Here is a 57,671-nt window from a genome sequence, read left to right as displayed (position 1 = left end):
CCGCGCAGTCCGGGAGGGGGGAGAGGTGCTGGTGTGCCTGGCCTTACCATGTGAGCCGTTCGACGCTCTGGCGCAGGTAGCTAATATAGAATCGCTGGGTTTGCCCTATGCGTTGTTTGAGTCCCGCGAGCCAGACCGCGTGCTGCTCGGTATAGGTCAAGGTCGCGAATTGCTGGACGAAGGTGCATCGTCATTGTCCGGAATATCGAGGCGCTGGCGACAATGGTTGGCTAGCGCCGTCCAAGAAGGGCCGTCAGGTCCGTTGCTGATGGGTGGCGCGCGGTTTGACAGTGGGGGAGCTCAACAGCCGCACTGGCGTGATTTTCCTGATGCCGTAATGACGTTGTATCCGCTCCAGTGGCTGCAGAACTCCGTGGGCAGTTACCTGTTGCTGCAGGCCCAGGTGCGGGCCGACAGTGATCTGCCTGCCTTACTCGATGAGCAACGCCGACTGCTCGATTTCGTGGATCAGGATGTCGACCGGAGCGAGTTCGTGATCGAGGCCATGGGTGATGACCAGTCTTCGGTATCGCGCGAGCAGTGGCAGAGTACGGTCGCTAAGGCCGTCAAGTGCATTCGCCAGGGTGAGATGCACAAAGTCGTGTTGGCCCGGCACTTGCTGCGCCAGCATGTTGCTCCGATTGGGGTGATTCCATTACTCAAACGTCTGCGCCGGCACAATCCCGGCGCGCACTTATTCGCCATTCGCCGTGGCAAGAGCTGTTTCCTCGGTGCTACCCCGGAGCGCTTGGCGCATCTGCAAAATGGTCTGGTCAGCACCCACGCCTTGGCCGGCACCGTAGCGCGAGGCGGCGATGAGGCGAATGATCACAGCCTGGGCCAAGCGCTGCTGGCATCGGTAAAGGAGCGTCAGGAGCATGACCTGGTGGTGCGCTTCATTCGACAGGGGCTCGAGCGTCTGGGTGCGACGGTGCAGGCGGCGGCGGTACCCGAGCTTCGCAGGCTGCCGACTTTGCAACATCTGTCTACTCCGATCCAGGCAAAAATCGGAGCGAAGATTGGTGTGCTGGATGTCATTGAGCAGTTGCATCCGACACCCGCCGTGGCTGGTTCATCGCTTGAGCAGGCGCTTACATTCATTCGCCGACATGAGGGCATGGATCGTGGCTGGTATGCCGGGCCGCTCGGCTGGATGAATGAGTGCGCCGAGGGTGACTTCGTCGTGGCGTTGCGCTCGATGCTGGTGCAAGGCACGCGCACCTACCTGTTCGCCGGTTGTGGCGTGGTAGCTGACTCGGTGCCAGAGCTCGAGTACCAGGAAACCTGCCTTAAGCTCTCGGGCATGTTCAATGCCTTGCGAGCCGAGTCTAAAGTGGCCACGGTCTGAACGCCGTTGCGAGCCCTGTGTTTGGAGGCCATCTTTTATGAACACAGCTAATCCAATGCTCCCTGTGGCGAGCGCCATGGTGGTGCGCCGCTATCCTTTCGATCTTCAGACGACGCTTGGCGAAGACTGGTTTGGTGGCGATCGTTTGCGCACGATCATCGCCAATGCTTTGTCGATCCCGCTGCCCAGCGGCGAGCGTATGTTCATTCGGGCACTGCGTCAGTATTTTGAGGCGATCGAAGATCCGCAACTGCGTGAGGAGGTCAAAATCTTCTTCAAGCAGGAGTCCAGCCACACTCAGGAACACGTGAAGTACAACCGCTGGGTTTGCCAGCATCGCGGCTATGACCTGGCTCAGGTGGAAGCACCCTACAAAGATCATAACGAGTACCTTTGTGATTTCGCCGAGCCGCGCCTTCTATTGGCCACTACAGTGTGCATGGAGCACCTTACGGCGATCGTCTCGCATCTGCTTATCAGTGAGCCAGGCTGGTTGTCCGAGGCAAAACCGGCGGTGCGTGATTTCTGGCTATGGCACTCGGTGGAGGAAATCGAGCACAAGGCCGTCGCCTTCGATGTATATCGCCAGCTCGTCGGCGATAAGAGCTATCTCGACGAGATCATGCGTCGCACGGTGATCCAGCTCGCGCAGAATCTTCGCTTCACGGTCTGCCAGATGTTTCTGATGGAGGGCGGGCGGCCCCGCGATGCCCGCAAGTGGCTCGACACTAGCCCGTTCCTGCAAGGGGAGTGTGGCTTATTGGCGGCGATTAACGCCCATATAGAAGACTTCTACCGTGCCGATTTCCACCCTTGGGACCACGATAACCGTCACCTGATTGACCTGGTTTCCGTTCATTTGAATCAAGCGTTCGCTTGATGCCGGAGCATACAAGGGAAGTACCCATGAGCAATGATTATGAGGCTGGTCGCGACTTGTCAGATTATCTGCGTACCCAAGCCAGGCGTACGCCGCTTGCCCTGGCGCTGGTCAGTGCGTGCTGGCGCCTTACTTACAACGACCTGGATACACGTGTGGAGCGGCTGGCGGCCGAATTGGTAGCTATCCTCGGCAGCGGCCCGCGCTGCGTTGGTGTACAGGTGAACGACCGCGGGCTGGGCGTAGTGGGCATGCTTGCCGTGCTTCGCGCCGGCATGGTCTACATCCCGCTGGATACATCGCTGCCTTGGGCCAGGCGTGCCTTTATGATCGAGGACAGCCAGATGGCCTGCGTACTGATTGACGCCGATGCCGATGCGGCCTTGCTGGCATCGGGCGTTCGGCGCTTCTGGCGCATTGACAGAACATCGACGGCGCCGTTCGACCCTTGCCCATCTCCGCACTTCGATGCTCATGCGCCAGCTTACCTTCTGTATACCTCGGGTTCGACCGGGCAGCCAAAGGGTGTGGAAATGACACGCCGAGCGCTGGTGAATTTAATCGATTACCAGCTCGAAAGCGCAGGCGCCTTCGCGCAGCCGCTGAAAACCCTGCTGTTTGCTTCGGTGGGTTTCGATGTGTCGGTTCAAGAGGTTTTGAGCGCGGTGGTGAGCGGCAGTGAGATGCACCTTGTAGATGCCGATGTGCGCCAGGATCTCTCACGGTTGTATCGGTTCCTGGGTGACAACGGTGTGCAGCGTTGTTTCCTGCCTTACTCGGTGCTGCAGACGCTTGCGATCGAACACGAGCGTCAGCGCGGTGAGACACTTTGCCTGCGCCAGGTGGTATCAGCAGGGGAGGCATTGCAACTGACGCCGCAGATCATTAGCTGGTTGCAGGCCTGTGGCTGTGTGCTGGTCAACCACTACGGCCCAACTGAAACTCATGTCGTGACCAGCTACACCAGCGAGCGTCCCCTCAGCGAATGGCCTGTGCGGGTGCCCATCGGCCTGCCGATTGCTAACGTGCGCGCGTTCATCCTCGACGAACAGCTGCGGCCAGTGGCTGACGGTGAAGAAGGGGAGTTGTGCCTTGCCGGGCCCTGTCTGGCCAACGGATATTTCCAGCGCGATGAGGAAACCGCCAAGCGTTTTCCTACATGGTGCTCGCCACAAGGCGAATCGTTGCGTCTGTATCGAACCGGGGACCGGGTAGTGCGAGGGGAGGAGGGCTTGTTGCGCTATCACGGGCGCTTAGACACCCAGGTGAAACTCAATGGACATCGTGTCGAGCTGGCCGAAATCGAAGCCTGTCTGAAAAAAGACCCGGCCGTGCGCGAAGCCATCGTGCTGGCGCACGCGCTGAGCGAGAACGTGGATGGACGCATGCTGGTGGCGTTCCTGTTGTATCAGGACTCGACAGAAGGGCAGCAGGCGGCCCTTGAGCGCCTGGCGCCTTGGGTTGAGCAGTTGCCTGCGTTCATGCGGCCGCAGCGGGCGTATGTGCTCGAACGCTTGCCATTGACTACCAATGGCAAAGTTGATCAGCGCGCGCTGGCAGCTATGGTCGAAGCGTCTGCTGGTGTGGTAGCGCAGCTGTCCGATGCTCAGGCCAGGGTCGCGGCAATTTTCTCTCGCTTGCTCAAGGTGAGCGTAACTGGGCCCCATATGAACTTTTTTGAAAGCGGCGGTAACTCGTTGCTGGCCACACGCTTCGTCCAGTTGGTCGAGCGTGAGCTGGGTGTTCAGCTGGACATGAGCGTGTTTCTACAGCAACCGACCATCGCACGGGTCGCCCACTTCCTTTGATGCCGAGGCACAGATGCAAAAGCAACATGTCGTTGTAACTGGGTTGGGCTTGAGTACGTCTCTAGGCCAGGGCGTCGAATCCAACTGGCAGGCCCTTCAAGCTGGAAGCTCCAACTTCAAAGCTTCGGCGCGGCTCGCGCCTGGCGCTATCCGCACCCGTTTCGCCGCCGTAGACGAGCGTTTTGAGTCGCAGCGTAACCCGCGTGTGGTCATTGAAACGTACCTGCGAGAAGTCATCGCCGAGGCGACTGCTGTGTGCCCGGCCGCGAGCTACGATCGCCTTTATTACAGTGTGCCCAGCGGCATGTATTACTGGTATGAACGCCTGCGAGATGCCACCCAGGTGCGCGCCGACAATGCGTTTTTCGCCTTTTCCTCGGAGGAGGCACTGGGTAGCGAGCTGGTCAGCACATACAGTCTGGGGGAATACCCCACCGTCGTAGCAACAGCCTGTGCTTCTTCGGCGTCTGCCCTACAGCTGGGCTACGAGGCGATTGCCAACGGACTGGCGGAACGTGTGATCGTGGCAGCATCGGATAGCTCCATCTATGACGAAACCGTCAGCAAGTTCAACAATCTGTCTGCCCTTTCGACTCGCAATGACTCGCCGCATACCGCCTGTCGACCTTTCAGCGCGGATCGTGACGGGTTTGTGATCGGCGAGGCTGGGGCATGCTTGGTCTTGGAAAGCGTTGCCAGTGCCAAAGCCAGGGGCGCGAGGGTGTTGGCTCGGTTCAGCGGCTGCGCGAGTACTACCGACAACTTCCACCGTACCAAGGGGGATCCCAATGGCGCTGGCATGCGTGACTGCATGCGCCTGGCGGTGGAGTCAGCACGATTGCAACCTGGCCAAGTGGACTGCGTGAATGCCCACGGCACGAGTACGCCTGAAAATGACCGGATGGAAGCACAGGTGATCGCCGAACTGTTCCCACACCAGCCGTGGGTTACCTCTGTCAAATCTATGCTGGGCCACACCGTGCACGCCGCCGGGGCGGTGGAAGCTGTGGTGTCGGTGCTCAGCTTGATGCATCAGGTGGTGACCCCGACTTTGAACTACGACGGCAGTCTGGATAACCAGAATATCCGAATTGCCTCCCAGTGCCACCAGGGAGTGGGGCTTAATCATGTGTTGTCGAACTCGTTCGGATTTGGCGGCCAGAACGTAGCGCTGGTATTTTCCGCGCCTGAGCAAGGGTGTAGCCAATGAGCCTGGAGCTGATTAATGTCCGTGGCAAGCGCTGCCTGCCCTCTTGGCCTCTGAGTGGAATCGACAAGATGGTCGAATCCTGGGCGGACTACCTGCTAGTGTATGACTACCCGCTGGATGTGCAGGCGTTTGCCACGCACTTGGCCTCAGCGCTTGATGTGAATCCGTACTTCGCCGGTCGCAAGCAAACTACGCCGCAAGGGCTGGTTGCTACCGGTGACAACCAGGGGGTGCGCCTGGAAATTAGCCGGCACACGCTGCGCCTGCCGCTAACCGTGTTGCAAGGGGATTACCGCGGGTTGGACCCCTTTTGCGACAGGACATGGCGCGAACGGCATCGCTTGTCCAGAACCAGCCTTAGTCAGCCTTTGTTGCAGATCCGCCTGAGCCTGTTCGAAGATGCCACAGTAGTAGGCTTTAGCGTCTGGCACGGATTGAGCGACGGTACAACATTCTTCGAGTTTCTGGCTTGCATAGCCCAATTTGCAACCGCTCGAAGCGAACAGATCGATGCACCGGATTTTACTCCATTGGATGCCGTAGCCGGGCCTATGCCTGGGCATGCGCTGGTGGATCGCTGGCAGCGCCCGGCGCACGAGCAGGTTCTGGCCCGCTTTGCTGAAGCGGCTTTCACCCTGACCAAAGAAAATATCGAGCGGTTGCTTGGAGGCTGTGATTACCATGGGTTCATGCGTGATGACTTGCTGATAAGTTGCATCTGGCGCCTCATCATTACCACCGACATCATGCCGGATCAGCAGGACGTAGTTCTCTATCCAGTCTATGATGCGCGCCTGTTGATGGGCGTAAGCGCGGGCAGGATGGGTAATCTGCTGTGTTACCCAACCGTTAAGGTCAGAGCTATGCTGCTGCGCGAGATGAGCTTGCCGGCAATTGCGGGGCTTGTGCGCCAAGCGGTGGGTGAGCGTGTGATGGACTGTGAAACCTTGCACGCCGAACTGCAAGCCATTTGCGCGGTGGCCGACGGCGCAGAGAAGGGTCGATATCTTCTGTCTCCCTTGTATGAAAGTTTCTTCGGCAACGGGGTCCTGTTTAACAATCTCACCGGCATGCCTTGTCAGCGTTTTGACCTCGGGGCGGGTGGGCCTGTGCATGTCGATTCTCCTCTGCATGATCCGATGCGTTTCGTGCAATTCTTTCCATGTCTCTCTGGTGCCGGGCTGATGACCGTGAAGGTCAATCTCGAGCTGGAGCATCTGCAGCGGTTTAAGGCGGCGTTTCTCAAGGAGCTTCATGTATGAAAGCGCATATCGATCCGACCTCCTTTGAGCGATACCTGGAAAGCGGCGCGCTGCAGTCGAGCACCTTGCTCGATTGCTTGGGAAAATGGGCGGTGCAGTATGGCGAGCGAACGGCGCTCCAAGACGACTGCGAGCGGTTGACCTACCGCCAGCTAGACCAGCGCTCCACGGCGCTGGCGAGCCTGCTAAAAGCTCGGGGGCTGGTCGCCGACGATAAGGTGATCCTGCAGCTGCCAAACAGCTGCGGTTTCTGCGTCGCGCTTTTTGCAGTGATGAAATTGGGAGGTGTGGCAATACTGGCGCTACCTGGGCACCGGCAGTATGAATTGCTGGGGTTACAAGAGGCTGCGCGGGCCACGATGTACATCACTTGCAGTGAGTTGGCAGGTTTTCGCTATGAGGTGCTGGCGCAGGCGCTGGTCGGACAAGGTATGGCGCCAACTGGCGTCATCTATCTGGATACGCTTGAGGAGGCGACCTGGCAAGCGCCTGTCACCTTGGCGGCGCATTCAGCTGCGCCGGACGATGTGGCTTTCCTGCTCTTATCCGGTGGCACGACCCAAGTACCCAAGCTGATTCCTCGCACCCATGCCGACTACACCTATAACGTCACCGCCATGGCTGAGGCGTGTGGCTTGAATGCGCAAACGCGCTACCTGTGCGTAGTGCCGGTTGCTCATAATTTTGCTTTGGGCTGCCCGGGCGTTCTCGGCGTGCTGTCGGTGGGAGGCTTTGTTCACATGCTGCCCCAGCCGGATATCATGCGTTTATGTGAACTGCTGATTGAGCAACGCATCACCGTCACATCGCTGGTGCCGTCGATTGCCGAGATTATGATTGAGTACCTAGAGCTCGATGACTTGTCGTTCGACGCTCTAGAGCTGGTGCAGGTGGGAGCGGCCCGTTTTTCCAAAGAGTCAGCACGACGTCTCAAGGCCTTGCTCGGTTGTGAACTTCAGCATATCTATGGCATGGCCGAAGGCTTGCTCTGCTTCAATCGTGCCGAGGACTCGGAAGATTCGAAAGTGAATACCCAGGGGCGCCCATTATCGGTGTTCGATGAAATTCGCGTCGTCGGGGAGGGCGGGCAGCAGGTTGCGCTTGGCGAAGCCGGCGAACTTCATGTGCGCGGCCCCTACACCATTCGCGGTTATCATGCGAGGCCAGAAATCAATGCGGCGGCATTCGATGACGAGGGTTTCTACCGTACTGGCGATATAGTGCGTGTCGACCAGGCTGGCAATGTCACGGTGGTTGGACGAGCCAAGGAGCAGATTAACCGGGCTGGCGAAAAGTACTCGCCGTCGGACATGGAAAAACTGATGCTCGACTGGTCACGAGTGGGTGAATGCGCAGTGGTTGGGATAGAGGATCGTACGCTGGGTGAGCGGGTGGTTTACTTCATCCGACCTATTGGCCCCGGACCATCGCGGCGCGATGTTTGCGACTATCTAAAAGGGTTGGGGCTTGCTGACTTCAAGTACCCCGATGAAGTCGTATTGATGGACCAACTGCCGCTGACCGCCGTAGGTAAGATTGATAAGAAACGTTTGTTGCTCGAATACCCCTGACAGTGAGTCGACATGAAAACAGGCTGCCGATAAGCAGCCTGTTTTTTCTGAAAGGCCGCTTTAATCGCGGTCTTTGAGATCGACGATGTCGCGTTGCAGTTCGCCGGTGTACAGCTGGCGAGGGCGGCCGATCTTGTACGGGCTGGAGAGCATTTCTTTCCAGTGCGAGATCCAGCCGACGGTGCGTGCCAGGGCGAAGATCACGGTGAACATGCTGGTTGGAATGCCGATCGCTTTGAGGATGATGCCCGAATAGAAGTCGACGTTCGGGTACAGCGAGCGCTCGATGAAGTAAGGATCGGTCAGGGCGATCTCTTCCAGGCGCATGGCCAGCTCAAGCTGCGGATCGTTCTTGATGCCCAGCTCGCCCAGCACTTCGTCGCAGGTCTGCTTCATCACGGTGGCGCGTGGGTCGCGGTTTTTGTACACGCGGTGACCGAAGCCCATGAGCTTGAACGGGTCGTTCTTGTCTTTGGCCTTGGCGATGTAGGTGTCGATGTTCGAAACATCGCCAATTTCATCGAGCATGGTCAGTACCGCTTCGTTCGCACCACCGTGGGCCGGGCCCCACAGAGCGGCGATGCCAGCGGCGATACAGGCGAACGGGTTGGCACCCGAGGAGCCAGCTAAGCGTACGGTGGAGGTGGAGGCGTTCTGCTCGTGGTCGGCATGGAGAATGAAGATGCGATCCATGGCCTTGGCCAACACTGGGCTGATCGGTTTGATCTCGCACGGGGTGTTGAACATCATGTGCAGGAAGTTTTCCGCGTACGACAGGTCGTTGCGCGGATACATCATCGGCTGGCCCATGGAGTACTTGTAAACCATCGCAGCCAGGGTCGGCATCTTGGCGACCAGGCGCACCGCAGAAATTTCGCGGTGTTGCGGATTATTGATGTCCAGGGAGTCGTGATAGAACGCCGACAGGGCGCCGACTACGCCGCACATTACCGCCATCGGGTGAGCATCGCGGCGGAAACCGTTGAAGAACGATTTCAGCTGCTCGTGAACCATGGTGTGGTTTTTTACGGTGCTGACGAACTGGGCCTTCTGCTCGGCATTCGGCAGTTCGCCGTTGAGCAGCAGGTAGCAGGTTTCCAGGTAGTCGGATTTCTCGGCGAGCTGTTCGATCGGGTAGCCGCGGTGCAGCAGCACGCCTTTGTCGCCGTCGATGTAGGTGATCTTCGACTCGCACGAGGCGGTCGCCATGAAACCTGGGTCGAAGGTGAAGTGACCAGTGGCCCCCAACCCGCGGACGTCGATTACATCAGGACCAACGGTGCCGGTTAAAATGGGCAGCTCGACGGGGGCAGCGCCCTCGATGACCAACTGCGCTTTTTTGTCAGCCATGTGGCCTCCTATTAATGCTTGAAATCATCAGACAGCCCCCCACGCAGGGCCCGCACCACTATAGAGAAGTAAATTCGAATGTCAATTTGCCTAAAGGCTGGTTGAAACGGCCCTCAACGCCTGATTTTTCAAGAATTTCTCGCCCATTTACGCCTTTTGCTCGCTAAAGGCAATCCGCTATTTGGGCTACCCCGTCACGTTGTCATAAGCAGCCTAACTGTCTATACTCGGCACCCGACTCCCTGGGCTTGCAAGCCTGAACCAGGGGGGTCGCCGTTCCCTGGGTGGTGGGTACCTGACCAGTACACTTACCAACAACCTTGCCCTGTTCGCTAGGGCTCTTCAGTGTGAAAAAAGCCGTGAAAAGCCAACGACCTGTAAACCTAGACCTAAGGACCATCAAAGTCCCTATCACCGCTGTTACGTCATTTCTTCACCGCGTCTCCGGCATTATCGTTTTCCTTGGCCTGGGCATCATGCTGTTTGCATTGAGCAAGTCGCTGGGCTCAGAGGAAGGATTTGCTGATGTGAAGGATTACCTGACCAGCCCGCTGGCCAAGTTCGTAGCATGGGGCCTCCTGTCTGCCTTGCTGTATCACATGATCGCAGGTGTACGTCACTTGATCATGGATATGGGGGTCGGTGAAACGCTCGAGGGCGGCCGACTGGGCTCGAAAATCATCGTCGCCCTGTCCCTGGTGGCTTTCGTACTGGCAGGAGTCTGGATATGGTAACTAACGTCACAAATTTTTCCCGCTCGGGTCTTTATGACTGGATGGCGCAGCGCGTATCCGCTGTAGTGCTCGCGGCTTATTTCATCTTTCTGATCGGCTACCTGGCAATGCATCCGGGCCTTGATTACGCCCAGTGGCATGCTTTGTTCTCCAATAATCTGATGCGTGTCTTCAGTCTGCTTGCCTTCGTTGCTCTGGGTGCTCACGCCTGGGTCGGCATGTGGACCGTCACCACTGACTACCTGACGCCCATGGCGATCGGCAAGTCAGCGACGGCGGTACGTTTCCTGTTCCAGGCGGTATGCGGCGTTGCGATGTTCGCTTACTTCGTCTGGGGTGTGCAGATTCTTTGGGGTATCTGATCCATGGCTAGCATTCCAACCATTTCTTTCGACGCCATCATCATCGGTGGCGGCGGTGCCGGCATGCGCGCAGCGCTGCAGCTGGCTCAGGGCGGTCACAAGACTGCCGTAGTCACCAAGGTCTTCCCGACCCGTTCGCACACTGTATCCGCCCAGGGCGGCATCACCTGCGCCATCGCCTCGGCCGACCCGAACGACGACTGGCGCTGGCACATGTACGATACCGTCAAGGGTTCCGACTACATCGGTGATCAGGACGCTATCGAATACATGTGTCAGGAAGGCCCTGCTGCGGTCTTCGAGCTGGACCACATGGGTCTGCCGTTCTCGCGTACCGAAACCGGCCGTATCTACCAGCGTCCGTTCGGTGGTCAGTCCAAGGACTTCGGTAAAGGTGGCCAGGCCGCCCGTACTTGTGCTGCGTCCGACCGTACCGGCCATGCGCTGCTGCACACCCTGTATCAAGGCAACCTGAAGGCAGGCACCACCTTCCTCAACGAGTACTACGCCGTTGATCTGGTGAAGAACAAGGAAGGCGCGTTCGTCGGTGTGATTGCGATCTGCATCGAAACCGGCGAAACCATGTACATCAAGTCCAAGGCCACCGTTCTGGCGACTGGCGGTGCCGGTCGCATCTACGCCTCCACCACCAACGCCCTGATCAACACCGGTGACGGTATCGGTATGGCCCTGCGTGCCGGTGTGCCGGTGCAGGACATCGAAATGTGGCAGTTCCACCCGACCGGCATTGCCGGCGCCGGTGTATTGGTCACCGAGGGTTGCCGCGGTGAGGGTGGTTACCTGATCAACGCCCACGGCGAGCGCTTCATGGAGCGTTACGCGCCGAACGCCAAAGACCTGGCCGGCCGCGACGTGGTCGCCCGCTCCATGGTCAAGGAAATCATCGCCGGCAACGGCGTGGGCCCGAACAAGGACCACGTACTGCTGAAGCTGGATCACCTGGGCGAAGAAGTGCTGCACAGCCGTCTGCCAGGTATCTGCGAACTGTCCAAGACCTTCGCCCACGTCGACCCTGTGGTCGCGCCGGTGCCGGTCGTTCCGACCTGCCACTACATGATGGGCGGCGTTGCCACCAACATTCATGGCCAGGCCATCACCATGGACGAAGAAGGCAAGGATCACATCATTCCTGGCCTGTTCGCCGTAGGTGAAGTTGCTTGTGTATCGGTTCACGGTGCCAACCGCCTGGGCGGCAACTCGCTGCTCGACCTGGTAGTGTTCGGCCGTGCTGCCGGCCTGCACCTGGAGAAGGCGCTGAGCGACGGTATCGAGCACCTGGACGCCAGCGACACCGACATCGATGTCGCTCTGAGTCGCCTGAACAAGCTCAACGAGCGCAACACTGGCGAAGACGTTGCCAGCCTCAAGCGCGAGCTGCAAAGCTGCATGCAGAACTACTTCGGTGTGTTCCGTACCGGCGAATACATGCTCAAGGGTATCGAGCAGTTGGCCGGCCTGCGCGAGCGCATCGCCAACGTCAAGATCAACGACAAGTCCCAGGCCTTCAACACCGCGCGTATCGAAGCGCTGGAGTTGCAGAACCTGCTGGAAGTCGCCGAAGCTACCGCCATTGCGGCCGAAGCCCGTAAAGAGTCCCGCGGCGCGCACGCCCGTGAAGACTTCGAAGACCGTGATGACGAGAACTGGCTGTGCCACACCCTCTACTACCCGGGTGAGAAGCGCGTAGCCAAGCGTGGCGTCAACTTTGCGCCGAAGACTGTTCCAGCCTTCGAACCAAAAGTCCGGACTTACTGAGGTGGCTGCTATGTTGAAAGTCGAAGTTTATCGTTACAACCCGGATACCGACTCGGCGCCCAAGATGGAGTCGTTCGACGTCGACACCGGCGGAAAGGACCTGATGGTCCTGGACGTGCTGGCGCTGATCAAGGAGAAGGACGAGGGTTTCTCGTACCGTCGCTCCTGCCGTGAGGGCGTTTGCGGTTCCGATGGCATGAACATGAACGGCAAGAACGGCCTGGCTTGCATCACGCCTCTGTCGGGTGTGGTCAAGGGCAACAAGCTGGTGCTGCGTCCGCTGCCAGGCCTGCCGGTCATTCGTGACCTGGTGGTCGACATGAGCATCTTCTACAAGCAGTACGAGAAGGTGAAACCGTTCCTGCAAAACGACACTCCAGCCCCGGCTATCGAGCGTCTGCAGTCGCCGGAAGATCGCGAAAAACTGGACGGTCTGTACGAGTGCATTCTGTGCGCTTGCTGCTCGACCTCCTGCCCGTCGTTCTGGTGGAACCCGGACAAGTTCCTGGGCCCGGCCGCGCTGCTGCAGGCTTATCGCTTCCTGGCCGACAGCCGTGATACCAAGACTCAGGAGCGCCTGGCGTCCCTGGATGACCCGTTCAGCGTATTCCGCTGCCGCGGGATCATGAACTGCGTCAACGTTTGCCCGAAGGGTCTGAACCCAACCAAGGCAATCGGCCACGTACGTAACATGCTGCTGCAAAGCGGCACCTGATTCAAAGCGTTGTAACTGCAGTATGCCGAGGTGCGGGTGGTGAGCCCGCACTGAGGTAAAACCTGAGCAAGGGCTCACGAAGCTCGCGCTCGATACCTATGAAGATATGAGACCAGCAGGGGCTTTCCGGGCTGGTACCCGGAAAATCAGCAGGATCCAAGTGGCGTGGTTCAGTCGCTTCTTTCGGACTTTTCCAGGTTTGCTGTGGTTTTTTGCCGATCAGTCCCCTAACCGAGGGTGACCAAGCATGCAAGAAAGCGTGATGCAGCGCATGTGGGAAAGCGCCCACCTTTCAGGTGGTAACGCTGCATATGTGGAAGAGCTCTACGAACTCTACCTGCACGACCCTAACGCTGTGCCAGAAGAGTGGCGCACTTACTTCCAGAAGTTGCCCGCCGACGGCAGCACCGCTACCGATGTATCGCACTCGACGATCCGCGACCATTTCGTACTGCTGGCAAAGAACCAGCGCCGCGCTCAGCCGGTTTCTGCCGGGAGCGTGAGCACAGAACACGAGAAGAAGCAGGTTGAAGTTCTGCGACTGATCCAGGCCTATCGTATGCGCGGCCATCAGGCTGCCAAGCTCGACCCGTTGGGCTTGTGGCAGCGACCTGCGCCAGTAGACCTGTCGATCAATCATTACGGCTTGACCAATGCCGATCTTGATACGACCTTCCGTGCCGGCGACCTGTTCATCGGCAAAGAGGAGGCGAGCCTACGCGAGATCTTCGAGGCCCTCCAGAAGACATATTGTCGCACCATTGGCGCCGAGTTCACCCACATTGTCGATTCTGAGCAGCGCAGCTGGTTCCAGCAGCGCCTGGAAAGCGTGCGCGGTCGTCCGGAGTTTTCCGCCGACGTGCAGGCCCACCTGCTCGAGCGCGTGACTGCCGGTGAGGGCCTGGAGAAGTACCTGGGCACCAAGTACCCTGGTACCAAGCGCTTCGGCCTCGAGGGCGGCGAAAGCCTGATCCCGATGCTGGACGAAATGATCCAGCGCTCCGGCTCCTACGGCACCAAGGAAGTGGTGATCGGCATGGCCCACCGCGGCCGTCTGAACGTGCTGGTCAACACCTTCGGCAAGAACCCGCGCGAGCTGTTCGACGAGTTCGAAGGCAAGAAGATGAACGAGCTGGGCTCCGGTGACGTGAAGTATCACCAGGGCTTCTCCTCCAACGTGATGACGCCGGGCGGCGAAGTCCACCTGGCCATGGCGTTCAACCCGTCCCACCTGGAAATCGTCTCGCCAGTGGTGGAAGGGTCGGTGCGTGCCCGTCAGGACCGCCGCAACGATACCCTGGGTGACAAGGTACTGCCGATCTCGATCCACGGCGATGCGGCATTCGCCGGCCAGGGCGTGGTCATGGAAACCTTCCAGATGTCGCAGACCCGCGGTTTCAAGACCGGCGGCACCGTGCACATCGTGATCAACAACCAGGTTGGTTTCACCATCAGCAATCCGCTGGACGCGCGCTCCACCGAGTACGCCACCGACGTTGCCAAGATGATTCAGGCGCCGATCCTGCACGTCAACGGCGACGACCCGGAAGCCGTATTGTTCGTGACTCAGCTGGCCGTCGACTACCGCATGCAGTTCAAGCGTGACGTAGTCATCGACCTGGTCTGCTACCGTCGCCGTGGCCACAACGAGGCAGACGAGCCGAACGGTACTCAGCCGCTGATGTACCAGCAGATCAGCAAGCAGCGCACCACGCGCGAGCTGTATGCCGAGTCGCTGATCCAGGCCGGTCGCATCGATGCCGAGCGCGCCCAGGCCAAGATCGACGAATACCGCAACGCCCTGGACAACGGGCTGCACGTGGTCAAGAGCCTGGTCAAAGAACCGAACCGTGAGCTGTTCGTCGATTGGCGCCCTTACCTGGGCCATGCCTGGACTGCACGCCACGACACCCGCTTCGACCTCAAGACCCTGCAGGACCTGTCGGCCAAGCTGCTGGAACTGCCTGAAGGCTTCGTCGTCCAGCGTCAGGTTGCCAAGATCTACGAAGACCGCCAGAAGATGCAGGCCGGTGGCTTGCCGATCAACTGGGGTTACGCGGAGACCATGGCCTACGCCACCCTGCAGTTCGAAGGTCACCCGATCCGCATGACCGGCCAGGACATCGGCCGTGGCACCTTCTCGCACCGTCACGCGGTGCTGCACAACCAGAAGGACGCCAGCACTTACGTTCCGCTGAAAAACCTGTTCCCAGGCCAGCCGCGGTTCGAACTGTACGACTCCTTCCTGTCGGAAGAGGCGGTACTGGCCTTCGAATACGGCTATTCCACCACCACGCCGAACGCGCTGGTGATCTGGGAAGCCCAGTTCGGCGACTTCGCCAACGGTGCGCAAGTGGTGATCGACCAGTTCATCACCAGCGGTGAGCACAAATGGGGCCGCCTGTGCGGTCTGACCATGCTGCTGCCACACGGCTATGAAGGGCAGGGGCCTGAGCACTCCTCCGCGCGCCTGGAGCGCTACCTGCAACTGTGCGCCGAGCACAACATCCAGGTTTGCGTGCCCACCACGCCTGCACAGATCTACCACCTGCTGCGTCGTCAGGTCATCCGTCCGCTGCGTAAGCCGCTGATCGTACTGACGCCGAAGTCGCTGCTGCGCCACAAGCTGGCCATTTCGACCTTGGAAGACCTGGCCGAAGGCTCGTTCCAGACCGTGATCCCGGAAATCGACACCCTCGATCCGGCCAAGGTCGAGCGCCTGGTGCTGTGCGGCGGCAAGGTTTACTACGACCTGCTGGAAAAACGCCGTGCCGAAGGCCGTGAAGACATCGCCATCGTGCGTATCGAGCAGCTGTATCCGTTCCCAGAGGACGACCTGGTCGAGATCCTCTCGCCTTACACCAACCTCAAGCATGCGGTTTGGTGTCAGGAAGAACCGATGAACCAGGGTGCCTGGTACAGCAGTCAGCACCACATGCGCCGTATCCTGGGCCGTCACAACAAGGCTCTGGTCCTGGAATACGCCGGTCGCGACGCTTCCGCCGCGCCTGCCTGTGGTTACGCATCGAAGCACGCCGAGCAGCAAGAGAAACTGCTGCAAGACGCCTTCACTGTTTAATGCCTTCGCGCACCTGAAACCGAATTTAAGGAAACACAGATAATGGCTATCGAGATCAAAGCCCCAACCTTCCCGGAATCGGTTGCCGATGGCACCGTTGCCACTTGGCACAAACAGCCTGGCGATGCCGTCAAGCGTGACGAACTGATCGTCGACATCGAAACCGACAAAGTCGTCCTGGAAGTACTGGCCACCGCCGACGGTGTGCTGGGCGCCATCGTCAAAGGCGAGGGCGACACCGTCCTGTCCGATGAAGTGCTGGGCTCGATCGTTGAAGGCGGTGCCGCCGCCGCCGCCGCCGCCCCTGCTGCTGCCCCTGCTGCCGCTGCTCCGGCCGCCGCCGCCGCCGATGCTGGCGAAGACGACCCGATCGCAGCACCTGCCGCCCGCAAGCTGGCCGAAGAGAACGGTATCGACCTGGCTGCCGTTGCCGGCACGGGTAAAGGTGGCCGCATCACCAAGGAAGACGTCGTCGCTGCCGTGGCCAACAAGAAATCGGCGCCTGCTCCGGCTGCCAAGCCTGCTGCAGCGGCCGCTGCCCCGGTGGTGGTTGCCGCTGGCGATCGCACCGAGAAGCGCGTGCCGATGACCCGCCTGCGCGCCAAGATCGCCGAACGCCTGGTCGAAGCCCAGTCGAGCATGGCGATGCTGACCACTTTCAACGAAGTCGACATGACCGAAGTCATGGCGCTGCGTTCGAAGTACAAGGATCTGTTCGAGAAGACCCACAACGGCGTGCGCCTGGGCTTCATGTCGTTCTTCGTCAAGGCTGCTACCGAAGCGCTCAAGCGCTTCCCGGCTGTCAACGCCTCGATCGACGGCAACGACATCGTCTACCACGGTTATGCCGATGTCGGCGTTGCCGTATCCAGCGACCGCGGCCTGGTGGTGCCGGTACTGCGCAACGCCGAGTCGATGAGCCTGGCTGAAATCGAGAACGGTATCGCCACCTTCGGCAAGAAGGCCCGTGACGGCAAGCTGGCAATCGAGGAAATGACCGGCGGCACCTTCACCATCACCAACGGTGGTACCTTCGGTTCGATGATGTCGACCCCGATCGTCAACCCGCCACAAGCTGCCATCTTGGGCATGCACAACATCATCCAGCGTCCGATGGCCATCAACGGCCAGGTGGTCATCCGCCCGATGATGTACCTGGCGCTGTCCTACGATCACCGTCTGATCGACGGCAAGGAAGCGGTAACCTTCCTGGTCACCATCAAGAACCTGCTGGAAGATCCGTCTCGCCTGCTGCTGGACATCTAATCGAACAGCCAAAAGTTGCAAGCTGCAAGCTTCGAGCAGAAGCGTGTAGGCTTGCAGCTTTTGGCTTGTAGCTAGTTGCTGATAAGGAATCTTTTATGACCCAGAAATTTGACGTAGTGGTAATCGGTGCAGGTCCTGGCGGCTATGTGGCTGCCATCAAGGCCGCACAACTTGGTCTGAAGACTGCCTGTATCGAGAAGTACACCGACGCCGAGGGTAAGCTGGCCCTGGGTGGCACCTGCTTGAACGTAGGTTGCATTCCATCCAAGGCGCTGCTGGACAGCTCCTGGAAGTACAAGGAAGCCAAGGAGAGCTTCAACGTCCACGGTATTTCCACCGGTGACGTGCAGATGGATGTTGGCACCATGGTTGGCCGCAAGGCTGGCATCGTCAAGAACCTGACCAGCGGTGTTGCAACGCTGTTCAAGGCCAACGGCGTGACTTCGATCCAGGGCCACGGCAAGCTGCTGGCTGGCAAGAAAGTCGAAGTGACCAAAGCTGACGGCACTACCGAAGTCATCGAAGCCGAAAACGTGATCCTCGCTTCGGGTTCCCGCCCGATCGACATCCCACCAGCGCCTGTCGACCAGAACGTCATCGTCGACTCCACCGGCGCACTGGAATTCCAATCGGTACCAAAGCGCCTGGGCGTGATCGGTGCTGGCGTGATCGGCCTGGAACTGGGCTCTGTGTGGGCTCGCCTGGGTGCTGAAGTCACTGTCCTGGAGGCTCTGGATACCTTCCTGATGGCTGCCGACACCGCCGTGTCCAAAGAAGCCCAGAAGACCCTGACCAAGCAAGGCCTGGACATCAAACTGGGTGCTCGCGTCACCGGTTCGAAAGTCAACGGCAACGAAGTCGAAGTCACCTACACCAACGCCGAAGGCGAGCAGAAGATTACCTTCGACAAGCTGATCGTCGCGGTCGGCCGCCGTCCGGTAACTACCGATCTGCTGGCTGCTGACAGCGGTGTGAACATCGACGAGCGCGGCTATATCTACGTCGATGACTACTGCGCCACCAGCGTGCCGGGCGTCTACGCCATCGGCGACGTGGTGCGTGGCCTGATGCTGGCGCACAAGGCCTCGGAAGAGGGCATCATGGTGGTCGAGCGCATCAAGGGCCACAAGGCTCAGATGAACTACGACCTGATCCCATCGGTGATCTACACCCACCCGGAAATCGCTTGGGTCGGCAAGACCGAACAAGCCTTGAAGGCCGAGGGTGTTGAGGTTAACGTAGGCACCTTCCCGTTCGCGGCCAGTGGCCGTGCCATGGCAGCCAACGACACGGGTGGTTTCGTCAAGGTCATCGCCGACGCCAAGACCGACCGCGTTCTGGGCGTTCACGTGATCGGCCCATCGGCTGCCGAACTGGTACAGCAGGGCGCAATCGCAATGGAATTCGGCACCAGTGCCGAGGATCTGGGCATGATGGTCTTCAGCCATCCAACCCTGTCCGAAGCGCTGCATGAAGCAGCGCTGGCAGTGAATGGCGGCGCCATTCACGTAGCCAACCGTAAGAAGCGTTAATCATAAGAAACCACGGCGGTCTGCCCGTCGTGAGTCTTGCGTGCATGACTCACCGCGGAATGTCCGCCGGACCAGGCTACACGGGAAAACCCGGGGTCAATGGTCACAGGTGGTGCGGCGCCAGTGATGGCGCAGCGCCGAAGCGCAGTACCTAACGAAGACGGTAAAAAGCATGAATCTTCACGAGTATCAGGGTAAGCAGCTGTTCGCTGAGTACGGCCTGCCAGTTTCCAAGGGTTTCGCGGTCGACACCCCTGAAGAAGCAGCAGAAGCCTGCGACAAGATCGGTGGTTCGGAGTGGGTCGTCAAAGCCCAGGTCCACGCCGGTGGTCGCGGTAAAGCGGGCGGCGTAAAGCTGGTTCGCAGCAAGGAAGACGCCAAGGCGTTCGCTGCACAGTGGTTGGGCAAGAATCTGGTTACTTACCAGACCGATGCCAACGGTCAACCCGTCTCCAAGATTCTGGTCGAATCCTGCACCGACATCGCCAAAGAGCTGTACCTGGGCGCTGTAGTGGACCGTTCGAGCCGCCGTATCGTGTTCATGGCCTCCACCGAAGGTGGCGTGGACATCGAGAAAGTCGCGCACGAAACGCCTGAGAAGATCCTCAAGGCCACCATCGACCCACTGGTTGGCGCTCAGCCGTTCCAGGGTCGTGAGCTGGCATTCCAGCTGGGTCTGGAAGGCAAGCAAGTACAACAGTTCGCCAAGATCTTCGTAGGCCTGGCCAAGCTGTTCAAGGATCACGATCTGGCCCTGCTGGAAGTGAACCCGCTGGTGATCAAGGCCGATGGCGATCTGCACTGCCTCGATGCCAAGATCAACATCGACGCCAACGCCATGTACCGTCAGCCTAAGCTGAAAACTTTCCACGACCCGTCTCAGGACGACGCCCGTGAAGCTCACGCTGCCAAGTTCGAACTGAACTACGTTGCCCTTGAAGGTAACATCGGCTGCATGGTCAACGGTGCCGGCCTGGCCATGGGTACCATGGATATCGTCAACCTGCACGGCGGCAAGCCAGCCAACTTCCTCGACGTGGGCGGTGGTGCTACCAAAGAGCGCGTTACCGAAGCGTTCAAGATCATTCTGTCCGACAGCAATGTCGCGGCCGTTCTGGTCAACATCTTCGGCGGCATCGTTCGTTGCGACATGATTGCCGAAGGCATCATCGGTGCAGTGAAAGAAGTTGGCGTCAAGGTTCCGGTTGTGGTTCGCCTCGAAGGCAACAACGCCGAACTGGGCGCTAAAGTACTGGCAGAAAGCGGTTTGAACATCATTGCGGCAACCAGCCTGACCGACGCTGCTCAACAAGTTGTCAAAGCTGCGGAGGGCAAGTAATGAGCGTCCTGATCAATAAAGACACCAAAGTCATCTGCCAGGGCTTCACCGGCTCGCAGGGTACTTTCCACTCCGAACAAGCCATTGCCTACGGCACCAAGATGGTCGGCGGCGTTACCCCAGGCAAGGGTGGTACCACCCACCTGGGCCTGCCGGTGTTCAACACCGTCAAGGAAGCCGTGGAAGCCACCGGCGCTGACGCTTCGGTCATCTACGTTCCAGCTCCGTTCTGCAAGGACTCGATCCTGGAAGCTGCATTCGGCGGCATCAAGCTGATCGTCTGCATCACCGAAGGTATCCCGACCCTGGACATGCTCGATGCCAAGGTCAAGTGCGATGAACTGGGCGTGACCCTGATCGGCCCTAACTGCCCAGGCGTGATCACGCCAGGCGAGTGCAAGATCGGCATCATGCCAGGCCACATCCACTTGCCAGGCAAGGTCGGTATCGTTTCGCGTTCCGGCACCCTGACCTATGAAGCGGTCAAGCAGACCACCGACGCCGGCTTCGGCCAGTCGACCTGCGTAGGTATCGGCGGTGACCCGATCCCAGGCTCGAACTTCATCGATATCCTCAAGCTGTTCCAGGAAGATCCGAAGACCGAAGCGATCGTCATGATCGGTGAGATCGGCGGCTCGGCTGAAGAAGAAGCGGCGGCCTACATCAAGGCCAATGTCACCAAACCAGTCGTTTCCTACATCGCCGGTGTAACTGCACCTGCGGGCAAGCGCATGGGCCACGCTGGCGCCATCATCTCCGGCGGCAAGGGCACTGCGGACGAGAAGTTCGCCGCGCTGCAGGACGCTGGTGTGAAGACCGTGCGTTCCCTGGCTGACATCGGCAAGGCACTGGCCGAGCTGACCGGCTGGGAAGCCAAGAAGTAATACCTGCTACACCCCCCACGCGCACAAAGGCCACCTTCGGGTGGCCTTTGTCGTTGCTGGCAGGCGCATTTCAGCTTGTGGAAAATTCGATAGGTGCTGTCAGGTTTTTCCACCAGACATTTGCTCGAATCGGCAATAAATTATCGCCGCAGTCAGATAACCAGACGACAAACACTTACGCACATCGGACAAGCAGCACTGGATCAGTGCGTTTGTTGGGTAAAACGGTTAATCTACGCGCTCACTCTGTGCCCGTACCCCAAAAGGGAACGACACGCTAAACGGGTCTGGCTCATCAAGCCGGGCAGCATTTCCCCGCATCCAAATGGGAAATCCCCTCTCGAATCCCGATTTCAGCAGTGTGGTACTACCTTAAATGAAAGTTCTCAAAGGCCAGGATATCCTGGCGCTTGGCTTTATGACGTTCGCGCTTTTCGTAGGCGCTGGCAACATCATTTTTCCGCCTATCGTAGGCCTGCAGTCCGGCCCACACGTATGGATGGCGGCTCTGGGCTTTTTGGTCACTGCTGTGGGCTTACCGGTCATCACCGTAGTCGCCCTGGCCAAAGTCGGTGGCGGCATGGACGCCCTGAGCAGCCCGATCGGCAAGTTCTTCGGTGGCCTGCTAGCGGCCGTTTGCTACCTGTCGGTCGGTCCACTGTTCGCCACGCCGCGTACGGCAACGGTGTCGTTCGAAGTTGGCGTGGCGCCGTTGACGGGTGAAAGCCCAACTGCGCTGTTCATCTACAGCCTGGTTTATTTCGCCGTGGTCTTGGCGGTGTCGATGTATCCAGGCAAGTTGCTGGACACGGTCGGCCGCTTTCTCGCGCCACTTAAGATCATCGCCTTGGCGGTGCTGGGTATTGCAGCCTTCGCCCTGCCGGCCGGGACCATCGGTGAGGCGCAGCCGGCCTACGCCGCCTCGGCATTCTCCAAGGGCTTCTCCGATGGCTACCTGACCATGGACACACTCGGTGCGCTGGTGTTCGGTATCGTCATCGTCAACGCCATTCGTTCGCGTGGTGTCGAATCGCCCAAGCTGATCACCCGCTACGCCATTATCGCCGGCCTGATCGCCGGTGTCGGCTTGGCATTGGTATACATCAGCCTGTTCCGCCTGGGTGCCGGTAGTCACGATATCGCCGCCGGAGCCACTAACGGTGCCGCTGTCCTGCATGCCTACGTGCAGCATACCTTCGGCTCCCTGGGCAGCGGCTTCCTTGCGGTGCTGATTGCCTTGGCGTGCCTGGTGACCGCAGTGGGCCTGACCTGTGCCTGTGCGGAGTACTTCAGCCAGATGCTGCCGTTGTCGTACCGTGCGTTGGTGGTTATCCTGGCTGGCTTCTCGCTGTTGATCTCCAACCTGGGCCTGACCAAGCTGATCATGTTCTCGATCCCGGTCCTCACCGCCATCTATCCGCCATGCATCGTAGTGGTGGGGCTGAGCTTCGTGAAAGAGCTGTGGAATTCGCCTACGCGCATCCTGGCACCGGTAATGCTGGTATCGCTGGTCTTTGGGATCGTCGATGCGATCAAGGGCAGCGACATTGCCCACGTGCTGCCTGATGCCCTGGCACACTTGCCGCTGAGCGATCAAGGCCTGGCTTGGCTGGTGCCGTCGGTGTTGACTCTGATTGGCGCAGTGGTGTGCGACCGTATGCTGGGCAAGCCCCGCGAAGCCTTGGCATGAGCCGTTGATGCCTGAGCGCGGCGCCGGCCAAAAGCCATAGGCTGTCTGCCAAGGGTCAAGACGAAGAAAGCCCCGTACCTCTAATGGTGCGGGGCTTTTTCGTTTCAGGTGTGCCTTTTGCCGCTGTTGGACGTCGAAACCCGGATACTTGTATTTGTGCTGCCCCTCGGGAAATCTGCATGAACTTCATCCAAAGCAACCTTCACAACCTACTGGCTGTCTGCTGGTTCGTAGTCTGCTGGGGTGGTTACACCCGCTATGCCATCTGGAAGGGGCGCGATACTGCCTGCCTGGCCAGTGTGCTGCATTTGTACCGGGAAGACTGGATGCGCCGCATGCTGCTGCGCGACAACCGTATTGCAGATGCCAGCGTTATCGGCAACCTGGAGCGCAACGCCTCATTCTTTGCCTCCAGCACGCTGATTATCCTGGCAGGGATTCTGACCGTGTTGGGGGCGTCGGATCGCGCGCTGTCGTTGCTTGCAGACCTACCCCTGGTGCAGCAGACCTCGCAAGGAATGTCCGAGATCAAGCTGCTGTGCCTGGCCTTGGTCTTCGTCTACGCCTTTTTCACGTTCAGTTGGTGCATGCGTCAATACAACTTTGCCGCCGTGCTGGTGGGGTCTGCACCGATGATCGGTGAGCGTCAGGTCAATGAGCTGGAGCGTAAGGCTTTTGCTTCTCGAGCAGCGCGCGTGCTGTCGCTGGCGGCCAACCAGTTCAACTTGGGCCTGCGCTCTTATTACTTTGGGATGGCCATGCTGACCTGGTTCATCAGCCCATGGCTATTCATGGTCATGAGTGTGGGGGTGGTTCTGATTTTGTATCGCCGCGAGTTTCACTCCGATGTACTGGACGTTATGGTCTTCACACCCACTGAAAGTCCAGCGACCGACACGCCAAGAGAAAGTTCCGGCATAACTAACTGAATCGATTAATCGCTAAATCTCAGGCACAAAAAAACCCGACAATGTCGGGTTTTTTTGTTTGGACCCAATTACTGCTTGGCAGGTTCGGTCGGAGCTGGAGTCGCAGGGGCAGCCTCTTGGGCAGCCTTTTGCTCGGCTTCAGCCTGATCTTTGGCGGCTTCGGCATTTTCCTTGGCAGCGTCGTTCATCTTATCCTGAGCATCGCTCATCTTTTCCTGAGCTTGTTCACGGTGTTCTTGTGCGTCCTGGGCTTTGTCTTCACTCGCTTTATCGCAAGCAGCCAGGCCCATGGCAGCAGCCAGCATCAGAGCAAAAGCAAAAGGTTTACGCATGGGGTTGTTTCCTCTTAGTGATAAGTGAGTTGTTTCTTCGAGTTCAGCCCTGCCGAAGAAGTTCCGCATTCGTTCAAGATATATAACGCACCGTTCTACATGGACTTTTTACTGGTTTTATGCCGTCAAGGCAGTGATCACGGAAACAGCGTATGAACGATTCAAGCTTGCCGGCCATGGCCGAACGTTTTCTTTCAGCATTAAGTCACTGTCGGTTGTTGGACATGCGCGTGGCCCATGCCGACAGTGAGGGGATGACGCTGGTCATGCCCTGGTCCCCGGCAATCGTCGGCAACCCGCAGACGGGCGCGGTACACGGCGGGGCATTGACCACCCTGATGGATACAACCTGTGGGATGGCCACGTTGTGCGTACTGCCACGTTTCGAGGTATGCCCGACACTGGACCTGCGTATCGACTACATGCATGGCGCGTTACCCGGCAAGCCAATCTACGGGCATGCTCAATGTTATAGAGTGACACGCGACGTGATCTTCACCCGTGGCACCGCCTATCAGGACGACCCTGGCCAGCCAATCTGCCATGTTGTGGGCACCTTCATGCGCCTGGGTCAGGAGATCAAAGGGGGCATCCGCTTCGGTAACAGTCTCAAGGAGGGTGGCGCATGATCCCTGAAGACGTCCGGTTGCAACTGAACGCTGCCCATGCACGTGGTGAGTACGAGCCGTTGCTAGGCTTGATCCCCTATGCCGGCCTTATCGGTATTCAGTGCCAGCGTGAGGGCGACGACCTGCTGTTTTGCCTACCAGCCAGTCAGCGCAACATTGGCAACCCCTTGCTGCCGGCCATTCATGGTGGTGTCATCGCGGGTTTCATGGAGCTTGCTGCGGCGCTTTACCTGCTTGTCTACAGCGAAAGCGCGAGCATTCCGAAAATCATCGATTTTTCCATCGACTACCTGCGTGCCGGGCATTTTCGCGACACCTACGCCCAATGCCAGTTGTTCCGTCAGGGGCGGCGGGTAACCAACGTGGCCATCACCGCCTGGCAGGCTGACCGACATTCGCCGATCGCCACCGCGCGTGCACATTTCAAGATCGAACCGCAAAAGCCCTTGAAATCGTCCGGGCAGCCCCCATCTGCATGACATCCGCCGTTAAAGCAGGCCATACCGGCCGCCAGGCGCCATTGCCATCAGATCGGAGTTTTGAAGACCATGAGTGTGGAGACTCAAAAAGAAACGCTGGGCTTCCAGACCGAGGTGAAGCAACTGCTGCACCTCATGATCCATTCGCTGTACTCGAACAAAGAGATCTTTCTGCGTGAGCTGATCTCCAACGCCTCCGACGCTGCCGACAAACTGCGCTTCGAAGCCCTGGCCAAGCCAGAGCTGCTCGAGGGCGATGCCGACCTGAAGATCCGTCTGAGCTTCGACAAGCAGGCCGGCACTGTGACCCTCGAAGACAACGGCATCGGCATGAGCCGTGAAGATGTGATTGCTCACCTGGGCACCATCGCCAAGTCGGGCACCGCTGACTTCATGAAGAACCTCACCGGCGATCAGAAGAAGGATTCGCACCTGATCGGTCAGTTCGGCGTTGGCTTCTACTCGGCGTTCATCGTCGCCGACAAGGTCGATGTCTACAGCCGCCGTGCCGGTTTGCCTGCCGCTGAAGGTGTGCACTGGTCTTCCAAAGGTGAAGGCGAGTTCGAAGTTGCAACCATCGACAAGCCCCAGCGCGGCACCCGTATCGTTCTGCACCTGAAAAAAGACGAGCAGGAATTCGCCGATGGTTGGCGCCTGCGTAATGTGGTCAAGAAGTACTCCGACCACATCGCCTTGCCGATCGAATTGCCCAAGGAGCAGCCTGAAGCTGCCGAGGGTGAAGAGCAGCCTGCCCAGGAATGGGAAACCGTCAACCGCGCCAGCGCTTTGTGGACCCGCTCCCGCTCTGAGGTCAAGGACGAGGAATACCAGGAGTTCTACAAGCACATCGGTCATGATTTCGAGAACCCGCTGACCTGGAGCCACAACAAGGTCGAAGGCAAGCTCGAATACAACTCGCTGCTGTACGTGCCTGCTCGCGCCCCGTTCGACCTGTATCAGCGCGAAGCACCTCGCGGCCTGAAGCTGTATGTGCAGCGCGTGTTCATCATGGACCAGGCCGAGTCGTTCCTGCCGTTGTACCTGCGCTTTATCAAGGGTGTGGTCGATTCCAACGACCTGTCGCTGAACGTGTCTCGCGAAATTCTGCAGAAAGACCCGATCATCGACTCGATGAAGACTGCGCTGACCAAGCGCGTATTGGACATGCTCGAGAAGCTGGCCAAGAACGAGCCTGAGCAGTACAAGGGCTTCTGGAAGAACTTTGGCCAAGTGCTCAAAGAAGGCCCTGCAGAAGACTTCGCCAACAAAGAAAAGATTGCCGGCCTGCTGCGCTTTGCGTCCACTCAGGACGACAGCGGCGAGCAGAGCGTGTCGCTGGCTGACTACCTGGCTCGTGCCAAGGAAGGTCAGGACAAGATCTACTACCTCACCGGCGAGTCCTACGCGCAGGTCAAGAACAGCCCGCACTTGGAAGTCTTCCGCAAAAAGGGCATCGAGGTACTGCTGCTGACCGACCGCATCGACGAGTGGCTGATGAGCTACCTGAACGAGTTCGACGGCAAGGCGTTCGTTGACGTTGCACGCGGCGACCTGGACCTGGGCAAGCTGGACTCGGAAGAGGACAAGAAAGCACAGGAAGAAGTGGCCAAGGACAAAGAGGGCCTGGTCGAGCGCCTCAAAGGTGCACTGGGTGACAGCGTGGCAGAGGTGCGTGTTTCCCACCGCCTGACTGACTCGCCTGCGATCCTGGCCATCGGCGAGCAGGACCTGGGCCTGCAGATGCGCCAGATCCTGGAAGCCAGCGGCCAGAAGGTGCCTGAGTCCAAGCCGATCTTCGAGTTCAACCCAACTCACCCGTTGATCGAGAAGCTCGACCACGAGCAGAGTGAAGACCGGTTCGCTGAGCTGTCGCACATTCTCTTCGATCAAGCCGCCCTGGCGGCCGGTGACAGCTTGAAGGACCCGGCGGCTTACGTTCGTCGCCTGAACAAGCTACTGGTCGAGCTATCTGCTTGAGTTGATGCATCACAAAGCCCGCTTCGGCGGGCTTTTTTCATGGCGGGATGTCGTTGCCCCAAAATGCCTAAGGAGTGCTTGATGAGCAAGGTAATCGTCGAATCACTGGTGTATCACCTGTCTGGCAGGACCTATGAAAGCCGCTTGGTCTACGAGCCAGGGGCCCTGGGCCGTCCGGGCTTGGTGATGGCGCCAAACTGGATGGGGATCGCCGAAGGTGCCGAGCGTATCGCCAAGGAAGTGGCCGAGAAAGGCTACGTGGTGCTGATCGCCGACCTGTATGGGCAGTCGGTTCGCCCGTCGAACGCCGAGGAGGCAGGGGCGGCAATGATGCCCTTGAAGAATGACCGTGGTGAACTGCGCAAGCGCATGAAAGAGGCACTGGACCAGTTGCTGGGCCAGTCCAAAGCGCTGCTTGAGCCGGGTAAAGTGGCAGCCTTCGGTTTCTGCTTCGGAGGTTGCTGTGCCCTCGAGTTGGCCCGCAGCGGTGCCGACCTGAAAGCGGCGGTGTCGTTCCACGGCACTCTGGATACCCCCAACCCTGAAGACGCCAAGCGTATCAACGGTTCCGTGCTCGTATTGCATGGGGCTGCCGACCCGTTGGTGCCGAAGGAGCAACTGCCAGCATTCGAAGAGGAAATGACCGCGGCCAAGGTCGATTGGCAACTGTTGAGCTATGGTGGCGCGGTGCATTCGTTCACCGACCCGAATGCCAATGTGCCTGGCAAGATGCAGTACGATCGCCGCACTTCGGAGCGGGCGTTCCGCTCGATGCACAACCTGCTCAGCGAAGTATTCCAGCGCTGATACCGCATGGGGCTGCCTTGCAGCCCATTCACGGGTTAGACCGCGAATGGGCTATGAAGCGGCCCTGGTTCCATGCGGTAGCTCAATCCTCGATGTTTCGCCCGGCACCACCGGCCAATCGCCGGCAGCCCACCTGACCCGAGCTTGCTCGATCAGTTCTGGGTCACTGGCCACAAAATTCCAGTTCATCCGCCGCGGGCCGTCCAATGGCGCGCCACCAATCAGCACCAGCTGGCATGTTTGCTCGGCATAGAGTGTGACCTCCTGCCCTTGTGGTAACAGAATCAGGCTGCAAGCCTCTATCCGATCGCTGTCCATCCACAGCTCGCCGTCGAGCAGATACAGCGCCCGCTGGGCATGTTCGTCAGGCACGACCAAGGTAGCGGCAGGCTGCATGAGCACGTGCGCATAAAGGGTAGGGGAGAGCACCTGCACCGGCGATTCTAGGCAAAAGCCGTTACCAGCAATCATGCAGATACGTACGCCTAGGTTGTCACTGACCGGGAGGGTTGCCGCTGGGTGGTGGTGGTAACTCGGCTCGCCCTGCTCGAGTGCTTTTGGTGAGGCCAGCCATACCTGCAGCCCATGCAAGCGCGAGCCCTGGGCCAGGGCGTCTGCTGGTGTGCGTTCGACATGCGCTACACCTTTGCCGGCAGTCATCCAGCTCACATCACCTGGCAGTACGCGTTGTTCCGAGCCTAGGCTGTCCTTGTGCACAAGCGCGCCTTCGAACAGGAAGGTGAGGGTCGACAGGCCGATATGCGGGTGTTGGCGAATGTCCATGCCCTGGCCCGGCGCATAGTCGGTCTTGAGCATGTGGTCGAAGAACACGAACGGCCCGACGCTGCGGCACTGTGCTGAAGGCAGCGGGCGCAGAATCGGCTGGCCTTCCACCGATTCGGCGCGTGGGCGGATGATCAGTGGACTACTCATGCTCGGCTCCAGAAAGTGGCATACGCCCAGCATAGCGGTTTCCTGGGCGCTGCTGAACCGATGCGCGGCCTGTTCGGTCTACCCTTTTCAAAACTGAGGAGGAGGGCGCCCATGATTGCAAGAACGCTGGCCTGCATGCTGTTGTCTGGCTGGCTAAGCCAGGCGGCCCAGGCTCGTGACTACCAGTACAGTGATGCGCACCTGCATTACGTAGACTTCTTTCAGGAAACCGAAGGCATGGCAGCGCTCATCAAGGCCATGGACCAGGCGGGCGTTGAGCATGCGATGATTTCGGGAATCCCAGTGGCCAAGAAATGGCATGAAGACGAACCCAAGCGCCCGCGCTATTACGCCGGTGATGACGCCGACGCCTATTGGTACAGTGCCACCGATACCTACGTAGCGGCTGCGCTGAACAGGCTTGCGCCCGAACAGAGAAAGCGCTTCCATCCGTTTCTAAGCGGTTTCAACCCGGTGGACAAGAATGCCGTGAGCCATATCGAGCGTATGCTCGACCTCGATCCTGAGCTGTGGCAGGGCATTGGCGAAGTATTCACACGTCATGACGACCTGACTGCGTTGACCAGCGGCGAAACGCCCAGGGCCAACAACGAGGCCATGGCGCGTATCTATCACCTGGCCGCGGAGCGGGACATGCCGGTGTTGCTGCACTCGAACATCACTTCAAAGCGTGAACGTAACCCGCTGTACCTGGCTGAGCTGGAAGAGCCATTGCGCAATCATCCGCATACCCGCTTCATCTGGGCCCATGCGGGCAGTAGCGCAGAGATCCATCGGCATCAGACTCGGATGGACTTTCTCCTGCCAGTACTGACGCGACTGCTGGCTGACTATCCCAACCTCTACGTGGATTTATCGTGGAGCGTGTTACAGCCGTACCTACTGGATGAACACGGTGTGCCGAGCCCGGACTGGGTCGCGCTGGTCGAGCGTCATCCGGATCGATTCATGCTGGGGTCGGATGTGGTGGGGCGGTTCGGTAGTCTTGGCGAGCAGATGCAGGGTTTCAAACCGTTTCTGGATGCATTGCCGGAGGAGGTGGCGAACAAAGTGGCAAGGGACAATTTTCTGGCCGTATTGCCCAAGCACCGCAAATGAAAACGCCCCGAACCAGTCGGGGCGCTCAGTACAGCTAACTGCTGCGGGCTGTTACTTGCCGGTCCAGCGCTTGAGCACCAGGGTGGCGTTGGTGCCGCCGAAGCCGAAGCTGTTGCTCATGACCGTATCGATCTTGGCGTTTTCTTCGGTTTTGCGCAGCACTGGCAGGTCGGCGACCTCAGGGTCCAGCTCGTCGATGTTGGCGGAGCCGGCGATGAAGTTGTTTTCCATCATCAGCAGGCAATAGATCGCCTCGTGCACGCCGGCAGCGCCCAGGGAGTGGCCCGACAAGCTCTTGGTCGAGCTGATCTTCGGTGCCTTGTCGCCGAATACTTCACGCACGCCTTTCATTTCCGCAACGTCACCGACCGGGGTCGAAGTGCCGTGGGTATTGAGGTAGTCGATAGGGGTGTCGACGGTGGACAGCGCCTGCTGCATGCAACGAATAGCACCTTCGCCGCTTGGCGCGACCATGTCGTAGCCATCGGAAGTGGCGCCATAACCGACGATTTCGGCGTAGATCTTCGCGCCGCGGGCCAGGGCATGTTCCAGCTCCTCGACCACTACCATGCCACCACCGCCTGCGATGACGAAGCCATCACGATCGGCGTCGTAGGCACGCGAGGCCTGTTCGGGGGTATCATTGCGCTTGGTCGACAGGGCGCCCATGGCGTCGAACAGGAACGACTGGCTCCAGTGCTCTTCTTCACCGCCACCGGCGAAGACGATGTCCTGTTTGCCCCACTGGATTTGCTCCAGGGCGGTGCCGATGCAGTGAGCCGATGTGGCGCAGGCCGACGAGATCGAGTAGTTGATGCCCTTGATCTTGAACGGAGTGGCCAGGCATGCCGACACGGTGCTGCCCATGGTGCGCGTTACGCGATACGGGCCAACACGCTTGACGCCTTTTTCACGCAGGGTGTCCAGCGCTTCCATCTGGTTCAGGGTCGAAGCGCCGCCAGAACCGGCCACCAGGCCAGTGCGTGGGTTGGATACCTGCTCTTCAGTCAGGCCGGCGTCCTTGATCGCGTCCTGCATCGCCAGGTAGGCGTAGGCAGCGGCGTGGCCAACGAAGCGGTAGACCTTACGGTCGATCAGTTCTTCGAGGTTCAGGTCGATGGAGCCGGAAACCTGGCTACGCAGCCCCTGTTCCTTGTATTCCGGGTTGTAACGGATACCCGGACGGCTGTTGCGCAGGTTTTCGGTGACGGTAGCTTTGTCATTGCCCAGGCACGATACGATGCCCAGACCAGTGATAACGACGCGGCGCATGCGAATAACCCTTAGAAATTGTCAGTGGAGGTGAACACGCCGACCCGCAGGCCTTCGGCGGTGTAGATCTCGCGGCCATCGACGCTGACCGAGCCATCGGCGATGGCCATGTTCAGCTTGCCCTTGAGGACGCGCTTGATGTGAATGTTGTAAGTGACTTTCTTGGCGGTAGGCAGTACCTGGCCGAAGAACTTCACTTCACCCGAACCCAGTGCGCGGCCACGGCCCGGCAGGCCTTGCCAGCCGAGGAAGAAACCGACCAACTGCCACATCGCGTCAAGGCCCAGGCAGCCTGGCATGACCGGGTCGCCTTCGAAGTGGCAGGCGAAGAACCACAGGTCCGGGGTGATATCCAGCTCGGCGACCAATTCACCTTTGCCGTACTTGCCGCCTTCTTCGCTGATATGGGTGATGCGATCGACCATCAGCATGTTCGGCGCGGGCAGTTGCGCATTACCTGGGCCGAACAGCTCACCGCGACTGCAGCGCAGCAGCTCTTCCCGAGTAAAGGCTTGTTGTTTGGTCATGCGAGCTCCTCAATAACCCCCTGTGGCAGGGGATGAATCTTCCCGGCCGCTCCTTCTAGCATCTGGAGCGGCAGCCTACAGGTAGACTATTGCGTTGTGGTGAAAGTCACAGTGCACCCGGCGAAAGAAGTACAGGTGTGCACTGAAACGTCTATTTTCAGGTCCGAATAAGGTCCTGTCCAGTCTTTAAGACTGCCAAGACTGCCGCAATTTAGCATTAATCGCCAGTCGCCGCTGACCGTGGGGGTAACCAGCGTTGCAATATGCGTTGCAAATCAGTCCGACGGAACGGTTTGCTTAGGTAATCATTCATGCCTGCAGCCAGGCAGCGCTCACGGTCACCCTGCAATGCATTGGCGGTCAAGGCGATGATCGGCAGCTGCCCACCGCCGGGCAACAGCCGGATACGCCGGGTGGCTTCATAGCCATCGACTTGCGGCAAGCGACAGTCCATCAGCACCGCTGCAAACGGCTGCTGGCTGACATATTCAACCGCCTGCAAACCGTCCTGAGCCACGCTGACCTCCATGCCCAAGCTACGCAACATGGCTTCGATCACGCTCTGATTGACTGGATTGTCCTCCACCAGCAGGATGCGATTGCCCACCGGTAGGGGAGCACCCTCCGCTGCGCTACCCAGCGCTGCTGCCGGTACACTGCTGGCCAAGGGCAGCGGTACTTCCAGGGTGAACGTCGAGCCAAGCCCTGCGCGGCTTTGAGCGCGCAACTTGCCGCCCATGCGCTCAGCCAGGGTGCGAGCTATCGACAGGCCCAGGCCTGTACCGCCGTAGCGGCGAGAAATCGAGCTGTCGGCTTGCTGGAAGGCGACGAACATCATTTCCAGGCGATCGCTGTCGATGCCGATGCCGGTGTCGCGCACGCTGCAGGTGAACCTCAGCGATTGCCGGTCGAGCATTTGCCAGCTCGCCTGGACCTGGATCTCGCCGCGCTCGGTGAACTTCAGCGCATTGCCGATCAAATTGAGCAGAATTTGACGAATGCGGGTTGGGTCGCCAACCACGATTGGCTTTGCATCTTCGGCCGGTAACTTAAGGTGCAGGTCCAGGTTACGCTGCTGCGCACTGTGCTGGAACGACTGCACGCTGCTGGCGATCAGCTCGGCGAGGTTGAACTCGATGCGCTCGAGCTCCAGCGCAGTACGTTCGATCCGCGAGAAGTCGAGGATGTCGTTGATAACCTTAAGCAGGTGGCCGGTAGACTCGCTGGCCACTGCCGTGTATTCGGCCTGTTCGCTGGTCAGTTGGGTAGTTTCCAGCAGTTGCAGCATGCCCAGCACACCATTCATGGGCGTGCGCAGTTCATGGCTCATCATCGCCAGGAATTCCGACTTGGCGCCGTTGGCCTGCTCGGCCTCCTCGCGAGCCTGGATCAACTGGGCGATGGCCTGCTTTTGCTCGGCACTGGCCTGGTCCAGCGCATTGGCCAGGTTGTTGATATGGCGCGCCAGGTGGCCGAGTTCACTGTCGTCTACCACTGGCAGCGGGGCATTGAATTCTCCCTGCTGAATGGCCTTGACTGCGTGCCCCATGGCGCTGATCGGTCTGGCCAGGCTCATGGCCAGCCGACGGGCCAGCAAAAAGGTGAACACTAGAGCGAACAGGGCGAGGATGGCGGCCTTGATGACGATTTCCTGCTGCCGCTGGCTGAACGCATCGTCGGACATGCCGACGATCACCCGGCCCAGGTAGTCATCGCCGATGCCGGCCGTGGGTGCCTTGCCTTGTTGCAGAAAGTCGCTGTCCAGGCGGATTTGCTGCAGCCGGATCGGTGCCTGGAATACCTCTACCTGTTGTGCCCGATTGCCGCTCTCGTCGCGCTGCTCGACGTACACCAGGATGTGGTTGCGGCTGTCCTGTACCTCCAAGAAACGTACATGGGGAATGCTCAGCGTTGCGCGCATCAACCCTTCCAGCACTTCATTGTTTCCAGATATCACGCCGTATTCGGATGCAGGCGCCAGTTGGTTGGCAATCAACTGCCCGGTGTGGTTCAGCTCCTGGCGTAAGTCCTGAATTCGGACGAAGGTGAAGAAGCTGATCAACAGCAACGTCAGCAACAATGCAGGACCAAGGCTGATGATCTGAGTGCGGGTATGGATGTCCCAGCTCAGGCGTTTGCTCATGGCTTGGGTTCTCCTTCGGCCAGGGCTTTGGCGGTGGCGTTCGGATCAATGGGTTCAAGCCCCAGAGCGCGTGCCACTTGCTGGTTACCGCTGACGCCAAAGCGTGCCGGATACAAACTGCGGGGCCAGCGCGCCGGCGGTTGGTCGAGCAACTGATCGAGCACGCTCAGCCAGTCTTCCTGATCGCTGTAGGTACTGGCCAAGGCGCCGGCGCGCACGAACCCTACGTTCGGGCCTATCAGCGCCATTTGCCGGCTGTAGCTGCTGAGCAGCAAATTCTTTGCCGTTTTGGAGTTGTACAGCTGTGGGTCGTCCAGCCCCAGCAGCACGTCGCTGGTGCCCAGCAGGTGCTGCAATGGGCGGCTGTCGCGCGGGTCTGGCCAGTCCTCTGCGACGATTTCCAGCCCCAATGGACGCGCGGCCTGGCGCAGTTCATCGAGCAGAAAGCGGCTGTGTTCACCGTACAACACGCCAATGCGCTGGGCCTGCGGCAGCAAGTAGCGGGCCAGGCGCAGTTGCCGGGCCATCGGCGGGTCGCTCCACAGCAGCGTCAGGTACCCAGGGCGCGACTTTCCCAGGCGCTGCTCAGCCTGCACCCGGCTGATACGCATGGCCAGGGCGGGTGGGCCGTTATGCTGGCCAAGGCGCCAGTCGAGCGCGACAGTGTCGAGCAGCACCAAGCGCACGTCAGCCTTGAGCTGGTCGGGGCGGGAGAGTTCGGCGACGCTTTGGAAACGTACTTGGTCATGGCTGCGCCGCTCTTGCAGCGCTTGCGCGAAGTTGCGTACGCCTGGCTGATCTTCGCCGACCAGCAGGATTTCGCTGGCAGACAGCGAGCCCAATGGCCAAAGACACAGCAGCAGGCGTAGCAGCAGGGCCATCAGAATTCCAGCTCCGCACTGACGCTCAGGCGATGGCGGCTGTCGTAGCGGTTCTGTTCCACGGTGGTGGGTTGGTCGTCCAGGCGTTGCTGCCACAATGCCGCCAACTCAAGGGTGCTGCCCTGTATGTGAAAACGCTTGGCCACGCGCAGGTCGAGGCGTTCGTAGCGGTACTGGTTGAGGGCGTCGTCACCGTAGTAGAACAATCCACTCGACCAGCCTTTCCCCCATTCGCGCATCCATCCCGCTGAGCCACTGTTGCGTGCGCTGAGGCGGCGGTCTGCGGTGTTGCTGGCCCAGGCGTCGACGTAGGCATAGGTCAGGCGCAGGCGATCGCGCGCAGCCACGCGCCAGTCCAACTGTGCCTCGCTACCGGTGAACCTGGCCTTGTTGGCGTTGCTGGCAATGAACTGGTTGTTCTTCAGCGGCTCGCTGATCATGCCGGTGATTTCGTCGTAGAACAGCTTCACATCCACGTTCAAGTCGATGTCGCTGAAATAACCGTTGTAGCCCAGTTCCCTAGAGCGCATACGCTCTTGTTCCAGATCCCCAGGGCCGCGGGTCTTGACGAAGTACTCGGCATTGCGCTGGCCGAACGCTGCGGGGCTTAGATTCTTGACCGTGTAGCTCCAGTTGACGTTGTTCTCGAACATGTCGGGTGAGCGCACGGCCTCCGAATAGACTGCACGCAAGCCATGGCGCGGTGTGATGAGGTAGTTGACCGCCATGCGTGGGGTCAGGGAGCTACCGGACAGGCGCGAATTCTCCAGCATTGCGCCGCCCTGAACGATCCAGTGCTCGTCAGCGCGCCATTCCAGCTGGCCGAACAGGCGCCAGGTCTGATCGTCAACGCTGCCATTGAAGTAGGTCTGCGAATCGGCGCGATCATAACGGTAATTCATGCCGCTGAGCAGGCGCAGGCTGTCGGTCAGGCTGAGGGTGTCCTGGATTTCCAGGTCATAGCGGGTTTCTCGCGTGCTCTGGTCGACATCGCCGCACACCACGTTCCTGCCGCCCTGGTTGTTCCATTGGTCCTTGATGGCGTCGACCAGCGCCTGTTCTTCAGGGTTGCTGCTGCTTGGCGGGTTGTTGGCTCCGCGGGCGACCTTTTCGGCAAAGTCAGGGTTCATCTGCCATAGGCGCGTCAGCTCCGGGCTGAACGACAGGGCCGCATCGCACGCGCGCCACACCTGCTGGCGATCGAAATGCTGGGCCGAACCCTGTACGTACAGGCTGTGCTCGGGGTTGAAATCGATGTTCCAGCGCACCGAGCCTGCGTAATCCTTGGCGTCGACGTCAGCGTTGTTGCCAGTCTGAGTGACATAGGGGAAAACCGGCTGGTAAGTATAGGGCCGCTGGTTGCTGCCTTCTTTCGCTGCCAGCTGCCACTCAAGGGTCTGATCGGGGGCCAGGACGTGGCTCACGCTCAGGTTGAAGCGGTTCAGGCGACGACTGTCGCGGTAGTTCTGGCCGAACTGATTTTCGTCGAAACCATCGTCCTGCTGGCCGGACACCGACAGACGCAGGTCGCCACCCTCCCAGCCCAGGCCGTGGCTCAGGTAGTAGTCATTGATGCCGTCCTGGCCGCGCGTCAGCTTCATCCGTGTACCGTGACTGTCTGCCGGGTTGCGGGTCAGGATGTTGACCACCGCCATCAATGCGTTGGCGCCATAGCTGACAGTGTTCGGGCCGCGGAACACCTCGATGCGCTCGATGTCTTCGATGGCTACCGGAATGTCGCTCCAGTCCACGGTGGCCAGCCCTGCGCGGTACACCGAGCGGCCGTCGATCAGCACTTGCATGCGTCGAGCATCGTTGACGTTGCTGCCGTGATAGTTGACGGTCGGCTGGTTACCGGCGCCGTAGCCAATCATCATCCCCGGGACCAGGCGCAGCAGCTCGGGGATATCACGGGCGCCGCTGGCGCGAATCAACTCGTTGTCGAGTACGGTCATGCTGCCCGGCACTGCCGCCGGGGACTGTTTAAGGCGAGTTGCGGTCAGAACCTGCGGCAGGTCGCTGTTGTCGATGAACAAGTCATCGGCCAAGGCTGGGCCGCCGAGCAGGGCCGTCAGCAGCAGCACGCGAGGGTAAGGGGGCAGGCCAAGGAACACAGGACAGCCTTGTCTGAGAGTTTAAACAGGCATGTTAACTGACCAGCAGGGTTTTGCCAGTGCGTCATTGGCGTTGCCAGCCTTGGCGCTTGGCAGTGGAGCCGTATAATGAACGGGTCGCCAATTAACCTAATGGCTTTAACGGATTGAATATGACTGAACAGCAACCTGTTGCAGTTCTGGGCGGTGGCAGCTTCGGCACCGCCGTGGCGAACCTGCTGGCTGAAAACGGTGTGCCGGTGCGCCAGTGGATGCGCGATCCCGAGCAGGCCGAGGCAATGCGGGTCAACCGTGAGAACCCCCGGTACCTCAAGGGTATCCGCCTGCAGGAGGGCGTCGAGCCGGTCAATGACCTGCTGAGCAGCTTGCAAGGCAGCGACCTTATTTTCGTCGCGCTGCCGTCCAGTGCTTTGCGCAGCGTACTGGCGCCCCATGCCCAGCTGCTGCGCGGCAAGTATCTGGTCAGCCTGACCAAGGGCATCGAGGCGCAGAGCTTCAAGCTCATGAGTCAGATACTCGAGGAAATTGCCCCTGAGGCTCGCATCGGCGTACTGTCCGGCCCCAACCTTGCCCGCGAGATCGCCGAGCATGCATTGACCGCCACAGTGGTTGCCAGCGAAGACGAACAACTGTGCCAGCGGGTGCAGGCCGTCCTGCACGGGCGCACGTTCCGGGTCTATGCCAGCAGTGACCGCTTCGGTGTCGAGTTGGGAGGGGCGCTGAAAAATGTCTATGCCATTATCGCCGGCATGGCCGTAGCCCTTGGCATGGGCGAAAACACCAAAAGCATGCTCATCACTCGGGCCCTGGCCGAGATGACCCGCTTTGCCGTCAGCCAAGGGGCCAACCCCATGACCTTCCTGGGCCTGGCCGGCGTTGGAGATCTGATCGTCACCTGCTCCTCGCCCAAGAGCCGCAATTACCAAGTGGGCCATGCACTGGGCCAGGGCCTGAGCCTGGAACAGGCTGTCACTCGCCTGGGAGAAGTGGCAGAAGGCGTCAACACGCTCAAGGTGCTCAAGGCCAAGGCCCAGGAAGTACAGGTCTACATGCCGCTGGTGGCAGGCCTGCACGCGATTCTGTTCGAAGGCCGCACGCTGAATCAGGTGATCGAGCACCTGATGCGTGCCGAGCCCAAAACAGACGTCGACTTCATTTCCATCAGCGGTTTCAACTGAACATAGGAGCAGTACATGAACGATACCCCCGAGCGAGCCCAGCGCGAGTCGATCATCCTGCGGGTGCTGTGGATGCTGGTGTTCCTGGTGGTCTGGCAGCTGGCCGAGCTGCTGCTCGGTGGCCTGGTGCTGGTGCAGCTGATCTATCGGTTGGTCTATGGCGCGCCGAGCGCCAGCATGATGAACTTCGGCGATAGTCTCAGCCAGTACCTGGCGCAGATCGGCCGGTTCGGTACTTTCCACACCGATCAAAAGCCTTGGCCGTTTGCCGACTGGCCGGCAGCGCGCGCACCAGAAGGTGAGGCACCCCACGCCGTGGCCCCGGCAGCACACCCGGTACGCGATGAAGAGCCTAAGTTATGAAGCTGTGGGTGCTACGCCATGGCGAGGCCGAGCAACGCGCCAATACCGACCCCCAGCGGCGGCTAACAGACCACGGCCGCGAGCAGGTGCTGCGCAGTGCGGCGCGGCTGCTGGGGCAGCCATTGCAGGCGATCATTGCCAGCCCGTACGTACGTGCACAACAAACCGCTGCCCTGGTGCATGACACGCTGGGCTTCGCGCAACCGGTGATCACTGTCCCTTGGCTGACCCCCGAGAGCGATGTGCGGCAGGTGATCAGTGAGCTTGAGCGGCTGGGCCTGGAACATGTGTTGCTGGTCAGCCACCAGCCTCTGGTGGGTGCCTTGGTCGGCATGCTGGAGCACGGTCATCTGCAGCAGCCGGTACCCATGACCACCGCCAGTCTGGCAGCGCTGGAAGGTGAGTGGCCGCTGGCCGGTCTGATGACGATGCGTGCGCTGACCAGGCCTGATTGACATTGAACAACTAGCATTTCTGCCAGTTGTCAGGCACTTGCAGGGCACGCAAGCTTGCGGTCACGGAAGACCAGCGCAATCACAGCCAGGGAGTAATGAATGAGCCAAATGATGCAAGAACTTTTGCGCTCCCTGGACCTGCAGCCCACCTTGGAAAGCGTGCAACGCAACAACCGCCTGGATTTTGCCCAATATGCCTTGCTGCGCGAGGCTGCCGACGCCAAGTTCTATCACCTGATGGGCCGCGTGCGCAGCAAGGCCGAGCAGCAACCTTTGGACAACTTGCAACTCGAGCAGGACCTGCAGGAACTTCAGCGATCGTGCATGCGCATGTCGCAACTACTGCAGACCAGCTGCCTGGCTCTGCGTCGCTTGCAGCTGGACCTCGAGGACCAGAGCTTGGCCCGCGAAGCACTGGAAAGCCAGATTGCGTACATGCAGGCCTGCCTTCGCCGCTCGCTGGCCAGTTTCGATCAGTCGGCATGACCTGATCGCCCTCGCTGATGACCTTTACGGGCGTTGCCGTTTACCCGCCGGGTGCAGACAATGGGCCATCACTCACATGCGGACCCGGCGCCATGTCGCAGCAGATCTTCTTCGCCCATGCCAACGGTTTTCCTTCGGCCACTTACGGCAAACTGTTCAGTGCCCTGGCGCCGGATTATCAGGTCAGTCACCTGGCCCAGCATGCCCACGACCCGCGTTTTCCGGTGAACGACAATTGGCAGAATCTGGTCGACGAACTGCTGCACCATCTGGAGCAGCAGGCGGCGCCGGTCTGGGGTGTTGGCCATTCGCTGGGTGGCGTGCTGCACCTGCATGCCGCCCTGCGCCGACCGGAGCTGTACCGCGGCGTGGTGATGCTCGATTCCCCCGTGCTGACCCGCGCTGACCAGTGGCTGCTGCGCACGGCCAAGCGCTTTGGCTTCATCGATCGCATCACCCCGGCCGCTCGTACCCTCGGGCGGCGTGAAACGTTTGCCGACCGAGATAGCGCCCGCGACTATTTCGCCAGCAAGTCGTTGTTTCGCCACTTCGACACCGACTGCCTGGAAGCCTACCTTGACCATGGCCTGCAGCAAGTCGAGCACGGGCTGCGTCTGCGTTTCGACCCGGCGACCGAAATCAGCATCTACCGCAGTATTCCACACATCAGCCCAGCGCCTGCACGCCAGTTGCAGGTGCCCCTGGCCATGGTGCGTGGCGAGCGCAGTTCGGTGATCCGCCGCCACCATGCACTGGCGGTGCGCAGCATGCCCCGCGGCGAATACCACAGCGTGCCGGGTGGGCATATGTTTCCACTGGAGCGGCCGACCGATACCGCCAGCCTGATCAAGGGCCTGTTCGACCGCTGGAGCCAGGCATGAGCGCCCAGGTCGAGGAGGTTCGCCTGAACCTGGGCCATATCGAGCTGGCGGCGCACTTGTTCGGCCCCGCCGATGGCCTGCCAGTGATTGCCCTGCATGGCTGGCTGGACAATGCCAACAGCTTCGCGCGCCTGGCTCCCTTGCTCAAAGGGTTGCGCATCGTCGCCCTTGATCTTGCCGGTCACGGTTATTCCGAACATCGGCCGCCGGGTGGGAGTTATGCACTGACCGACTATGCCCATGATGTGCTGCGGGTCGCCGAACAGTTAGGTTGGCACCGTTTTGCGCTGCTGGGGCATTCCTTGGGGGCGATCATCTCGGTGCAATTGGCAGGCGCCTTGCCTGAACGGGTCAGCCACCTCGCGTTGATCGACGGCGTCATTCCCCCCACCGGTGCCGAGCAGGACGCTGGCGAGCGCCTAGGCATGGCCTTGCAGGCCCAGCTACGCCTGGACGGCAAGCGCAAATCGGTTTACACCAGCCTGGAGCAGGGCGTGCAAGCGCGCATGAAAGGTATGGTTGCGGTCAGCCGTGAGGCCGCTGAGTTATTGGCCCAGCGTGGCCTGATGCCGGTGCCCGGTGGCTACAGCTGGCGCAGCGATAGCCGCCTGACGCTGCCTTCGCCGACGCGCTTGAGCCAGGCACAGGCGATGGCCTTCGTGCAAAGGGTCAACTGCCCGGTCAGCCTAGTGGTGGCTGCCCAGGGCATGCTGGCGCGCCATAGCGATTTGCTGGATCAGCTACCCTTCGAGCAGACGCTGCTGCAAGGGGGCCATCATCTGCACTTGAACGATGAACAGGGTGCGATCCTTGTCGCAGACTGTTTCAATCGCTTCTTTGGCTTTGCTTGACTTGCATCTGACAAGTGCCGAGGCTTGGCGGGTTGAACAGGGAGACAACCATGCAAATGCCAGACAACCTGGAGCTTCAACCCGGCGCGCTGCGCCGCATGGGCTGCCGATGAGCATGCCCGTATCCATCCATACTGCCGCCGCCGCTTGCTTGGCGTTGGCCAGCCCCCTGCTGTGGGCCGGCAGCCTGCCTGTGCCCGCGGACGCCAAGGTAGTGGACCTGCGACCGGCCGTGGAGCAGGAACGTGTCTATCCTATGGGCCCAGTGCGCAAGATCAGCGGCCGCCTGCGTGTCGATGACAAGATTGAAAGCCGTGGCCAGGTCAGCTCGGTCACCTACGAGCTGCCGGTCGAGCGTAGTGCTCGCGAAGCCTTCACTAGCGCCCGCGAGGCGCTACAGAACGAGGGCGGCTACCCGCTGTTCTGGTGCCAGGGCCGCGATTGCGGTGAAGGCAGCCTGTGGGCCAACGATGTGTTCGCCAACGCTCGGTTGAACGGCGGTGACGAGCAACAGGCGTTCATCCTGCTGCGCCGCTCGGCCGAGGAGGCCGACACCCTGGTCGCACTGTACAGCGTCACCCGGGGCAACCGCCGCGCCTACCTGCACGTGGAAGAGTTCGTCGCCGCCAGCCCGCTGGGCGAGATACTTCCCACAGCCGCCACGGTGCTGCGCGAACTGCGCGATACGGGCAAACTCGACTACCCGGATTTGGCTGCACCTCAGGAGAGTTGGGTCACTCTGCTGGCCCGCAGCCTGAACCTCGACAGTACTTTGCGCGTGAGCCTAAGTGGCGCCCAGGCCGGGGCCTGGCGCGAATTGCTGGGCAAGGCGGGCGTGCGCCTCAGCCGGCTTGAAGTCGGCGATGCGCCTACCGACGGCCTGCACCTGGAACTGATTCGTTGAGTGAGCATCGCCATGGGCATCAATGACCGCCTGTTGGTCCAGATTCTGCTGCTGGCATTGTTCGGCGCCACGCTGTGGGTGATGGCACCGTTCATGTCCGCGCTGTTATGGGGGGCCATCCTCGCTTTCGCCAGCTGGCCACTGATGCGTCTGCTGACGCGTGTGCTGGGAGGGCGCGAAACCTTGGCTGCCAGTGTGCTGACCGTGGCCTGGATTCTCATCGTCGCCTTGCCGCTGGTATGGCTGGGCTTCAACTTGGCCGATCACATACGCGACACCGTCGTCTTCGTACGTGACGTACAGGTCGATGGCCTGCCCGACGCACCGGACTGGCTTGGCGGCATCCCCTTCGTAGGTGAGCGCCTGGTCAGCGGGTGGCAGTCGCTGGACCAGCAAGGCGCGGCCCTGCTGGCATCGGTAAAACCCTACCTGGGGCAAGTGGGCAACTGGTTATTGGCACGCAGTGCGCAGATTGGCAGTGGCGTGCTGGAGCTGACCCTGAGCCTGATATTCGTGTTTTTCTTCTACCGGGACGGGCCACGGTTGTCGGCGTTCGTGCTGCGGCTGCTGAACCGGCTGGTGGGCGAACGCGCCGATTACTATCTGGAGCTGGTGGCAGGGACCGTGCAGCGGGTCGTCAATGGCGTGATCGGCACCGCAGCAGCTCAAGGCCTTCTGGCGCTGATAGGCTTTCTGATCGCAGGCGTGCCTGGGGCGATCGTTCTGGGGCTGGTGACCTTCATGCTCAGCCTGATCCCCATGGGGCCGCCGCTGGCGTGGATTCCGGCCACCGGCTGGCTGGTGTGGAAGGGCGAGTATGGCATGGCGGTGTTTCTCGGCATTTGGGGCACCTTCGTCATCAGCGGCGTGGACAACGTGCTCAAACCCTACCTGATCAGCCGAGGCGGCAACCTGCCGCTGGTGATCGTGCTGCTCGGCGTGTTCGGGGGGTTGATCGCCTTTGGCTTCATCGGTCTGTTCATCGGCCCGACTTTACTGGCGGTTGGTTACAGCCTGCTGCTGGAATGGAGCCGTAACGCGGCGCAGCCACAGCAGTAAACCGAAACTGGCCTGTTCGCAGGGTTACCCGCGAGCAGGCCGGCGCAGGCATTCGAGATTCCTCGTCTTTACGCATTCTTTATTCCCACCCCCACCCCCTGATCTCGCCTCTTTACGCCCATCACTCGGACAATTTCCCCGAAGCGGCCAATGCCGCAAAAAGGGGAGTTGCACTGATGTACATGCTCGACGGTCTGTCACTGCTGCTGGCAGTGGCTTTGGCAATTTACCTGCTGGTGGCGTTGCTGCACGCCGATCGCAGCTAGGGAGCAGCCATGCACAGTTACGATTACACGCTGCTGATCGTGTTTTTTGCTCTCGTGCTGTTGCCAGCACCTTGGCTCGGGCGTTTTTACTACAACGTCATGGAGGGACAACGTACGTGGTTGACGCCTGTGATGGGGCCGCTGGAGAAGGGCTGTTATCGCCTGGCAGGGGTCAAGGCCGAACAGGCGCAGAACTGGAAGCAATACACCCTGGCCTTGCTGGCTTTCAACTTGGCGGGCTTCGTGCTGCTGTTCAGCGTGCTCATGCTGCAGGGCTCTTTGCCACTGAACCCGCAGCATTTGCCTGGCCTTGAGTGGTCTTTGGCGTTCAACACAGCGGTCAGCTTCGTCACCAACACCAACTGGCAGGCATACAGCGGCGAGGCTTCGGTCAGCTACCTGAGCCAGATGATGGGGCTTGCGGTGCAGAACTTCGTCAGCGCCGCCACCGGCCTTGCCGTGCTGGTCGCGCTGTGCCGCGGTATCGCTCGTCGCTGCACCAGCGATCTGGGCAACTTCTGGGTCGACATGACCCGGGCAACGCTCTATGGCCTGTTACCGCTGAGCCTGCTGTTGGCGCTGCTGCTGGTCTGGCAACGCGTACCACAGACGTTTGCCGACTATGCCCACGCGCTGACGCTGCAGGGTACGGACCAGACCATCCCGCTCGGTCCAGCTGCTAGCCAGATCGCCATCAAGCAGTTGGGTACCAACGGTGGTGGCTTCTTCGGTGTCAACTCGGCGCACCCGTTCGAAAACCCCACGGCATTGAGCAACCTGTTCGAGGTGGTCTCGATCATCCTGATCCCAGTGGCTTTGGTATTTACCTTCGGGCATTACGTCAAAGACCTGCGCCAGAGCCGTGCAATCATTGGCTGCATGCTCGCCCTGTTTCTGATCGGGGGGGCCACGGCGCTGTGGTCGGAGTATCAGCCCAATCCGGCACTGGAAAGTGCCCAGGTGCAGCAGAGCGCGCCAATGGAAGGCAAGGAAAGCCGTTTCGGCACCACTGGTTCGGTGCTGTGGAGCGTGACTACCACGGCGGCCTCCAATGGCTCGGTCAATGCGATGCACGATAGCCTGAACCCGCTGACCGGCATGGTGGCCATGGTCAATATGATGGTTGGGGAAGTGATATTCGGCGGTGTCGGTGCCGGGCTCTACGGCATGTTGCTGTTCGTGCTGATCGCCGTGTTCCTGGCAGGGCTGATGATCGGCCGTACGCCGGAGTACCTTGGCAAGAAGCTGCAGGCCCGTGAAGTGCAACTGCTCGTGGCAACCCTGCTGGTGATGCCGGTTGGCGTTCTGGTGCTGGGGGCCCTTGCCGCCAGCTTGCCAGGCCCAGCTAGTGCCGTGAGCAACCCGGGCGCCCATGGGTTCAGCCAGTTGCTGTATGCCTACACCTCAGGGGCCGCCAACAATGGTTCGGCGTTCGCAGGCTTTGGCGCCAATACGGTGTACCACAACCTGATGATCGGCTTTGCCATGCTCATTGGCCGCTTCGGCTACATCCTGCCGATCCTGGCCTTGGCCGGCAGCCTCGCAGCCAAACAGCGGGCGCCGCAGGGGAGCAACAGTTTCCCCACCCACGGCCCGCTATTCGCCGGCCTGCTGCTGGTGACCATCTTGTTGGTGGGTGGGCTGACCTTCTTGCCGGCCCTGGCCCTGGGGCCGATCGCTGAACAACTGAGCCTGGGTTTCTGAGGAACTATTCATGAACATGCCCATTCCTGAAATGAAAGCCTCACGCGGCACCAATGATCAGACGCGTATCGCGGCCCTGTGGCGGCCAGCCTTGCTCCAGGCCTTCGTCAAGCTGGACCCGCGCCAGCTCAAACGTTCGCCGGTGATGCTGGTGGTTGCTCTGACGGCTTTGCTCACAACTGCACTGTGCTTTGCGCCCGGCAGTGGCGTCAGCACCGGTGTGGCTGCCCAGATCGCGCTATGGTTATGGTTCACCGTGCTGTTCGCCAACTTCGCCGAGGCCCTCGCCGAAGGGCGTGGCAAAGCCCGCGCCGATAGCCTCAAAGCCGGTAGCCAGGGGTTGACGGCGCAGCGGCGCAAACGCGATGGCAGTTTCGAGCCTGTGGCGGCCACGGCGCTGCGCAAGGATGATGTGGTACGCGTGGTGGCAGGCGAGATGATTCCGGGTGACGGCGAGGTGCTCGAGGGCATCGCTGCGGTCAATGAAGCTGCCATCACGGGTGAGTCCGCGCCGGTTATCCGCGAGTCTGGTGGCGACCGTTCGGCTGTCACCGGCAATACTCGGCTGGTCTCGGACTGGCTGCTGATCCGCATCACCAGCAATCCCGGCGAATCGACCCTGGACCGCATGATCGCGTTGGTCGAAGGTGCCAAGCGGCAGAAGACCCCCAATGAGATTGCTCTGGACATTCTGCTGATAGGCCTGACCCTGATCTTCCTGATTGTCGTCGTAACCCTGCAGCCCTTCGCCCATTTTGCCGGCGGCAGCCTACCGCTGATCTTTCTTGCCGCATTGCTGGTGACGCTGATACCCACCACCATCGGCGGCCTGCTCTCGGCCATTGGCATTGCCGGCATGGACCGTCTAGTGCGCCTTAACGTGATTGCCCGCTCTGGCCGTGCGGTGGAGGCGGCCGGCGATGTGCATACCTTGATGCTCGACAAGACCGGCACCATCACGTTTGGCAACCGCCGCTGCAGTGCGCTGTATGCTGCCCCCGGTGTGACCGCCAAGGAACTGGGGGAGGGTGCGATGTTCGCATCGCTTGCCGATGACACTGCCGAGGGCAAGTCGATCGTCGAGTACCTGCGTCAGTTGCACGATTTCATCGAACCCTCGCCAGGTCAGTACCAGGCGATTGCCTTCAGTGCCGAGACGCGCCTGTCGGGCATCGACTTTCAACAGCGCTGCTACCGCAAGGGTGCCGTCGATGCGGTGCTGGCCTTCGTCGGTATGCAGCGCCTGGAGATGCCAGTTGCCCTGGCCCGCGAGGTGGAACGCATCGCCCAGAGTGGTGGTACGCCGCTGTTGGTGTGTCTGGACAAGCGTCTGCTTGGCGTGATCCACCTCAAGGATGTGGTCAAGCCGGGCATCCGTGAACGCTTCGCCGAGCTGCGCAAGCTGGGTATTCGTACGGTGATGGTGACCGGTGACAACCCGCTGACCGCTGCTGCGATCGCTGCCGAAGCTGGGGTGGACGATGTATTGGCCGAGGCCACACCCGAGAAGAAATTGGCGCGCATCCGTCAGGAGCAGAACGACGGCCGCTTGGTGGCGATGTGCGGCGATGGCGCCAACGACGCCCCGGCGCTGGCCCAGGCGGATGTCGGCATGGCCATGAACGACGGCACCCAGGCCGCCCGTGAGGCCGCCAACATGGTTGACCTGGACAGCGACCCGACCAAGCTGCTGGACGTGGTGCAGGTAGGCAAGGAGCTGCTGGTCACTCGTGGGGCGCTGACGACGTTTTCCATCGCCAACGATGTGGCCAAGTACTTCGCCATCCTGCCGGCGCTGTTCGCCGCTATCTACCCGCAACTGGGCGTGCTCAACCTGATGCAGCTGGTCAGCCCGCAGAGCGCGATCCTCTCGGCGATTGTCTTCAACGCACTGATCATCATCGTATTGATCCCCCTGGCGCTGCGCGGTGTGCGCGTGCAGGCGGCAAGTGCAGCGCACCTGTTGCGACGCAATCTGCTGATCTATGGCGTGGGGGGCATCATCGTACCCTTTGCCGGGATCAAGCTGATCGACATCGTGCTCAACGCCCTGCACCTGGTCTGAGGAGGCCACCATGAAGCATTACCTACGCCCGGCCTTGAGCCTGATCCTGTTGATGGCCGTCATCACTGGGGGGCTTTACCCGCTGGTGGTGACCGGGGTGGCCCAAGTGGCGTTCCCGGAGCAAGCCAACGGAAGCCTCGTGCGCGATGATCAAGGGCGAGTGCGCGGTTCGGCGCTGATCGCCCAGGATTTCCAAGGCGATAGCTGGTTCCATTCGCGGCCTTCGGCGGGCGCATTCGCCACGGTAGCCAGCGCTGCGAGCAATTTGGCGCCGAGCAACCCAGCCCTGGCCGAACGGATCACGACGGATGCCGCTGCCCTCTACCAGGCTCAGTTGGGGCCGGTGCCGCAAGCGCTGCTGACTACCTCTGCCAGCGGCCTGGACCCACACCTGCCGCCAGCAGCGGTCGCTTACCAGATCCCTCGGGTGGCGGCGGCGCGGCAGTTGCCTGTGGCGCGCTTGCAAGGCTTGGTGGAAGAGGCCACCCTCCACCCATTGGTCGGGCCGCCGGTGGTCAATGTACTGGCCTTGAACCAGAGCCTGGACAAACTCGGCCATTGACTATGATCGCTTAGCGCCAATCCTCAGAAGTGGCTCTAGGCGCTAAGCGGTCACAGTTCACCAAGCCAGTAGCTCCCCCATTGACGGCGTTCGCGCCTGCAGGTGTTCGCAGGAAACAGGATGAAAGATGAGTGATTCCACCCGCGCAGATGCGCTGTTGGCCAGCCTGCCGCGCAGCGGTCGCGGCAGGCTGAAGGTGTTCCTCGGTGCAGCCCCCGGTGTGGGCAAGACCTTTGCCATGCTCCAGGCCGCCCATGCCCAGCAACGCCAAGGTGTGCAGGTGCTTGCCGGGGTGGTCGAAACCCACGGCCGCGCCGAAACCGAAGCGCTGCTGGCCGGTTTGCACCAGCAGCCGCTGCTGCGCAGCGAGTACCGTAGTGTCACCCTCGAGGAGATGGACCTGGACGGCCTGCTCAAGGCGGCGCCGGCTCTGGTCCTGGTCGACGAGCTGGCACATACCAACGCGCCCGGCAGCCGCCACACCAAACGCTGGCAGGATGTGCAGGAGCTGCTTGCCGCTGGTATCGATGTGTACACCACGGTCAACGTCCAGCACCTGGAAAGCCTCAACGACAAGGTTCGTGGCATTACCGGGGTGCAAGTGCGTGAAACCTTGCCAGACTGGGTGCTGCAAGAAGCCTTCGAGCTGGTGCTGATCGACCTGCCACCGCGCGAGCTGCTTGAACGCCTGCGTGAAGGCAAGGTTTACGTACCGGAGCAGGCACGGGCCGCTATCGATGCCTACTTTTCGCCCACCAACCTGACCGCTTTGCGTGAGCTGGCCATGCAGACCGCCGCCGCCCAAGTCGACGCGGACCTCGCCCACGGCTACCGCCTGCGTGGTGAGGCGGCCCCAGCCTTGCGTGGGCGCCTGCTGGTGGGCGTGGACGGTGACGAGCAGGCTGAACGCTTGGTGCGGCACGCCAGCCGGGTTGCCCAGCGTCGTCATTTGCCCTGGAGCCTAGTGCACGTTGACAACGGCCGGCTGCGTGACGAAACGGCCCGCCAGCGCCTGCAGGCAGCTCAACAATTGGCCGAGCGCCTGGGGGGCGAGGTGGTGTTGCTGCGTGCCGGCGAGGTCGCACGCACCTTGATCCAGCACGCACGCGAGCGCCGCGCCAGCTTGGTGCTGGTTGGCCAATCCCGTGACCGTCTTCGCCGGCGCCTGTTCGGTGCCGGTGTTGGCGCCCGGCTGCTGCGCGAAAACCATGGCCTGGAGATCAACGTGCTGGACCGCGACAGCCAGGCACGCCCAGCCCATGCAGCGGTCAGCCGAGTGTGGGTCTGGCGCCACTACCTGCTGGCGCTGATGGCAACGGCGTTGGCCGCAGGCCTGGCGTGGGCCGTGTCGAACGTGCTGGCGCTGCCGAACATCTCACTGGTGTTTCTCGCCGCCGTACTGCTGGTGGCGGTGCGCAGTAGCCTGGGGCCGGCACTGGCCTGTGCAGCGCTGTCATTCCTGACATACGACTTTTTGTTCATCCCGCCGAACTTCTCATTCAGTATCCAGCGCGAGGAAGACGTGCTGACGCTGGTGTTCTTCCTGCTCATGGCCGCCCTAACCGGCAACCTTGCCGCCCGTCAGCGCAGCCAGCTCAAGGCGCTGCGGGACACTCAGGCGCAAACCAATCAGTTGCTCGATCTGTCACGACGACTGACCGGTGCTGCCGATCGTCAGGCTGTGCTCGATGCTGCCGGCAGACACCTCAATGCTTGGAGCGACGCGCAGGTGTGCCTGCTGGAGCGCGACGATGAAGGCTTGCTGCAAGTGGCAAGCGGTGATGCCCAAGCCTTGAGCGACAACGAGCGTGCCGCCGCCGAGTGGGCCTGGCAGCATGGCCAGGCCGCAGGCCTGGGCAGCGATACGCTGCCCGATGGCCGTTGGTGGTGGTGGCCATTGGCGGTTGAAGATCAGCCGCAGGCTTTGCTGGGGGTTCGCCCGCGCTCTGGGCAGCCGCTGAGCGCTCAGCGGCGGCGGCTGCTGATGGCCCTTGGGCAACCCCTGGCTCAGGCGTTGGCCAGGGCGAGATTAGGCGAGCAGCTCGAAGCAGCCCGCCTGCACGGCGAAACCGAGCAGCTGCGCAGCGCCTTGTTGGCATCGGTCTCCCATGACCTGCGCACCCCACTGACGGCCATGCGGGGCAGCATCGACAGCTTGCTGGCGCTGGGCGAAGCGATCCCTGTTCAAGACCGCCGCGAGCTGCTCGAAGGTACGCGTGATGAGGCCGAGCGCCTCGATCGCTACATCCAGAACCTGCTCGACATGACCCGACTGGGCCACGGTGGCCTCAAGCTTGCTCGCGATTGGGTGGCCCCTGCCGACATCGTCGGCAGTGCCCTGAACCGCCTACGCGCGGTGTTGGCGCCGCTGCAGGTGCGCACCCACGTGCCTGGGGAACTGCCGCTGTTGTTCGTTCACGCGGCCTTGATCGAACAGGCCCTGATCAACGTGCTAGAGAACGCCGCCCGCTTCTCACCTCCCCAAGGCCGCCTAGAGCTGCAGGTGTCGGTGCAGGGCCAGCACCTGCAGTTCGCCGTCAGCGACCAGGGGCCGGGGATCCCCGTCGCCGAACGCGAGAAGATCTTCGACATGTTCTACACCGCCGCCCGCGGCGATCGCGGTGGCCAGGGCACTGGCCTGGGCCTGGCGATCTGCCAGGGCATGATCGGCGCCCATGGAGGGCAGATCCTGGTCGGTGAAGGCATCGATGGCCATGGCACTTGCATCACTCTATGCTTGCCGCTGCCCCAGCAACCTGAAGCCGAAAGCGAAACCCCATGAGCCAGTCCGCCACCTTATTGGTCATCGACGACGAACCGCAGATCCGCAAGTTCCTGCGTATTAGCCTCAGCTCCCAGGGTTACAAGGTGATCGAGGCCGCCACCGGCAGCGAAGGCCTGGCGCAGGCTGCGTTGGCCAGGCCAGACCTGGTGGTGCTCGACCTGGGTTTGCCGGACATGGACGGGCAGCAGGTGCTGCGTGAGTTGCGTGAGTGGAGCGCCGTGCCGGTGCTGGTATTGTCGGTGCGGGCCAGCGAAGTCCAGAAGGTCGATGCGCTCGATGGTGGCGCCAATGACTATGTGACCAAGCCCTTCGGCATCCAGGAGTTTCTGGCCCGGGTGCGGGCGCTGCTGCGCCAGGTGCCGCAGTCGGGCGGCAGTGAAGTGGCGGTCAGCTTTGGCCCTTTGCGCGTGGATTTCGCTTTTCGCAAAGTCACTCTCGATGGCGTGGAAATCGCCCTGACGCGCAAAGAGTATGCCTTGCTGGCGCAATTGGCCGGGCACCCGGGGAGGGTGATCACCCAGCAGCAATTGCTCAAGGACATCTGGGGGCCCACCCACGTCGACGACACCCACTACCTGCGGATTGTGGTGGGGCACTTGCGGCACAAGCTCGGCGATGACCCCACCGCGCCGCGGTTCATCATCACCGAAGCCGGCGTGGGGTATCGATTGGTCGCGCCAACTGCGGCTTGATTGCGCCTCAGGCCCTGGCCGGTTCCGTTTCGAACAGCTGGCGCATCACCTCAAGATAACGCCGCGCACCCAAGCCCAAGGGTCGTGGCTTGAGCCAAATGATGTCGACCCACAGCCGCAAGCGACTGGCCATGTTGTCAAAGCGCACTTCAGCCAGCGCTCCTGAGGCGATCAATGGCTCGACCAACGGCTGTGGCAGATAGGCCCAACCCAGCCCGGACTGCACCAGGTCCAAAGTCGCCAGGTAGCTGTCGGTCAACCATATCCGCCGCGACAGCACCATGCGCGGGTCGGAGCCGGTGGCCTTGCCGGAGGCCACGATGATCTGGCGCTGTTCGGCGAAGGCTTCCTCTGGCAGTGGCGTGCCGCTGTTGTTGCCGGCGGGGTGGCGTGGCGAGGCCACGGCCACCAGCAGCTGGCTGCCAGCTTCGAGAAATGATTCGCGCTCGTCGATACCAGGGCGCTCGAACACCAGTGCCAGCTGCACACTGCCGTCATGCAGCAAACGCACTGCTTCGGTTTGAGTCGCCGAGCGCACTTCGACTTCAAGGCTTGGAAACTCCTTGGCCAGTACTTCCAACGGCTGGCTCCAGCGGCCGGTCTGCAGCTCTGGGGCCATGGCGATGGTCAGGCGCTTTTCCAGCCCCTGATGTAGTTGCAGGGCTTGTGCATCGAGCAGGTTTAGCTGGCAGATGACCTGCCGCGCCTGTGGCTCCAAGGCCAAGGCGGCGCTGGTGGGCAGCGCCTTGCGTGTGGCTCGGTCGAACAGCGGCAGGTCCAGTTCGGCCTCCAGTTGCGCGATGGCCATGCTCACCGCCGACGGCACGCGCCCCAATTTGCGTGCTGCCGCTGAGAATGAGCCCGCTTCCAGGACGGCGAGGAAAATGGCCAGGGAGTCGCTGCTAAATGCCATGGGCGCAAACCTTGAGCAAGGGCCGGAAAGTATGAACACTGCACGGCCCGGTTGACAGCCCCCTTACAGACCTTCGCTCAACACACGGTCGATGCTGTCGACGAAATAATCGACGCTGGCGCGAGTGGTACACATGGGCGGCTTGATCTTGAGAATGTTCAAGTGGTCGCCAGTCGGCTGCATGAAGATCCCCAGCTCACGCAGGCGGTCGCAAAGCGCCATGGTTTCCTCGGTTGCAGGCTCCAGGGTTTCCCGGTCGCGTACCAGCTCCAGGCCCAGGTAGAACCCCGAGCCGTGGGCGGCACCGGCCAGCGGGTGCTTGCCTACCAGTGCCTGCAGGCGCGCCTTGAAATAGCGGCCAGTGTCGCGAGCGTTGTCCCACAGGCCTTCTTCCTGCATCACGTCCAGTACCGCCATGCCGATGCGGCAACTGACCGGGCTGCCGCCGGCCGATGAAAAGAAATAGCCCTCCGCTTCCAGTGCCTCGGCAATCTCGCGGCGGGTGATCACCACACCCAGCGGCTGGCCGTTGCCCATGCCCTTGGCCATGGTGATGATGTCCGGCACCACGCCCTGTTCCTCAAAGCCCCAGAAGTACTCGCCTAGGCGGCCGTAGCCCACCTGTACCTCGTCGGCGATGCATACCCCGCCGCGGGCGCGAACCTTGGCATAGGCCCCGCGCAGGTAACCGGCCGGTAGCGAGATACCGCCAGCATTGCCGTAAACGGGCTCGCAGATGATGCCGGCCAACTGGCGGCCACGGCCATCGAGCTCGGCCAGCTTGGCGTCGACGTCGCGCAGGTAGCCCTCGGCAGTGTCGGGCCCACGCAAGCGCCCGCGAAAGGTGTTCGGCGCCTCTACTGGGTGTACCCAGTCCGGTCGGGTTTCCAGAGCCTGCGGGTTGTCGGCGATGGAGGTGGAAATGGCGTCGGTGGCCACCGACCAGCCGTGGTAAGCCTCCAGTACGCTAAGCAGGTCGCGGCCGCCGCTGTAGGCCCATGCCAGGCGGATGGCCAGGTCATTGGCCTCGGTGCCGCTGTTGACCATGAAGACCCGGTCGAAGCCCTCAGGGGCCAGTTCGAGCAGGCGTTCGGAGAACTCGGTGATGGCAGCGTAATGGAAACGCGAGTTGGTGTTGAGCAGTGACCATTGGCGCGCAGATTCGGCGACCATGCGCGGGTGTCCGTGCCCCAGCACTGCGACGTTGTTGAGCATGTCCAGGTAGGAGCGTCCTTGCATGTCGATCAGGTAGTTGCGCCAGCCGCGCTCGATCTGTGGCGGTTGTTCATAATAGTGTTTCTGCGAGCGGGCAAAGCTGGCGTCGCGCCGGGCCAGAAGGGCCTGTGGGTCGGGCAACGGCTCAGCATTACAATCGATGCCCAGTAGTACCGCTGGCGACGGGCATAGCGCCAGCCAGGCAGCGGCTTGCGAAGGCGTGGCGAAAAACGGCGGTTCTAGGTGCGTGTCCAGACACAGCTGCACACTCAGCAAGCCGGCGCTAGTGCCCAGGGATTGCCCAGGCGCAACTGCCTGGCCATCGGCAAGGGCGCCTTCCAAACCCTGCAACCAAAGGGCCCAGTTCGGTGTGCGCAAGCAGCCGCGTCCACCGCTGTGGTGATGCCAGGTACCCGCTGCGGGCGCCTGTATGCGCTGGCCAAAGGGCACATGCAGGTCTACGCCCAGGGCGCACGTGGCGGGTTCTTCGGCGCGGTCGATGTGGGTTTGTGACAGGCGGTATTGCCCATGCAGGGTGCAGGCCGGTGCCGGCTGCGTGGCAAGCAGATGCTGGTCAAAGCCCGCCTGCTCCCAGTTCCCGGCTTCGTAATGGCGGCTGAGCACGCTCAGGTCGATGCGGTTGACGGGCTTGCCTGCCAGTTCAGGCAGTAAAGGTAGGCAGGCGCTGAACTCTACAGTGTCCGTCTTGAGGCCAGCAGCCTGGAGAATCGCCGCTTGCATAAGGCTCAGAGGCACGGCGGTGGCGGTATCGAAGATTTGCCACTCATGGGCGACGTTGGCGCGGGTGTATTCGTTGCCGGGGTCCACGGCCAGTTGTTGCGCGCTGCTCAGCACTAGCACCGCGGCACGGTTGAGCACCATTGGCCATAGCGCGCGCAGTTCGGCTTCGGTCAGTGGGTTGAGCGCCTGGTAGGCGCTGACTGCGGGCAGAATGCGCAGCGGGTCGCCTTCTGCATGGTGCAGTAAGGCTGAGCAGGTCACCGATAGGTCGGCCACGCGCCAGGTACGCGACAGGTCGCCAAAGTCGATCACCCCCTGCAGTTGCCATTGGCGCTGCTGGTCGCGGGCCCAGACGGTGTTGTCATCGGTGATGTCCAAGTGCACCGCTTGGGTCGGCAGCAGATCAGCCAATGGGGCCAGGTGCTCGCTGGCCAAGCGTGTGGCTTGCTCGACGCGCAAGCGTTGCCCGGCATCTTGCAGCACTGGCAGTAGATGCGCGATCAGCGCCTGGGCGTGGCGAGGATCCCACTGCAGGGTACGTTCAAGGCCTGGGTGGTCGAACCCGACCAAGGCTTTGTCAAGGCGTGCGCACAGCGCGCCCAGTTCGGCCATCAGGCGTTGCGGCATGTGTTTGAGGCGGGTCAACGGCTGGCCATCGATGTAGTCGAGCAGGCGTACCCGCAGGGGTTGGCCTTCGATCTCCACTGCCAGCAAGTTTTCGCCAGTTTGCGCTGCTTGCACCGCTGGCACTGGCAGGCCCTGATCGTGCAGGTAGGCCAGGGCGGCATGCTGTGCCTGCAATTCGACCTGGGCATAGCTGGCGTGGCAGGCTTTGAGCACGAAGCGACCTTCAGGCGCATCCACGCGCAGGTTCAGGTCTTGCTGGCTGCCCAGCGATGACAGTTCGCCCGCCAGACCATACTGCGCCTGCAGTAGCGCATGCGCCTGGGCTTGGCTAAGCGACGGGCTGGGCAGGCCTGAGCGCTGGATCAACGTGTCGAGGGCAGGGGACGTGGGCTGTTGTTGGCTAGGCATGGATTCTACCGTTGCTGCAGGGAGTTGACCGGGCAGAATTTATGCCCGATCTGGCTGATGATGAAAGACAATCGTGATCAGAAATTCTGACAACGATTGCCATCCACCTGCCAACCCCTAAACACCGTCACGTGCCTGCTCTAGCTCAAGAAAGCCGCTTCCAGCAGTTGCTGCGTGTACGCGTGCTGCGGGGCATGGAAGATAGTTTGCGCATCCCCTTGCTCCACCACATGCCCGTGCTTGATCACCATCAACTGGTGGCTCAATGCTTTCACCACCGCCAGGTCATGGCTGATGAACAGATAAGTCAGGTTGTACTTGTGCTGCAGATTGCGCAGCAACTCCACCACCTGCCGCTGCACCGTGCGGTCCAGTGCCGAAGTCGGCTCATCCAGCAGGATGAGGGCTGGTTTCAATACCAATGCTCTGGCGATGGCGATACGCTGGCGCTGGCCGCCAGAAAACTCATGCGGGTAGCGGTGGCGGGTGCTCGGGTCCAGGCCCACTTCTTCCAGCGCCGCAGTGATCGCGGCTTGCTGCTCGGCAGGCGTGCCGATCTTGTGAATCCGTAGCCCCTCGCCGACGATGTCCGCCACACACATGCGCGGGCTCAAGCTGCCGAATGGGTCCTGGAACACCACCTGCATCTCTCGGCGCAGTGGACGTACCTGTTTCTGGTTGAGCCCTTGCAGTTGCTGACCGTGGAAACGAATGCCGCCCTGACTGGAGATCAGGCGCAAGATCGCCAGACCCAGCGTCGATTTGCCCGACCCGGACTCACCGACGATTCCCAACGTCTGCCCTTGTGGCAGGCTGAAGTTGACGCCGTCCACTGCCTTTACGTGGTCAACCGTCTTACGCAACAGGCCCTTTTTGATCGGGAACCACACCTTCAGGTCTTCGACCTCCAGTAAAGGCGCGCCAACTGGATTGTGCGCAGGCAGCCCGCTAGGCTCGGCGTTGATCAGCATTTGCGTGTAGGGGTGCTGTGGCGCACTGAACAGGGTCGCGCACTCAGCCTGTTCGACAATCTGCCCGCGCTGCATCACGCACACCCGGTGGGCAATGCGCCGCACCAGGTTGAGGTCGTGGCTGATTAACAGCAATGCCATGCCCAGGCGCGCTTGCAGTTGCTTGAGCAGCTCGAGAATCTTCAGCTGCACAGTCACATCGAGCGCTGTGGTGGGTTCGTCGGCAATCAGCAGCTCGGGCTCGTTGGCCAGCGCCATGGCAATCATCACCCGCTGACGCTGGCCGCCTGAAAGCTCATGGGGTAACGCCTTGAGGCGTTTATGCGGTTCGGGGATACCGACCATTTCCAGCAGTTCCAGGGTTCGTGCGGTGGCTTGCTTGCCGGTCAGGCCTTTATGCAACAGCAGGATCTCGTTGATCTGCTTTTCGATGCTATGCAGCGGGTTCAACGAGGTCATCGGCTCCTGGAAAATCATCGCGATGCGGTCGCCACGAATGCGCTGCATGGTCTTTTCGCTTTGCTTAAGCAGGTCTTTGCCTTCGTAGCCAATGCTGCCGCCAGGGTGACGGGCAAGCGGGTAGGGCAAAAGGCGCAGGATCGAATGCGCGGTCACCGATTTACCCGAACCGCTTTCGCCGACCAGCGCCAGGGTTTCACCCTTGCGGATGTCGAAGCTGATGCCGTCGACCACACGGTTGACCTGCTCGCCGGTGACAAACTCCACGGCCAGGTCGCGCACTTCGATCAGGTTCTGTTCGCTCATTTCATTTCCTCGGGTCGAAGGCATCGCGGGCGGATTCGCCGATGAACACCAGCAGGCTCAACATGATCGCCAGCACGGCGAAGGCGCTGATACCCAACCACGGGGCTTGCAGATTGGACTTGCCTTGTGCCACCAGCTCCCCAAGCGACGGTGCGCCCGGCGGTAGGCCGAAGCCGAGGAAGTCCAGCGCGGTCAGGGTGCCGATGGCTCCGGTGAGGATGAATGGCATGAAGGTCATGGTGGAAATCATGGCGTTGGGCAGGATGTGCCGGTACATGATCGCGCCATTGCGCATGCCCAGGGCGCGGGCCGCGCGCACGTATTCCAGGTTGCGCCCGCGCAGAAATTCAGCGCGCACCACATCGACCAGGCTCATCCACGAGAACAGCAGCATGATGCCCAGCAGCCACCAGAAGTTGGGTTGCACGAAACTGGCAAGAATGATCAGCAGATACAGCACCGGCAGGCCGGACCAGATTTCCAGAAAGCGCTGCCCCGCCAGATCCACCCAGCCGCCGTAGAACCCCTGCAAGGCACCGGCAATGACCCCGATGATGGAACTCAGCACGGTCAGGGTAAGGGCGAACAGGACCGAGACGCGGAAACCGTAGATCACCCGCGCCAGCACATCCCGGCCCTGGTCGTCTGTGCCCAGCCAGTTGTCGGTGGAGGGCGGCGCCGGGGCTGGTACACGCAGGTCGTAGTTGATGCTCTGGTAGCTGAATGGAATGGGCGCCCAAATTACCAGGCTGTCTTTTTTCTCCAGCAGGTCGCGGATGTACGGGCTCTTGTAGTTGGCCTCCAACGGGAATTCGCCACCGAAGGTGGTTTC

48 protein-coding genes (2 of these 48 only partly in view) are annotated in these 57,671 nt (G+C 60.8%); 36 read left to right on the top strand and 12 right to left on the bottom strand.

What is annotated here, in order from left to right; genetic code table 11:
* The 6 genes in view from HU725_RS15170 to HU725_RS15145 are tightly spaced (at most 37 nt apart) and all read left to right on the top strand, a layout consistent with a single transcriptional unit that may run on beyond the window.
* Positions 1-1,348: the 3' portion of an isochorismate synthase gene (locus tag HU725_RS15170; protein ID WP_186478572.1), read on the top strand. 62 nt of this gene lie to the left of the window's left edge; 1,348 of the gene's 1,410 nt are visible here — the last part of the coding sequence; its start codon lies beyond the left edge, outside the window; the stop codon is at positions 1,346-1,348.
* A gap of 37 nt (positions 1,349-1,385) precedes the next feature.
* Positions 1,386-2,228 (top strand): metal-dependent hydrolase, encoded by an 843-nt coding sequence (locus tag HU725_RS15165; protein ID WP_186478571.1) that lies wholly within the window; start codon positions 1,386-1,388, stop codon positions 2,226-2,228.
* 26 nt (positions 2,229-2,254) lie between these two features.
* Positions 2,255-4,036: a non-ribosomal peptide synthetase gene (locus HU725_RS15160; protein WP_186478570.1), complete on the top strand. Its 1,782-nt coding sequence runs from the start codon at positions 2,255-2,257 to the stop codon at positions 4,034-4,036.
* 13 nt (positions 4,037-4,049) lie between these two features.
* Entirely contained in the window at positions 4,050-5,246 is a 1,197-nt protein-coding gene (locus tag HU725_RS15155; protein ID WP_186478569.1) for a beta-ketoacyl-[acyl-carrier-protein] synthase family protein, read from the top strand.
* On the top strand, positions 5,243-6,508 hold the full coding sequence (locus HU725_RS15150) for a hypothetical protein (protein WP_186478568.1): 1,266 nt from the start codon (positions 5,243-5,245) through the stop codon (positions 6,506-6,508). Before HU725_RS15155 ends, HU725_RS15150 begins: the two co-directional genes overlap by 4 nt.
* Entirely contained in the window at positions 6,505-8,079 is a 1,575-nt protein-coding gene (locus tag HU725_RS15145) for a (2,3-dihydroxybenzoyl)adenylate synthase (protein ID WP_186478567.1), read from the top strand. The genes HU725_RS15150 and HU725_RS15145 overlap by 4 nt, the downstream gene beginning before the upstream one ends.
* Before the next feature lie 60 nt (positions 8,080-8,139).
* On the opposite strand, the gene gltA is transcribed toward HU725_RS15145, so the two are convergent.
* Complete coding sequence (gltA, locus tag HU725_RS15140) at positions 8,140-9,429, bottom strand: citrate synthase (RefSeq protein ID WP_186478566.1); 1,290 nt, start codon at positions 9,427-9,429, stop codon at positions 8,140-8,142.
* 359 nt (positions 9,430-9,788) lie between these two features.
* On the opposite strand from gltA, the gene sdhC reads away from it, so the two are divergent.
* The 11 genes from sdhC to HU725_RS15085 all read left to right on the top strand — a co-directional run bounded on the left by sdhC (position 9,789) and on the right by HU725_RS15085 (position 23,735).
* A complete protein-coding gene (gene sdhC, locus HU725_RS15135) occupies positions 9,789-10,163 on the top strand; it encodes a succinate dehydrogenase, cytochrome b556 subunit (RefSeq protein WP_138220317.1) in 375 nt (124 codons plus the stop codon).
* Positions 10,157-10,525, top strand: a complete 369-nt coding sequence (gene sdhD, locus HU725_RS15130) for a succinate dehydrogenase, hydrophobic membrane anchor protein (protein WP_186478565.1) — start codon at positions 10,157-10,159, stop codon at positions 10,523-10,525. Before sdhC ends, sdhD begins: the two co-directional genes overlap by 7 nt.
* A gap of 3 nt (positions 10,526-10,528) precedes the next feature.
* Positions 10,529-12,301, top strand: a complete 1,773-nt coding sequence (gene sdhA / locus HU725_RS15125) for a succinate dehydrogenase flavoprotein subunit (protein ID WP_060478583.1) — start codon at positions 10,529-10,531, stop codon at positions 12,299-12,301.
* A gap of 10 nt (positions 12,302-12,311) precedes the next feature.
* Positions 12,312-13,016, top strand: coding sequence for a succinate dehydrogenase iron-sulfur subunit (locus tag HU725_RS15120; RefSeq protein WP_060478582.1), 705 nt, complete (start codon positions 12,312-12,314; stop codon positions 13,014-13,016).
* A 247-nt stretch (positions 13,017-13,263) separates the two neighbouring features.
* Complete coding sequence (locus HU725_RS15115; RefSeq protein WP_060478581.1) at positions 13,264-16,095, top strand: 2-oxoglutarate dehydrogenase E1 component; 2,832 nt, start codon at positions 13,264-13,266, stop codon at positions 16,093-16,095.
* Between the two features lie 42 nt (positions 16,096-16,137).
* Complete coding sequence (odhB, locus tag HU725_RS15110; protein ID WP_186478564.1) at positions 16,138-17,361, top strand: 2-oxoglutarate dehydrogenase complex dihydrolipoyllysine-residue succinyltransferase; 1,224 nt, start codon at positions 16,138-16,140, stop codon at positions 17,359-17,361.
* A gap of 95 nt (positions 17,362-17,456) precedes the next feature.
* Positions 17,457-18,893 carry a dihydrolipoyl dehydrogenase gene (gene lpdA / locus HU725_RS15105; RefSeq protein WP_060478579.1) on the top strand — a complete coding sequence of 479 codons (1,437 nt, stop codon included), beginning with the start codon at positions 17,457-17,459 and terminating at the stop codon, positions 18,891-18,893.
* Between the two features lie 172 nt (positions 18,894-19,065).
* The gene (sucC, locus tag HU725_RS15100; protein ID WP_023381351.1) at positions 19,066-20,232 is read left to right on the top strand and encodes an ADP-forming succinate--CoA ligase subunit beta; all 1,167 of its coding nucleotides are present in this window, start codon (positions 19,066-19,068) and stop codon (positions 20,230-20,232) included.
* A complete protein-coding gene (gene sucD / locus HU725_RS15095) occupies positions 20,232-21,116 on the top strand; it encodes a succinate--CoA ligase subunit alpha (protein ID WP_016393102.1) in 885 nt (294 codons plus the stop codon). Before sucC ends, sucD begins: the two co-directional genes overlap by 1 nt.
* Before the next feature lie 376 nt (positions 21,117-21,492).
* Positions 21,493-22,806 carry a branched-chain amino acid transport system II carrier protein gene (gene brnQ, locus HU725_RS15090; protein WP_186478563.1) on the top strand — a complete coding sequence of 438 codons (1,314 nt, stop codon included), beginning with the start codon at positions 21,493-21,495 and terminating at the stop codon, positions 22,804-22,806.
* Between the two features lie 179 nt (positions 22,807-22,985).
* On the top strand, positions 22,986-23,735 hold the full coding sequence (locus HU725_RS15085) for a DUF599 domain-containing protein (RefSeq protein ID WP_186478562.1): 750 nt from the start codon (positions 22,986-22,988) through the stop codon (positions 23,733-23,735).
* A 68-nt stretch (positions 23,736-23,803) separates the two neighbouring features.
* Here the strand turns inward: HU725_RS15085 and HU725_RS15080 are convergent, their stop codons facing one another.
* Positions 23,804-24,067 carry a hypothetical protein gene (locus HU725_RS15080; RefSeq protein ID WP_060478576.1) on the bottom strand — a complete coding sequence of 88 codons (264 nt, stop codon included), beginning with the start codon at positions 24,065-24,067 and terminating at the stop codon, positions 23,804-23,806.
* A 152-nt stretch (positions 24,068-24,219) separates the two neighbouring features.
* Between HU725_RS15080 and HU725_RS15075 the strand changes: the two genes are divergently transcribed.
* The 4 genes from HU725_RS15075 (at position 24,220) to HU725_RS15060 (ending at position 27,959) form a co-directional block, all read left to right on the top strand.
* On the top strand, positions 24,220-24,696 hold the full coding sequence (locus HU725_RS15075; RefSeq protein WP_186478561.1) for a PaaI family thioesterase: 477 nt from the start codon (positions 24,220-24,222) through the stop codon (positions 24,694-24,696).
* Positions 24,693-25,175, top strand: coding sequence for a PaaI family thioesterase (locus tag HU725_RS15070; protein ID WP_186478560.1), 483 nt, complete (start codon positions 24,693-24,695; stop codon positions 25,173-25,175). The genes HU725_RS15075 and HU725_RS15070 overlap by 4 nt, the downstream gene beginning before the upstream one ends.
* 69 nt (positions 25,176-25,244) lie before the next feature.
* A complete protein-coding gene (htpG, locus tag HU725_RS15065) occupies positions 25,245-27,152 on the top strand; it encodes a molecular chaperone HtpG (RefSeq protein ID WP_060478573.1) in 1,908 nt (635 codons plus the stop codon).
* 81 nt (positions 27,153-27,233) lie between these two features.
* Positions 27,234-27,959, top strand: coding sequence for a dienelactone hydrolase family protein (locus HU725_RS15060; protein ID WP_186478559.1), 726 nt, complete (start codon positions 27,234-27,236; stop codon positions 27,957-27,959).
* A gap of 51 nt (positions 27,960-28,010) precedes the next feature.
* On the opposite strand, the gene HU725_RS15055 is transcribed toward HU725_RS15060, so the two are convergent.
* Positions 28,011-28,892 carry a pirin family protein gene (locus tag HU725_RS15055; protein WP_186478558.1) on the bottom strand — a complete coding sequence of 294 codons (882 nt, stop codon included), beginning with the start codon at positions 28,890-28,892 and terminating at the stop codon, positions 28,011-28,013.
* A 111-nt stretch (positions 28,893-29,003) separates the two neighbouring features.
* Between HU725_RS15055 and HU725_RS15050 the strand changes: the two genes are divergently transcribed.
* Complete coding sequence (locus tag HU725_RS15050) at positions 29,004-30,011, top strand: amidohydrolase family protein (protein ID WP_186478557.1); 1,008 nt, start codon at positions 29,004-29,006, stop codon at positions 30,009-30,011.
* A 51-nt stretch (positions 30,012-30,062) separates the two neighbouring features.
* Here HU725_RS15050 and fabB read toward each other — a convergent pair whose 3' ends face one another.
* From fabB to HU725_RS15025, 5 genes are all read right to left on the bottom strand, one after another.
* The gene (fabB, locus tag HU725_RS15045; RefSeq protein WP_186478556.1) at positions 30,063-31,283 is read right to left on the bottom strand and encodes a beta-ketoacyl-ACP synthase I; all 1,221 of its coding nucleotides are present in this window, start codon (positions 31,281-31,283) and stop codon (positions 30,063-30,065) included.
* 11 nt (positions 31,284-31,294) lie between these two features.
* A complete protein-coding gene (gene fabA, locus HU725_RS15040; protein ID WP_060478568.1) occupies positions 31,295-31,810 on the bottom strand; it encodes a 3-hydroxyacyl-[acyl-carrier-protein] dehydratase FabA in 516 nt (171 codons plus the stop codon).
* Positions 31,811-32,027: 217 nt separating this feature from the next.
* Positions 32,028-33,953 carry an ATP-binding protein gene (locus HU725_RS15035; RefSeq protein ID WP_186478555.1) on the bottom strand — a complete coding sequence of 642 codons (1,926 nt, stop codon included), beginning with the start codon at positions 33,951-33,953 and terminating at the stop codon, positions 32,028-32,030.
* Positions 33,950-34,834 carry an ABC transporter substrate-binding protein gene (locus HU725_RS15030; protein WP_186478554.1) on the bottom strand — a complete coding sequence of 295 codons (885 nt, stop codon included), beginning with the start codon at positions 34,832-34,834 and terminating at the stop codon, positions 33,950-33,952. Before HU725_RS15030 ends, HU725_RS15035 begins: the two co-directional genes overlap by 4 nt.
* Complete coding sequence (locus HU725_RS15025) at positions 34,834-36,948, bottom strand: TonB-dependent receptor plug domain-containing protein (protein WP_186478553.1); 2,115 nt, start codon at positions 36,946-36,948, stop codon at positions 34,834-34,836. The genes HU725_RS15030 and HU725_RS15025 overlap by 1 nt, the downstream gene beginning before the upstream one ends.
* A gap of 152 nt (positions 36,949-37,100) precedes the next feature.
* Between HU725_RS15025 and HU725_RS15020 the strand changes: the two genes are divergently transcribed.
* The 14 genes from HU725_RS15020 (at position 37,101) to HU725_RS14955 (ending at position 51,199) form a co-directional block, all read left to right on the top strand.
* Positions 37,101-38,126 (top strand): NAD(P)H-dependent glycerol-3-phosphate dehydrogenase, encoded by a 1,026-nt coding sequence (locus HU725_RS15020; protein WP_186478552.1) that lies wholly within the window; start codon positions 37,101-37,103, stop codon positions 38,124-38,126.
* A 15-nt stretch (positions 38,127-38,141) separates the two neighbouring features.
* Positions 38,142-38,489, top strand: coding sequence for a DUF4389 domain-containing protein (locus HU725_RS15015; protein ID WP_060478563.1), 348 nt, complete (start codon positions 38,142-38,144; stop codon positions 38,487-38,489).
* Entirely contained in the window at positions 38,486-38,944 is a 459-nt protein-coding gene (sixA, locus tag HU725_RS15010) for a phosphohistidine phosphatase SixA (RefSeq protein ID WP_186478551.1), read from the top strand. Before HU725_RS15015 ends, sixA begins: the two co-directional genes overlap by 4 nt.
* A gap of 111 nt (positions 38,945-39,055) precedes the next feature.
* Complete coding sequence (locus tag HU725_RS15005; RefSeq protein WP_186478595.1) at positions 39,056-39,430, top strand: hypothetical protein; 375 nt, start codon at positions 39,056-39,058, stop codon at positions 39,428-39,430.
* 92 nt (positions 39,431-39,522) lie between these two features.
* A complete protein-coding gene (locus HU725_RS15000) occupies positions 39,523-40,311 on the top strand; it encodes an alpha/beta fold hydrolase (protein ID WP_186478550.1) in 789 nt (262 codons plus the stop codon).
* Positions 40,308-41,162 (top strand): alpha/beta hydrolase, encoded by an 855-nt coding sequence (locus tag HU725_RS14995; RefSeq protein WP_186478549.1) that lies wholly within the window; start codon positions 40,308-40,310, stop codon positions 41,160-41,162. The genes HU725_RS15000 and HU725_RS14995 overlap by 4 nt, the downstream gene beginning before the upstream one ends.
* Before the next feature lie 109 nt (positions 41,163-41,271).
* Positions 41,272-42,066 (top strand): DUF4892 domain-containing protein, encoded by a 795-nt coding sequence (locus HU725_RS14990; protein ID WP_060478559.1) that lies wholly within the window; start codon positions 41,272-41,274, stop codon positions 42,064-42,066.
* 12 nt (positions 42,067-42,078) lie between these two features.
* A complete protein-coding gene (locus HU725_RS14985) occupies positions 42,079-43,125 on the top strand; it encodes an AI-2E family transporter (RefSeq protein ID WP_186478548.1) in 1,047 nt (348 codons plus the stop codon).
* 176 nt (positions 43,126-43,301) lie between these two features.
* On the top strand, positions 43,302-43,391 hold the full coding sequence (gene kdpF, locus HU725_RS14980; protein ID WP_060478558.1) for a K(+)-transporting ATPase subunit F: 90 nt from the start codon (positions 43,302-43,304) through the stop codon (positions 43,389-43,391).
* A gap of 9 nt (positions 43,392-43,400) precedes the next feature.
* Positions 43,401-45,095: a potassium-transporting ATPase subunit KdpA gene (kdpA, locus tag HU725_RS14975; RefSeq protein ID WP_186478547.1), complete on the top strand. Its 1,695-nt coding sequence runs from the start codon at positions 43,401-43,403 to the stop codon at positions 45,093-45,095.
* A gap of 10 nt (positions 45,096-45,105) precedes the next feature.
* A complete protein-coding gene (gene kdpB, locus HU725_RS14970; RefSeq protein ID WP_186478546.1) occupies positions 45,106-47,160 on the top strand; it encodes a potassium-transporting ATPase subunit KdpB in 2,055 nt (684 codons plus the stop codon).
* Positions 47,161-47,170: 10 nt separating this feature from the next.
* Entirely contained in the window at positions 47,171-47,722 is a 552-nt protein-coding gene (kdpC, locus tag HU725_RS14965) for a potassium-transporting ATPase subunit KdpC (RefSeq protein WP_060478555.1), read from the top strand.
* A 127-nt stretch (positions 47,723-47,849) separates the two neighbouring features.
* Positions 47,850-50,504 carry a DUF4118 domain-containing protein gene (locus HU725_RS14960; protein ID WP_186478545.1) on the top strand — a complete coding sequence of 885 codons (2,655 nt, stop codon included), beginning with the start codon at positions 47,850-47,852 and terminating at the stop codon, positions 50,502-50,504.
* Positions 50,501-51,199: a response regulator gene (locus HU725_RS14955; protein ID WP_186478544.1), complete on the top strand. Its 699-nt coding sequence runs from the start codon at positions 50,501-50,503 to the stop codon at positions 51,197-51,199. Before HU725_RS14960 ends, HU725_RS14955 begins: the two co-directional genes overlap by 4 nt.
* A 7-nt stretch (positions 51,200-51,206) precedes the next feature.
* On the opposite strand, the gene HU725_RS14950 is transcribed toward HU725_RS14955, so the two are convergent.
* From HU725_RS14950 to HU725_RS14935, 4 genes are all read right to left on the bottom strand, one after another.
* Complete coding sequence (locus HU725_RS14950) at positions 51,207-52,112, bottom strand: LysR family transcriptional regulator (protein WP_060478552.1); 906 nt, start codon at positions 52,110-52,112, stop codon at positions 51,207-51,209.
* A 63-nt stretch (positions 52,113-52,175) separates the two neighbouring features.
* Positions 52,176-55,103: an aminotransferase gene (locus HU725_RS14945; protein WP_186478543.1), complete on the bottom strand. Its 2,928-nt coding sequence runs from the start codon at positions 55,101-55,103 to the stop codon at positions 52,176-52,178.
* A 140-nt stretch (positions 55,104-55,243) separates the two neighbouring features.
* Positions 55,244-56,839 (bottom strand): ABC transporter ATP-binding protein, encoded by a 1,596-nt coding sequence (locus tag HU725_RS14940; protein ID WP_186478542.1) that lies wholly within the window; start codon positions 56,837-56,839, stop codon positions 55,244-55,246.
* A 1-nt stretch (position 56,840) separates the two neighbouring features.
* Positions 56,841-57,671, bottom strand: the 3' portion of a protein-coding gene (locus tag HU725_RS14935; RefSeq protein ID WP_186478541.1) for an ABC transporter permease. 189 nt of this gene lie beyond the right edge of the window; the window shows 831 of its 1,020 coding nt (coding positions 190-1,020); its start codon lies beyond the right edge, outside the window; it ends in the stop codon at positions 56,841-56,843.

It is taken from the genome of Pseudomonas promysalinigenes (assembly GCF_014269025.2).
Lineage (GTDB): Bacteria > Pseudomonadota > Gammaproteobacteria > Pseudomonadales > Pseudomonadaceae > Aquipseudomonas > Aquipseudomonas promysalinigenes.
Note: the sequence above shows the minus strand (reverse complement) of the source record. Positions and strands in the feature narration are given on the sequence as shown.

Coding starts and splice junctions, on each gene's coding strand:
- HU725_RS15005 (WP_186478595.1), top strand. CDS start 39,056: ATGCAAGAACTTTTGCGCTCCCTGGACCTGCAGCCCACCTTGGAAAGC.
- HU725_RS14955 (WP_186478544.1), top strand. CDS start 50,501: ATGAGCCAGTCCGCCACCTTATTGGTCATCGACGACGAACCGCAGATC.
- HU725_RS15160 (WP_186478570.1), top strand. CDS start 2,255: ATGAGCAATGATTATGAGGCTGGTCGCGACTTGTCAGATTATCTGCGT.
- sucD (WP_016393102.1), top strand. CDS start 20,232: ATGAGCGTCCTGATCAATAAAGACACCAAAGTCATCTGCCAGGGCTTC.
- odhB (WP_186478564.1), top strand. CDS start 16,138: ATGGCTATCGAGATCAAAGCCCCAACCTTCCCGGAATCGGTTGCCGAT.
- HU725_RS15155 (WP_186478569.1), top strand. CDS start 4,050: ATGCAAAAGCAACATGTCGTTGTAACTGGGTTGGGCTTGAGTACGTCT.
- sdhA (WP_060478583.1), top strand. CDS start 10,529: ATGGCTAGCATTCCAACCATTTCTTTCGACGCCATCATCATCGGTGGC.
- HU725_RS14990 (WP_060478559.1), top strand. CDS start 41,272: ATGAGCATGCCCGTATCCATCCATACTGCCGCCGCCGCTTGCTTGGCG.
- kdpA (WP_186478547.1), top strand. CDS start 43,401: ATGCACAGTTACGATTACACGCTGCTGATCGTGTTTTTTGCTCTCGTG.
- HU725_RS15050 (WP_186478557.1), top strand. CDS start 29,004: ATGATTGCAAGAACGCTGGCCTGCATGCTGTTGTCTGGCTGGCTAAGC.
- HU725_RS15120 (WP_060478582.1), top strand. CDS start 12,312: ATGTTGAAAGTCGAAGTTTATCGTTACAACCCGGATACCGACTCGGCG.
- kdpB (WP_186478546.1), top strand. CDS start 45,106: ATGAACATGCCCATTCCTGAAATGAAAGCCTCACGCGGCACCAATGAT.
- HU725_RS15145 (WP_186478567.1), top strand. CDS start 6,505: ATGAAAGCGCATATCGATCCGACCTCCTTTGAGCGATACCTGGAAAGC.
- HU725_RS14950 (WP_060478552.1), bottom strand. CDS start 52,112: ATGGCATTTAGCAGCGACTCCCTGGCCATTTTCCTCGCCGTCCTGGAA.
- HU725_RS14995 (WP_186478549.1), top strand. CDS start 40,308: ATGAGCGCCCAGGTCGAGGAGGTTCGCCTGAACCTGGGCCATATCGAG.
- fabA (WP_060478568.1), bottom strand. CDS start 31,810: ATGACCAAACAACAAGCCTTTACTCGGGAAGAGCTGCTGCGCTGCAGT.
- HU725_RS15115 (WP_060478581.1), top strand. CDS start 13,264: ATGCAAGAAAGCGTGATGCAGCGCATGTGGGAAAGCGCCCACCTTTCA.
- HU725_RS15055 (WP_186478558.1), bottom strand. CDS start 28,892: ATGAGTAGTCCACTGATCATCCGCCCACGCGCCGAATCGGTGGAAGGC.
- HU725_RS14945 (WP_186478543.1), bottom strand. CDS start 55,103: ATGCCTAGCCAACAACAGCCCACGTCCCCTGCCCTCGACACGTTGATC.
- HU725_RS15075 (WP_186478561.1), top strand. CDS start 24,220: ATGAACGATTCAAGCTTGCCGGCCATGGCCGAACGTTTTCTTTCAGCA.
- HU725_RS15070 (WP_186478560.1), top strand. CDS start 24,693: ATGATCCCTGAAGACGTCCGGTTGCAACTGAACGCTGCCCATGCACGT.
- kdpC (WP_060478555.1), top strand. CDS start 47,171: ATGAAGCATTACCTACGCCCGGCCTTGAGCCTGATCCTGTTGATGGCC.
- HU725_RS14940 (WP_186478542.1), bottom strand. CDS start 56,839: ATGAGCGAACAGAACCTGATCGAAGTGCGCGACCTGGCCGTGGAGTTT.
- sucC (WP_023381351.1), top strand. CDS start 19,066: ATGAATCTTCACGAGTATCAGGGTAAGCAGCTGTTCGCTGAGTACGGC.
- HU725_RS15015 (WP_060478563.1), top strand. CDS start 38,142: ATGAACGATACCCCCGAGCGAGCCCAGCGCGAGTCGATCATCCTGCGG.
- HU725_RS15000 (WP_186478550.1), top strand. CDS start 39,523: ATGTCGCAGCAGATCTTCTTCGCCCATGCCAACGGTTTTCCTTCGGCC.
- fabB (WP_186478556.1), bottom strand. CDS start 31,283: ATGCGCCGCGTCGTTATCACTGGTCTGGGCATCGTATCGTGCCTGGGC.
- sdhD (WP_186478565.1), top strand. CDS start 10,157: ATGGTAACTAACGTCACAAATTTTTCCCGCTCGGGTCTTTATGACTGG.
- lpdA (WP_060478579.1), top strand. CDS start 17,457: ATGACCCAGAAATTTGACGTAGTGGTAATCGGTGCAGGTCCTGGCGGC.
- HU725_RS14960 (WP_186478545.1), top strand. CDS start 47,850: ATGAGTGATTCCACCCGCGCAGATGCGCTGTTGGCCAGCCTGCCGCGC.
- HU725_RS14985 (WP_186478548.1), top strand. CDS start 42,079: ATGGGCATCAATGACCGCCTGTTGGTCCAGATTCTGCTGCTGGCATTG.
- htpG (WP_060478573.1), top strand. CDS start 25,245: ATGAGTGTGGAGACTCAAAAAGAAACGCTGGGCTTCCAGACCGAGGTG.
- HU725_RS15035 (WP_186478555.1), bottom strand. CDS start 33,953: ATGAGCAAACGCCTGAGCTGGGACATCCATACCCGCACTCAGATCATC.
- HU725_RS15165 (WP_186478571.1), top strand. CDS start 1,386: ATGAACACAGCTAATCCAATGCTCCCTGTGGCGAGCGCCATGGTGGTG.
- brnQ (WP_186478563.1), top strand. CDS start 21,493: ATGAAAGTTCTCAAAGGCCAGGATATCCTGGCGCTTGGCTTTATGACG.
- HU725_RS15080 (WP_060478576.1), bottom strand. CDS start 24,067: ATGCGTAAACCTTTTGCTTTTGCTCTGATGCTGGCTGCTGCCATGGGC.
- gltA (WP_186478566.1), bottom strand. CDS start 9,429: ATGGCTGACAAAAAAGCGCAGTTGGTCATCGAGGGCGCTGCCCCCGTC.
- HU725_RS15020 (WP_186478552.1), top strand. CDS start 37,101: ATGACTGAACAGCAACCTGTTGCAGTTCTGGGCGGTGGCAGCTTCGGC.
- HU725_RS15030 (WP_186478554.1), bottom strand. CDS start 34,834: ATGGCCCTGCTGCTACGCCTGCTGCTGTGTCTTTGGCCATTGGGCTCG.
- HU725_RS15085 (WP_186478562.1), top strand. CDS start 22,986: ATGAACTTCATCCAAAGCAACCTTCACAACCTACTGGCTGTCTGCTGG.
- kdpF (WP_060478558.1), top strand. CDS start 43,302: ATGTACATGCTCGACGGTCTGTCACTGCTGCTGGCAGTGGCTTTGGCA.
- HU725_RS15150 (WP_186478568.1), top strand. CDS start 5,243: ATGAGCCTGGAGCTGATTAATGTCCGTGGCAAGCGCTGCCTGCCCTCT.
- sixA (WP_186478551.1), top strand. CDS start 38,486: ATGAAGCTGTGGGTGCTACGCCATGGCGAGGCCGAGCAACGCGCCAAT.
- HU725_RS15060 (WP_186478559.1), top strand. CDS start 27,234: ATGAGCAAGGTAATCGTCGAATCACTGGTGTATCACCTGTCTGGCAGG.